We start from the raw sequence: 57,005 nt of genomic DNA, 5'->3' as shown, positions 1-57,005 counted from the left end.
AGTTCGAGCGCCGCTTCGTCGAGCGGATGCGCCGCGCCGTGGTGGGAGATCCACAGGACGCGAAGACGGAGGTGGGCCCGCTCGCGATGGTGAGCATCCGCGACGGACTGCATGATCAGGTGGAGCGCAGCGTGGCGGCGGGAGCCCGGCTGCTGCTGGGCGGACTCAAACCCTCGGGGCCGGGCTTCTGGTACCCGCCCACCGTGTTGGCGAATCCTCCGCCGGGCTCCCCGGCCTATACGGAGGAGATGTTCGGCCCGGTGGCGGTGCTCTTCCGCGCGAAGGACGCCCGAGACGCGCTGCGCATCGCCAATGACTCCCCCTACGGGCTGGGCTCGAGCGTGTGGACGCGCGACGAGGCCGAGCAGCGCTTCTTCATCGACGGGCTGGAGGCCGGCACGGTGGCCGTCAACGGCATGGTGGCGAGTGATCCGCGCCTGCCCTTCGGCGGGGTGAAGGCCTCGGGCCACGGGCGCGAGCTGGCGCGCCACGGGCTGCTCGAGTTCCTCAACATCAAGACGGTGCGCCTGTCGAATCCGTCCGCCCCGGCGCCCGCGCAGACACCGGCCCAGGCTAACGAGTAGGCACCCGGAACGAAAGGCATCGGAGGCCAGAGCCCATCCGCACACTGTCCGCGACAAAGGAGGCCATATGCATCTCCGGCTTTTGGTCGCCGCACGTGGGATTTTGCTGTCGCTGGCGCTTCTCGGAGCGACTCAGCTCGCTTGCGTCGGCGGCCACATCCCGCCGTCCATGTTCCAGTTCCAGAATGTCGTGCCCTACAGCGGTCCTGCACCGGAACCAGGGGGATGGAAGGTTGCCCAGGTGCTCATCCTGTTGGGCAGGATTTCTCCCGTCTTTTCCCCGACCGCCACCTGCGACATCGAGGTCGGCGTTCCTGAAAGGAATGGGAATGGGTGGGTACTGGATGAATTCGCACAAGCGGAGGCCGCCAGGGCGGCTGACAAGGCCGCACGCATCGTCCTGCGGGAGCAAATTCCAACCGCTCTCGCCTGCCATCGGTTCAGGGCCCACATGCAGAGCATCCTGGCGGAGCCGGTGATCGGCCCTATCCCTGGCGCTCGGGTCACGGGCTTTCAGCGGGTGGGCGTCCCACGGTCGACCTTTCCGTGAAACCAGGAAGCCCCGCCCGTATCGCACGAAGCACAAGGGCCGGACGCCCTCTCGAACGCAAGCCCATCGGGAAGCCGCATTCATGAATCCGGAGCTGACAGCCGACGCACTCGTCCAGCTTGTCCACCGCTACTACCCGGCGGGACTTCTCGTCGACGAGCCTCAATACAAGGCGTCAGAAGAGGTCCAGAGGCTCAGAACACTGCTGCGGGTCCATGAGACGCCCTCACCTACCTGGGAGGCGTTCATCCCGCAGCTCCGTCATGAGTTCCCAGACTGCTCACTCTGGGACACCACGGTGCCCCTGCTGGACCCCTGCTACAGCGTCCGTGTCTCTCTCCCGGGATTCAAGACAGGGGACCCCCGATACGACTGCGTCGTCTGCCTGCTAAGCCAACTCTCCCCGGTGTACGCCCTCTACGCTTCCCATACAGATAGGAATGCCCCCAGAGAGGAGGGCTACTGGCTGCGCCTGCCGCCATTCCCTCTTGAGTTCCAGCCTCACGAGACCAGACTCGCTGCGCTCATCGAGTCCACCTTCGGTTTCACCCGCCTGCCCAACGACGTCCTCCTCACCCCCGTGCCGGACCTCGTGCCGCAGACGGCTAACTTCGGGCTCGGCGAAGCGCGGCTCATCGATTGCCTCTTCACGCCGTACCGCTGGTGAGTCTCCCCGGTAATCCCACCGGGCCGAGCTTGGACGCGCACTTTTCCTGCTTGTGGCGATGTGGAACACCACCATCAGCGCAGTGGCCACTACCCACAGCCATGCGCGGCAGGCCCGTCCGACCTCTCGTCCCTGCGCAAACCCCGTCTCGTCGGCGTTGGCCGCCTCCGAGGCCCGCACGTAGGCGAGGGCTTCGGTGGCGCGAGCGCCTGCGACATCTCGCCCGCTTCCAGCTCCGCGATACGCGCTTCCTTGGGGTCCATCGCCTCCACGCACAATGATGTCTCACGCGCCTGCGGCCACCGTCGATCGCCCTCCCGCCCGCCGTCCGACGCTCAGCAGCCCCGCCAGCCGAGATCCGGCCGGTGAATGGCTACCAACAACTCAGTGCTTCACGACAAGCACAGACACACCAAACTGTCTCGTGTTTTCCGAGCGCATCCGCTCAGGATCATGAATGAAGCCCCCACAATCATAGATCACGAACAAGATCCGCTTCCATCGAGTACGATATGCAGCAACATCACTCGTTATTTCCTCTTGAACCGCGCTGAGCGAATGCTTCGCCGTCACCACCTTTGCCTCAATCACCAAATCATCCGCATCAACAACGAAATCTGGCACAAATGCTCTCGCACCAACCGGAACACGCTCTTGCTCGCGCGTGAATTCGACACCTATCGAGCGCAGAATCACTTCAATCGCATTCTGAACGGTCTTCTCATCACTGGGCACGCCAGTCTGAAACGCGGGGCGCAGCGCACGCAAAATAGCACCCTCTATCTCGAATGCTCCAGAGCTAGGCAACTGTACAATCCCAGCCCCCCGCCCCAGACTTTCATACACACCGATAGCCTGTTCGACAGTATCAATCAACCTGGGGACCACACTCTGTCCTTGAACATGAGAAAAGACACTTAGGAGCGCTGCGGGCCTCCCTTGGTCGCCATCCTCGCACTCTCCCGATAATGGCCGCCCTCTGGCGCAAGTCTGTCGATTGCTGCCGCCATCAAAGCAACCACTTCAGGAAGCTCTTCTTTTTGGTCGGAGCAGTCATCGTACTCTGATCTCGCTCGCATCGCTTCATAACGAGACAACACGTCATCGATTTCCGCCAGCACCGCATCAAGTTCGGAAGCCATATTCAAAGTGCCATCCCAGCGGCCATGTATCGGTCACACTTCAGATTCAGGAAATACTAACGAGTAGGCACCCGCCCTCGGGGCGGTGCGTCGCGGTGGACTTCCTCCAGGGCCTCGGCCACCGCGTCCATCTCCAGGCCGAGCTGCTCCACGCTCCGGCGCAGCCCCGCCCCCGCCACGTCCGCTCCCGCCGCGTCCGCCGAGCGCACTCGCAGCACCTGCGTGTAGAGATTCTCAAGCGTGTAGTACAGGCGCATGTGCTCGGCCTCCAGCCGCGAAGCCGCCGTGGCCAGCTCCGCCCGCTGCTTGCGCTGCTCGTCCAACAGCCACAGCGTCCCCTCCAGCCGCTCCTTCACCACCGCGTCGCTCTCGGACTCCACCCGCGCCGCCAGCCTCGCGCGCTCCGCCTCCAACCGGCGCTCCTCCTCGGGCGGGCTCAACGCGCGCAGCTCCCGCTCCCGGCGCGCCAGCTCGTGGCAGCTCTTACGCAGCCCCTCCACCGTCTGCTCCGGCTGGTGCACCACGTCCTTCAGCACCCCCGGCCCCGTGCGCAGCTCCACCAGCAACTTGTCGCACAGCGTGTCCACTCGCGCCGTCCGGGGGTCCTCCATCTGTTGGGGCACTTCCGCCCTGTCCGGGGCCTCGGGCTCCTCGTCCCGGGCCTCCTCCTGCAAGGCCGTGCCCTGCTTCTCCCCCTGCTGGAGCCGGAGCTGCCGAGCCCGGCCCAGGATGCCCGCCGACGCCGCCCCCATGCCCAACGCCACGAAGACGAGCCACCACTTATCGGGCAGGCGGATCGCCATCGCCACCATCACCAACGCGGCCAGCGCGAACACCCACCCCATCATCGGGTTGGCGTCCTCGAGCTCCCGCTGCCGCCTCCGGGCGCGCTGCTCCTCGCGCCACCGCTCCTTCGCCATGCGCCGCTCCCACTTGCGGCGCTCCTTCTTCTCCATGTGCTCGCCCATCGAGCCCATGTGCTCCGCCCACTTCTCCACCCCCTTGGCCCACCGCTCCACCCCCTCGGCGTGCCGCTCCGCCCACCGCTCCACCCCCTCGGCCCACTGCTCCACCCCCTTCTCCACCCCCTTGGCGTGCTTCTGCGCCCAGCGCTCCAGTTCCTCTGCGTGCTGGCGCTCCCACATCTCCTTCCATTGGGCATGGCGCTTCTGGCCCTCGGCGAGGGCCTCCATCATGCGGCGCAGGTGCTTCTGGAGGGGCAACTCGGGCGGCGGAGGGGGCGGTTGCGGAGCCATGGCTGTCTCCCGGCGGCGGCGTTACTTCACGGTGTTACACCGGGCGCCCCCACTCTGCCCACGATTCGGTGGATTCCCACCTCCACCGGGGATGGATACGCGGCGCCCGCCTGTTCGCAGGCCCACACCAAGGTTTGCCCTTCCCCGCCAGATGAACGAAGAAGACAGGGCGGGCGGGGGGCCGCAAGGGGATGGTCGTGTCGAGGAATGAAGCAGGGGGAATGGGACCCGAGGCCATTCGCGCATTGCGCGGAGAGCAGAGCCGTGCGTCCTTCGCTCGACAGCTTGGGGTGACGCCCCTCACCGTGTACCGCTGGGAGCTTCCGGAAGAAGCCGCGCAGGCCCGCCGCCCCAGGGGCCGGGTGATGGAGGCCCTGCGCCAGCTCGCCGAGGGCGGCCAGCCAGCCCTGCCCCCTGCTCTCCGTCCGGCCAACAGCCTGGTCCGCCAGGAGCTGACGCACGAGGAGAAGGCCCGGTTGAACGCCTGCCTGACGCTGCTGCAACGGGCCGACTGGCGGGCCGCGGAGAACACCCTGCTGGAGCTGCTGACCTCGAGCGAGCTGCGCACCACGGGGGCACGAGCCCTGGCCTCGGTGGGCCTGGCCTACGCATACCGTTGGGGCTACGAGGATGTGCGGCGAGCCTTCGCGGTGCTGCTGCCCCACCTGGTCGAGGCCGACGCGGGCCTGCTGCCCGCCGAGAGCGTCGAGGTGTACGTCCACGCGACGGCCGCCAACCTCTACGCCTCGCCGGACGGCCGCATCTTCGACGCGGGCAAGATGAACGTGCACGTAGCGCGCGCCGAGGCCCTGCTGCGGCCCAACCACCCCCTGTTCGCGGAGGTGCGCTGCCAGCTTCGCCTTGCCCAGGTGGCCGCCGCCTTCTACCTGGGTGCCCCCGAGCTGCTCGCCCGCCAGTACGGACGCCTGGAGGAGGCGCTCGCGGAGGTGACGGACCCATCGCTGCGGCTGATGGCCATGCACGGGCTGGCGCACGAGGCCGCCATCCGAGGCGAGGTGTCGCTGGCCACCCGGCGCTTCCGAGAGCTGGCGCAGGCCGCGGCACGCCTGGGTTATGGCCTGTTGGAGGCACGCAGCCTCGCCTTCCTCGCGCAGCACCGGCTGGACGAGGCGTGCGAGCCCGAGGAGGCGCTCGCGCTGGTCCACCGCGCCCGCGGAGCCTTTGACGGGCGGCTGGGTCGAGCCTTCTCCTTCATCTTCGCCGCGCGCGCGGAGGCGGACGCCCTGCTGCGCCTGGGCCGCTTCTCCGAGGCCGAGGCAGTGCTGGAGCAGGGCACCACGGTGACGGAAGAGCTGAGCTGGACGCCGCATCACCTGGTGGTGCAGCGCGCCCGCCTCCTCTACCTCACCGGCCGCTACGCGGACCTCCGCCAGCTCGCCCACCAGCTCTCGAGCTACACCGGACCCATCCAGCAGCCCCTTACCCGCGCCTATGGGTGCTGGGTGGAGGCGCTGGCGGACTGGGCCGAGGGCCACGCGCAGCGGTCCGCGGAGGGCTTCGCCGCCGCCCATACCCGCGCCCTGGAGCTGGGAGGCTGGCCCTACTTGCGGCGTGACAGCGCGGTCTGCGAGGTGGGCGCGCGCGCCGCCGCGGGTCAGCTCCAGGAGTCCCGCGTGGCCCTGCGCCGGGCCCGGGCCATCCTCGAGCAGTTCCCCTCCGCCTGGAGCACCGCCCTGCTCCACCGCCACGAGGGCTGGCTGCTCGCCCGGGAGGGCCGCCTGCGCGAGGCGCGCGAGAAGCTGGAGGCCTCGCTGGCCACCTTCACCCTCGCCGCGGACGCCCCCGAGGCCGCCCTCACCCGCCGCACCCTCGCCGCGGTGGCGCGCGCCGCAGGCGAGCCGGGCGCCGAGGCCGCGTACCTGCACAGCGAAGACGAGCTGCGCCGCTACGGCATCACCCCCCCGCCGGACTTCAGCGCGGAGATTCACCCCGTGCAGGAGACCCCATCTCCGGAAGCGGAGCCCCGGCTGGGAGCCGAATCGCTGGGGGTGCCCTTCGAGCGGCTCGCCGTGCGCGGCATGGGTGCCTCCCTCATCCAGCGCGAGCTGGTGGCGGTGCTGGAGGGACTCTTCCCCGGCCGCAACCCGCGCCTGGAGGAGCTGGACTCGCAGGGCCGCACCACGCCGCTGCTGGGCGAGAGCACCGTGCCCGCCAGCGAGTGGGTGGAGTTCGGCGACGGGTGTGGCCGCCGACTGCGCGTGGGCGTGGCCGGTCCCCTGCCCGCGGATGGACGAGCGCTCATCAGTGCCCTGGCGCGTCTGGCCGGCTTCGCGCTGGAGGTGGCCGTGCTGCGCGGCTTCGTCCAGGCGGAGCCGCCCCTGCGCGAGCCCGAGGCCGCACCCGAGGTGCCCGGCTTCATCGCCGCCTCACCCACCATGAACAAGCTGAAGACGGAGCTGGCGGGGCTGAGTGGCTCGCGTGCCACCGTCATCGTCACTGGCGAGTCTGGCAGCGGTAAGGAGGTGGTGGCGCGCGCGCTCCACCGGCTGTCAGCCCGGGCCGATCGGCCCTACGTGGCCTTCAACTGCGCCGCGGTGCCGCGCGAGCTCTTCGAGGGCCAGCTCTTCGGCTACCGGCGCGGCGCCTACACCGGCGCGGCCACGGACCACCCCGGCGTCATCCGCGCGGCCCACGGGGGCACGCTCTTCCTGGACGAAATCGGAGAGCTGCCGCTCGAGGTGCAGCCCAAGCTGCTGCGCTTCCTGGAGAACGGGGAGATCTTCCCCCTGGGCGAGACGCGACCGGCGCAGGTGGACGTGCGCGTCATCGCCGCCACCCACCGGGACCTGGGACAGCTCGTGCGCGAGGGGCGCTTCCGCGAGGACCTCTACTACCGGCTGCAGGTGGTGCCAGTACGGGTGCCCCCACTGCGCGAGCGGCGCGAGGACATCATCGCCCTGGCACGCCACTTCGTGAACCAGCTCACCCCCGAGGGCCGGGAGCCGCCGCAGCTCGGACCGGACGCCATGGCCGCGCTGGTGGCGCACTCCTGGCCGGGCAACGTGCGAGAGCTGCGCAACGTCATTGAACGCTCGCTCGCCTTCGGTTCGCTGCCGTCGGTGCTGGGGGCGGACAGGCTGCGCATCACGGGCTGAGCCCGGAGCCGCGAGCGCCTGAGGGGAAAAGAACACCGCGGGCCAGGACAGGGGGCGAACCCGACCCGCGGTGCGTGGCTACAACTACACCTACGTAAAGGTGCGCTCGTGGGCCGAAGTGGGGGGAGTTCTGACCCACGAACGCTTCAGGCACCGAGGCGCCCGAACTCGAAATCGTTATCGAGAGGACACTTAGCAGGGGTCATGCCAACGTTTTGGGGCCCCTGGAGGCCGTTTGGAAATCATCCAGGGCTATCCAAGGGCAGGCGGGCATATCCAAAAGGGCATCCAGGAAACGGAGGGAGGGTTTTCGGATACCCAGTGGATATGGGGGGTGGGTGAACCAGCCGGGCAACCAGACGAGGACGGGAGAGGAGAGCTCGTGAGGGCGGCGAGCGGGGGCGAAGTGGGCTAGGGAGGAGAGCGCCGATGAGCTCTTCCGTCTCCTCCCGTGCCTTCCGAGTCTTTAGCTGGTCCACCCTCGTCTACACGCTGGCCGTGGTGCTGTGGGGCGCGTTCGTGCGTGCCACGGGCTCGGGGGCTGGGTGCGGAGACCACTGGCCTGTGTGCAACGGCGAGGTGGTGCCGCGAGCGCCCACCGTGCAGACGATCATCGAGTACACGCACCGGGTGACGAGCGGGCTGGCGCTGGTGCTGGCGGTGGTGCTGTGCGTGTGGGGACTGAGGGCGCACGCGAAGGGGCACCCGGTGCGCAAGGCGGCCGTCTTCTCGCTCGTCTTCATGCTGACGGAGGCGGCGTTGGGGGCGGGGCTGGTGCTCTTCAAGATGGTGGCGGGCAACGAGTCGCTGGCGCGGGCGTGGTGGATGGCGGCTCACCTCATCAACACGTTCCTGCTGGTGGGGGCGATGGCGCTGACGTGCTGGTGGGCGGGAGGCCGGGAGCGGCTGACGTGGCGCCAGCAGGGGCTGGTGGGGTGGCTGGTGGCGGGCAGCGTGGCGGGGCTGCTGGTGCTGGGAGTGAGCGGGGCCATCGCCGCGCTGGGGGACACGCTCTTCCCGGCGTCGAGCCTGGCGGACGGCTTCCGGCAGGACATCTCGCCCACGGCGCACGTGCTGCTGCGGCTGAGGGTGCTGCACCCGTTGCTGGCGGTGGTGGTGGGGGCGCTGGTGGTGTTCTCCGCGACGACGGTGGCGAGGCTGAGGCCCTCGCCGGAGGCGAAGCGGGCGGCGCTGCAGCTGGGAGTGCTCTACGCGCTGCAACTGGTGGCGGGGCTCGTGAACCTGTTGCTGCTGGCACCGGTGTGGATGCAGCTGGTGCACCTGCTGCTGGCGGACATGGTGTGGATCGTTCTCTTGAGGCTGGGCACGGCGGGGCTGGCGGAGGGAGCGCCGAGGGTGGAGGAGAACCCGGCCCCGAACCTCTCGCCGACCTGACTCACCCGCGCTCCAGCGCCTCGGCAATCCCGCGCAAGGCTTCGAGGGCCCGCAGCGGCAAACCAATCCCACCCGAGGGCACCTGGGGCTCGCGCACGTTGATGCGGATGAGCGTCCCCTTGCCGGCGGCCGCCACCCGCTCACAGAAGTGCCGCACGGAGGGGATGGCCGTGCCCGCGCCGCACTCGACGACGGCGAGGGAGCCGGGCTTCACGCCCTGAAGCCACTCCGTCAGCCGCTGCTCCTGGACCTCGGTGCGAGAGGCATCCCACGCCCAGTCGCCGAACATGAGGATGTTCGGCCGCAGGAGCGAGCCGCAGCGCGGACACGTGGGCAGGGGTGGCCGAGCGCGGAAGGTCTCGGGGTCCACCTCCACGGAGTACGGGGCGGCGGAGGAAAGCTCCGGGCAGGAGCCGAGGCACTGCACGTGGTGGATGGAGCCATGGACCTCGAGGACGCGCTCCTCGGGGAAGCCCGCCTTCTGGAACTGGCCATCGACATTCGAGGTGAAGACGAAGGCGCCGTGCCGCATGCGCGAGGCCCAGGTGCGCAGCAGCGTGAACCCGGGATGGGGAGTCGTCGCGCGGTACAGCCCGAGCCGGTGGCCGTAGAAACCCCAAGCGAACTCGGGGTCCTTCTGGAACCACTGGGGGTTGGCCATGGACGCGAAGTCGAGCCCGAGCTTCGCGTAGGCCGGGTAGGCGCGCCAGAAGCCCTCCGTGCCGCGGAAGTCGGGCAAGCCCGAGTCCACACCCATCCCAGCCCCCGCTCCGATGATGAGGGCCTCGGCGGAGCGGAGGACGTCGGCGGCACGGCGGAGCTCCTGGCTCATCACGCTCTCCTAGGGGACCGCCTCGACGTTGGCTGGAGAGGGGTTGGCCAGGGGAGGAATCTCGAAGCGGCGCACCTTGCGGTCCCTCCACTGGAGCAGCAGCAGCGAGGGGTCCTCCAGCGGCACGTCGAAGGTGAAGGACAGCTTGCTCGGGCCCCCGGCGTCCGCCTCCAGCACCTTCACGTGCATCCCGTTCACCTTCACCTCGTCCCCGGCGGAAAACTGATGGCTGGAGGAGCGGTGGATGCGCTCGCTGATGGTGGAGAAGAACCGGCCGCTCTTCCGCTCGAGCACCAACGTGGCCGGCCCGGTGCGGGTGACGCGCTGCTCCAGGTGGTCGAAGGTGAGGACCCACCAGGCGGCCGGGAGCGGCTTGCCGTTGGCCCACCATTCCACGGACGCGTAGACGCCCATCATGACGTGGGGCGCGTTGAGCAGCACCAGGCGCTGCTGGGGAAGGGTCTTCGTGTCCACCACTTCCTCGAAATGCTTCTGGATGCGCGCGTTGGACGCCTGGAAGCCGCGGAACATCTGGAGGGTGCTCCACCAGCCATACGGAGCGATGATCACATGGAGGAACACCAGGAGGCCGGCACCGGCGACCAGGGCCCGCCCACCCCAGTTGCGCTCACGCCGACGCCAGGCGTGGTGCACCACCACCGCGATGATGATGGCCCCGCCCAGGCTGGGCACCAGGTTCACGCGGATGGAAGGCGCGGTCGTGGCCGTGCCCACCACGGAGACGGCGAAGGCGGCCAGCAGCCAGCGGAGCTGACGGCGCTCCTGCTCGCTCATGCCACGCCAGGCGGCGCGGAGCATGAGCCCCACCACCACCATCCCGACAATCCCCGCGATCAGCAGGGGCATCTCGAACTGGGCGTCGATCGACATGTCCACGGGGGCGTTGAGCAGAACTCCACCCAAGGTGATGGGCACCCAGAGCAGCGCGAACGGCAGCCAGAACAGCGGCTGGGCCAGCGGATCAATATGCATGTCCGAGCCCGTGGAGCCGTAGCCCAGGCGGCTGCGCACCACGCCGTAGACGAGCAGCACCAGCAGGGTGGGAACCAGGGCCTTGAGCCGCTCGGGGAGGGGACCCTCTGCGCCCAGCAGCTCATAGGAGATGAGATAGAAGCTGACCAGGAGCGCCGTCTCGGCCGCTGACAGGCCCACCGCCAGCGCCAGCGCCGACAGGGGCATCGCCCAGGCACGGCCCCGCTGGCGCCATTGCAGGTGCAGGACCACCGCCAGCACCGCGAAGAACATGGCGACGACAGTGCTGCGATTGGTCAGCCACGCCACCGAGGCGATGTGCGCGTCGTCGATGGCGAAGAGCAGCAGCGCCATGGCCCCCACGGCCCCGGGAAGGATCCGCCACAGCAGAACCCCCACCACCGCCACCAGCCCCAGGTACCAGAGGATGGTATGCACGTGGTAGCCCACCGGGTTGGTGCCAAAGAGCGCGTGGTCCACCACCATGAGGGCGCTGGAGAGGGGCCGGAAGAAGGCGATCCGCAAATCGGGCAGCGTCCACCAGGGCATCACTCCCTTGTCGAGGAGCGGCTGCATCTGGGCGGGGTCTCCCGAGATGAGGCGGTAGAGATCGAAGGTCGTCGTCGAGAGCGGTGCCGGAGGCGCATGCCCCTCGAGCACGCCAACATAGACGTAGTCGTCGGGCATGAAGCCCGACATCAGCGCTAGCAGGGAGAACGCCAGCCCGGCGGCCAGGGAGATCCAAAGGACGCGCGGGAAAACCAGCCAGCGGCTGGTGGGGGGTTGGGAATTGTCCATGACCCGGCTACCTTACCAGCACCGCAAACGAGCGTAGAGCCCCCCGGACGCCCAGTGGGAAGACGGGCTGGTCAGGATGAGAGCCGGCCCCGCGTCCAGCCCCGCGGGACGAGCGCTCCGCCCGTCCCACCTGGGAGAGACCGTCATGGAGAGAAAGCTCGTGTCCGTACAGCGTGTCGACCACCTCGAGCCCATCTCGGGAGCGGACAACATCCTCAAGGCGCGCGTGATGGGCTGGGACGTCGTCGTCAAGAAGGGCGAGTTCGCCCCGGGCGACCCCTGCATCTTCTTCGAGCTCGACAGCCTGCTGCCCGAGAGCGCGCCGTGGGCGGAGTTCATGCGGCCTCGAGGCTTCCGCGTGAAGACCGCGCGTCTCAGGGGCGTGCTGTCGCAGGGGCTCGCCCTGCCCGTCTCCATCCTCCCCGGCGCGCTGCCGCCGCACGGCACCGACGTGCGCGACCTGCTCGGAGTCGTCAAGTACGAGCCCGTGGCAGCCGACTCGCGGGAGGTCTCCGGGCCGTTCCCGGGCCAGGTGCCCAGGACGGATGAGCTCCGCCTGCAGTCCGCGCTCGGCGTCCTGGACGAGCTGCGCGGCCACGACTTCTACGTGACGACGAAGCTGGATGGGACCTCGGCGACCTTCTTCCGGCCGCTGGAGGGCGGGCTGGTGGCGTGCTCGCGCAACTGGGCGCTGACGCGCGAGGCCTCGCACCCGGCGTGGCGCATGGCCGAGCGGTACGCGCTCGACACCGTGCTCCCGGCTGGCTTCGCCGTGCAGGGCGAGGTGTGTGGTCCCGGCATCCAGAAGAACCGGCTGGGCCTCACCGAGGCGGACCTGTTCATCTTCAGCGTCCACGACACGCGGACCGGGCACTACCTCGGCCATGCCGAGCTCATCGCGTTCTGCGCGGAGCACGGGCTGCGCACCGTGCCGGTGGAGCACGTCGTCACGGGCGAGGCCGCGAGGACGTTCGACCACAGCCTCGAGCACTACCTGAAGCTCGCCCAGGGCTTCTACACGGGCACGCGCAACCGCAAGGAGGGCATCGTGGTGCGCCCCCTGGCCGAGCGACACTCGCCCACGCTCGGCGGCAGGCTGTCGTTCAAGATCATCAACAACGACTTCCTGCTCAAGGACGAAGACTGAGGTGAGGGCGAGGTGCTCGGCTCAGAGCACCTCGCTCGACACCCGGGCGCCGCGCCCCGTCTCGGTGCAGTGGTAGAGCTCCTGCGTGGCGTGCAGCCCCTTGCCATCGGCGACCACCCGCAGGACCCGCTCCTGCTCACTCCCGTGGTCGCCGCACGGCGTCTCGATCGCTTCGATTCGCGCCGAGGCCCGCAACAGCGCCCAGGTCTCCGGCTCCAGCACGAGGGGCCTGTCGGGATGCTCGGCGGTGCCCAGCGCGCGCACGCGACCGTCGCGGCGATCGACACCGATGAGCACCGCCTCCCGCATTCCGCACCCGTACGCCTGCGTCTGCAGCACGAACTCGCGCGCCTGCCCGTCATGGTCGTAGTCACCGAGCACCATCGCCCGCACCCGCTTGCGGCGCTGGAGCGCCTGGCGCCGCTCACCGGGAGGAAGCTGCTCATCGCCCTCGGCCGGCTCCCAGCCTCGCAACATCGCCTGGGGCCGCTCCTCGCCTGAGCCGGGGCCTCCGAACAAGGGGGTGAGCGGGAAACGCTCCACGGGCCTGCCCGGACGCGAGCGCACGAGCTCCAACTCACCGCGCTCGCCCTGCGCGAAGCCCTCACAGGGACACGTGACACCCTCCGTCTCGAAGCACGCGAGCGTAGGAGGCATCCGCCACTCGAGTCGCCAGCGCTCGGTGACGCCCTCCACCGTCACGCGAACCTCTTCGCGCAGCACGGACGTGGACCGCGCCACACTCACGCCCGCCCCCAGCACCCCGCCCACTGCCAGCCATGTCCACAGCCGCATCCGGGCCTCCTTCCACGCACCCGCGCGTAGGCCGCGCCGTACCGTACCAGCCAGGTTGCGTGGAGGGGTGGGTCTGACATCCCAGGTCTGGTGCGAAAAACCCTCCGCGGGAGCCACGTCGGAGCCCACGGAATGTCAGACCCATTGGGTATTTCTTACGCATGGCCGCCCGAGAGGGGGCCAGCCACTCCCACCGCTACACCCAGGCCCTACCTGAGAGGGCCCACACCCAACCTGGAGCATCACACCATGGCTACTCGTTCCGCCGCCGCCCGCAAGGCCTCCCGCAGCCGCACCACCGAGCAGACCAAGGCCGCCTTCGAGGAGCTGGCCCGGAAGAACCGCAACAAGCCCGTGGTCTCGGCCAAGGAGCAGGAGGCGCGCTCTACCCACGCCAAGAGCGTCCTGACGGATGTCTCCAGCCTCACGGCGGAGTCCGCGGTCAAGAAGGTCACCGAGGCGGGCCTCACCATCAACCGGACGCTGGCCGGCATCAACGAGCAGGTCATGGCCCTGGTGGAGGAGCTGAAGCAGCTCGACGAGGCCATCAAGCTCAAGACGGAGGAGCTCACGGCCCTGCACGGCCAGGACGTCGCGGCGAGCGCCATCGACGTGCTGGTGGCCGAGTACGACCGGAAGAAGGAGGAGCTGCAGGCGGAGATGGAGCGGCTGCAGAAGGAGATCTCCGACACGCGCACGAAGTTCGCCCAGGAGCTGGCGGCGGAGCGGGACGCGCTGGAGGTCGCGCGCAAGCGGGCGGAGGAGGAGTACACCTACGGCATCCAGCTCGCGCGCAAGAAGGAGCAGGACGCCTTCGCCGAGCAGATGCGGGTGCAGGCCGCCGCCGAGCGTGACCGCAAGGAGAAGCTGGAGAAGGAGTGGGCGGTGCGGGACGAGGCGCTGAAGCTGCGCGAGAAGGAGCTGGAGGAGCTGCGCAAGCAGGTGGCGGACTTCCCGGCGGTGCTGAAGAGGGAGACGGGCGCGGCGGCGGCCATCGCGAGCAACCAGGTGAAGTCGGATTGGGAGATGAGGTTCACGCTGGCGCAGAAGGACGCCGAGACGGCGCAGCGCGTGGCCAGCATGGAGATCGCCTCGCTCAAGGAGAGCAACGCGAAGCAGGCGCAGGCCATTCTCACGCTGCAGACGGAGCTGGCCGAGGCCAAGCGCCAGGTGCAGGCCATCGCGGAGAAGGCGCTGGAGTCGGCCTCGGGTGCCCGCGCGCTGGCCGAGGTGCAGGGCGTCATCGCCAGCCGGGACTACAGCAAGGGCAAGTAGACCAGCGTTTAGACGTGAGGTGGGGGGGAGCCTCGGCAAGGCACGAGCGGCCACGTAGGCTCGGCTTGCGCGGCCGAGCGTCCCACCCCCAGCTTCCGGGAGCCATGTCCAGCCGCGCCCGGAAGACTCCACTCCGCAAGACCCGGACTCGCGCACGTGCCGAGCCCCGGCTCGCCCGCTCCCCCACCCGCCCCCGTGCTCGCCCGACCGCCCGGGAGAAGTGGGTGTACCTCTTTGATGAGGGCCGGGGAGACATGAAGGACCTGCTCGGCGGCAAGGGAGCCAACCTTGCCGAGATGACGCTGCTCGGGCTGCCCGTGCCGCCCGGCTTCATTGTCACCACCCAGGCCTGCAATGCCTTCCTCGCCGCGGGCAACCGCTTCCCGGAGGGCCTCTGGGAGCAGGAGCTCGCGGCCCTGCGCAAGCTGGAGAAGCGGATGGGCCGCTCGCTCGGGGACCCGGAGAACGCCCTGCTGGTGTCCTGCCGCTCCGGCGCGAAGCTCTCCATGCCGGGGATGATGGATACCCTGCTCAACCTCGGTCTGAACGACGCCGTCGCCGAGGGCCTCGTCGCCGAGACGGGGGATGCACGCTTCGCCTATGACGCATACCGGCGGCTGGTGCAGATGTTCGGCACGGTGGTGCTCGGCTTGCCCGGCGAGCCCTTCGAGCGCGTGCTGGAGGAGTACCGGCGCCAGCGGGGCCTGGAGAACGACGCGGCACTGCCCGCGGAGGACCTCGAGGCCATTACCCGAGCCTTCCAGCATCTCATCCGAGAGAAGAGTGGACGCGACTTCCCCCAGGAGCCGCTCGAGCAGCTCCGGCTGGCCACCGAAGCGGTGTTCCGCAGTTGGAATGGCAAGCGGGCCCGGGACTACCGCGACGCCGCCGGCATCCCTCATGACCTGGGCACGGCCGTCAACATCGTCACCATGGTGTTCGGCAACCGGGGCGAGGACTCAGGCACAGGGGTGGTGACGACGCGCAACGTGTCCACGGGCGAGCGGGAGATGGAGGGCGACTACCTCTCCAATGCCCAGGGCGAGGACGTGGTCTCGGGCACGCGCCCCACGCTGCGCATCTCCGCCCTGAAGGAGCGCCACCCCAAGCTGTACGCCCAGCTCGCCAGGTACTGCCAGAAGCTGGAGCGGCACTTCCGCGACGTGCAGGACGTCGAGTTCACCATCGAGCAAGGCAAGCTGTGGATGCTGCAGACGCGCGACGCCAAGCGCACGGCGCAGGCCGCGGTGCGCATCGCCGTGGAGTTGGTGCGAGAGAAGCTCATCAACCGCAAGCAGGCCGTCCTTCGGGTGAAGCCGGAGCAGATCGACTTCTTCCTGCACCCCCAGTTCGCGCCCGCCGACAAGCAGGCAGCCCGAGACAGAGGGGACCTGCTGGCTACGGGGCTGAACGTGTCTCCGGGTGCGGCCAGCGGCGTGGTGGCCCTCGACGCCGACACCGCCGAGCGCTGGAGCAAGGAGGAGAAGAAGGCCGTCATCATGGTGCGGCCCGAGACGCGGCCGGATGACGTGCACGGCATGCTGGCGGCCCAGGGCATCCTCACCAGCCGAGGCGGACGCACCAGCCACGCGGCCCTGGTGGCGCGCCAGTTCGGCAAGCCCGCGGTGGTGGGCGTATCGGAGCTGGAGGTGGACTGCGAGAAGCGGCAGCTCACCGTGGCCGGGCGTGTCATCCGCGAGGGAGACACCCTCTCCATCGACGGCACCACGGGCGAGGTCTTCGCGGGTCCGCTGGAGACCGTCATCCCAGACCTGAAGGACGAGTACATCCTCGAGCTGCTGCGGTGGGCCGACGGCTTCCGCACGCTGGGCGTATACGCGAACGCGGACTACCCGCACGACGCCGAGCGGGCCCGGCAGCTCGGCTCGGAGGGCATCGGCCTGTGCCGCACCGAGCACATGTTCTTCGAGAAGGACCGCCTGCCGCACGTGCAGCGAATGATTCTCGCCCGCACGGAGGAGGAGCGCGACGAGGCCCTCGCGACGCTGCTGCCCTTCCAGCGGAAGGACTTCCTCGGACTGTTCCGGGTAATGGATGGCCAGCCTGTCACCATCCGCCTCATCGACCCGCCCCTGCACGAGTTCCTCCCCAACCATGACGTGCTGCTGCACGACGTCACCGAGCTGGAGACGCGGCTGGAGCTGCTCGAGGGCAGGCACGAGGCGAAGGGGCTGGAGGAGAAGCTCGCCCAGAAGAGGAGCCTGCTCGAGGCGGTGGAGTCGATGCGCGAGGCCAACCCCATGCTGGGCCTGCGCGGGGTACGGCTGGGAATCCATCTGCCGGCGCTCGTCCGCATGCAGGTACGGGCCATCTTTGAGGCGGCCTGCCGTTGCACTCGGGAAGGCGTGCACGTCTTCCCCAAAGTCATGATTCCGCTCATCGCGCACAGCAACGAGCTGCGCGTGGAGAAGGAGCTGCTCGAGGCCGAAGCCCGGGCGGTGATGGAGGAGCAGGGCGTGGAGGTGGAGTACCAGTTCGGGACGATGATCGAGATTCCCCGGGCGGCGATCATCGCGGACCAGCTCGCCCGAGAGGCGGAGTTCTTCTCCTTCGGGACGAACGACCTCACCCAGACCACCTACGGCATCTCGCGAGACGACGCGGAGACAGGCTTCCTCAGCGAGTACCTGCAGAAGCGCATCCTCCCGGAGAACCCCTTCGCCACGCTGGACCAGCGGGGTGTGGGAGCACTCATGGAGCTGGCGGTAAGGCTGGGCCGGCAGACACGGCCAAAGCTGGACCTCGGCATCTGCGGCGAGCACGGTGGGGACCCGAAGACGATCGCCTTCTGCCACCGCCTCGGGTTGGACTACGTGTCCTGCTCGCCGTACCGCGTGCCCATCGCGCGCCTGGCAGCGGCCCATGCCGCGCTCACCTCCTCATAGGACCTTCTCAGGAGCATCCGTCTTCGGAGTGTGACTGAATAAGGGTCGCCATGACCTCACCGACTGTTCGTCCGCCGCTGCGCCTGCGGTGGCTGCTCGCACCCTTGATGCTGCTCACGCTCACCGGCTGCGTTGATCTCCTCCAGGAGATCTGGCTTCTCCCGGACGGCTCGGGGCGTGTGGTGCTGGACGTGGGCCTGCCGAAGTCCTTCCTCGACCTCGCGCGGTCACAGGGGAAAGATCCACTCGAGCAGCTGCGCGCGGACGCTCGGGCCACCGAGGCCGAGCTGAAGAAGGACCCGGACGTGACGAAGTTCGAGCTCCGGGAGTACGAGGAGAACGGGCAGCAGCACCTCGTGTACGACCTGACGGTGAAGGACGCCACCCGGCTGGGCGAGCTGCAGAAACGGGCGATGGAGCAGAGCGCCACCGCGAAGCAGGGCAAGGCGAACGTGGGGTTCCACATCGAACGCAAGGGCTTCGGGGAGTACCTCTTCGTGCAGAGCTTCGGGGAGCCGAAGAACGAACCCGGTTCCTCGAACGGCGCGAAGGATCCCGTGGGGAAGGCGGCCCAGGACTTCGGGATGCAGATGGCCCGGGCGCTGCTGGGCAACCACTTCTACATCGTGCGAGTGCACGGTCAGGCCATTTCGGAGACGAACGGCACACTCAACGAGAAGAAGGACACGGCGGAGTGGAAGTACAACCTGGTCGACCTGACGGACGCTGCCAGCAAGGGCACGGAGCTGCGCGCGGTGGTACAGGCCGGGCCGCCGCTCTGGCTGTGGCCCGTGGTGCTGGGAGTGCCGCTGCTCGTGCTGGTGCTGGCGGTGATGGCGGCCCGGCGGCAGCGGTCCCGGCGCGCCGTCTGAACCGGCGGCCTCCCGGGCGCGCGATTCACCAACTGGTCCGACCATCGGACCAGTTGCTCGAGTCCGCGCCCGAGCCAGTGACCCTAGAGCCGCAACCCCCGGGGCACCACGAGTCGCTCGATGAGCTCGAACAGGCCGCTGACGAGCAATGCGAGCACGGCGGCGGGTACAGCCCCCTGGAGGATGAGCGCGGTGTCATCCAGCCGGATGCCCGTGAGGATGGGCTGTCCGTAACCCCCGGCGCCGATCAGCGCCCCCAGCGTGGCGGTGCCCACGTTGATGACGGCAGAGGTCTGGATGCCGGCGAGGATGGACGGCGCGGCCATGGGCAGTTCCACCAGCCGCAGGCGCGCACCGGGCGGCAGTCCAAGGGCCTCGGCGGACTCGCGCACCTCGGGAGGAATCCCGGAGAGCCCGGCCGCGGTGTTCCGGAGGATGGGCAGCAAGCTGTAGAGGAACAGCGCCACGATGGCGGGCCTCGCGCCAATGCCCAGCAGCGGAATCATGAACACCAGCAGCGCCAGCGAGGGCACCGTCTGGATGATGCCCGCCAGCGCGAGCACTCCCTGCCCCAGCCTCGGCCTGCGCGCCACCAGCACCCCCAGAGGCACCGCCACCGCAATGGCCGCCAGCAGCGACAGGCCCACGAGGAACAGGTGCTCGCGCGTGTGACGCCACAGGCTCGCGAGCACACTGTCTCCGCGCACCGTCACCACCAGTCCCAGCTCGCGCTCCAGGAACGTGGCGGCCACTTGTCGCTCGGGCACCCGCTGGAGCTTCGCCTGTGCGTTGAGCTCCACCATCTCCGCTTCGGAGATGCGCCCCTCCAGCCGCCCGAACGCCTCCACCACCTCCGGGGCTCGCCTCGCCAGGTCCTCGCGGTAGAGCAGCACCGCGTCGTACGCGGGGAAGTGCCGCAGATCGTCCTCGAGGACGCGCAGGCCGTAGTACGCAATCTCCGCATCCGTGGAGTACAGGTCCGTCACCTGGATGGCGCCACTCTCCAGGCCCCGGTAGGCCAGGTCATGGTCGAGCCCGCGCACGTCTCGCTGAGGCAACGCGTAGCGAGCGCGCAGCGAGGGCCAGCCGTCGCCCCGGTCCATGAACTCGTTGCTGAAGCCGAAACGCAGCTCCGGGTGCTCGCGCAGGTCCGAGAGGGTCCGGATGCCCAGCCGCTCGGCCTCCGCCTCCTTCATCCCCAGTGCATAGGTGTCATTGAATCCCAGGGGCGCGCTCATCCGCAGCCCCTCGGCGGCGAGCGCCTGGCGCAGCGACTCATCATCCGGCAGCGCGCGGCCGGCGAAGATCTCCTGACGCAGGGTGCCGGTGTACTCGGGATAGACGTCAATCTCCCCGCGCCTCAACGCCTGCCAGAGCACCTGGGTGCCGCCGAGCTCACGCCGGTGCTCGACCCGTGCTCCGGTGCTCCGCGCGAGCTGCGTCACCATGTCCCCGAGGATGACGGACTCGGTGAACTTCTTCGAGCCCACGCGCACGGTGGGGTCATCCGCGGCGGCGCCGGAGCACGCGGCGAGCACGAGCAACACACTGGCGGCGAGGGCCCTCATGCGTGGCGGCCCTCGAAAGGCAGACGCTGCGCCTGGAAGAAACGGGTGACGAAGGGATCGGCCGGAGCGCGCTCCAGCTCGGCGAGCGGACCCTGCTGGACGATGCGGCCCTCGCGCATCAACACCACCTGGTCGCCGAGAAAGGCCCCCTCGCCCAGGTCATGGGTGACGAGCACCACCGTCTTGCCGAGCCGGGCGAAGATGTCGCGCAGGTCCCCCTGCAGCTCGTAGCGAATCATGGGGTCCAACGCGCCGAGCGGCTCGTCGAGCAGGAGCACATCCGGGTCGAGCATCAGGGCGCGCATGAGGCTGACGCGCTGGCGCTGCCCCCCGGAGAGCTGGCCGGGGTAGCGGCCGAGCGCATCCGAGGGAAACCGGGTCAGCTCCACCAGCTCGCGCAGGCGGGCCTGGACGCGCGCCGCGGGCCACTTCAGATAGCGGGCCATGAGGGTGGTGTTGCCCTCGGCGGTGAGGTGCGGGAAGAGCCCACCACCCTGAAGGGCATAGCCCATCCGCTGGCGAACGGTGAGCAGCTCCTCGTCGCGCAGGGGCTGTCCCCGGAAGAGAACGCGGCCGGTGTCGGGCCGGAGCAGTCCATTCATCAGGCGCAGGAGTGTGGACTTGCCACAACCGCTCGGGCCGAGAAGAACGGTGGTACGCCCCTCGGGCACCTTCAGGTCCAGCGGGTGCAGGGCCTGCGTGCCGCCGAATCGCTTGGACACCTGTTCGAGCTCGAACACGCAGCACCCTCCTCCGCCCGTGCACGGGCCAGTCTCCACTTCATACCCCTCTCCATCTGGGAGCGGGAGCATGCGCGGCCCAGGCCTTCATGGACATTCCGCTATCCAGCTCTCGTGCCGTGCGGCACCACCACGTTCTCCCCAGGCTTCGCGGCGGACAGCGGACCCGCGGGGCTCGCGAGCGGCACGACCATCTCCGCGGGGAGACTGGCCTCGGCGCGCAGAACCGGCAGGCCCTGCGGCTGCTTCTGGAGGAAGGCGATGAGCTTCTCGCGCACCAGGCAGCGCAGGTCCCACGCCTTGCCCGAGTCCGCGGCGCTCACCAGCGCACGCAGCGTCATCGCCCGCTCGCTGCACGCCGTCACCTGCACGCCCTGCGCTTTGCCGTCCCACAGCTCGCGGCCCTCGTTGTGGAGGATGCGCACCAGCTCGACGCGCACCGCCGCCACGTCCGTCTTGTAGTCCGCGTACAGCTCCACCGTGCCCAGAATCTCCGGCGACACCTTGCTCCAGTTCTGGAAGGGCTTGTCGAGGAAGTGGGTCATCGGCACCACCAGCCGCCGCAGGTCCCACACCTTCACCACCACATACGTGAGGGTAATCTCTTCAATCCACCCCCACTCGTTCTCCACGATGACGGTGTCGCCGATGCGCACCGGCTGGGTGATGGAGAGCTGGATGCCCGCCAGCAGCGTGGAGATGGACTTCTGCGCCGCCAGGCCGAGGACGAGGCCCGCGATGCCGGCCGAGGCCAGCAGCGACACGCCCACGTTGCGCACCGCCTCGAACTGCAACAGCAACAGCGAGACAGCCAGGACATAGGTGGCCGCCTCGATGATGCGCCTCATCACCACGAGCTGCGTGCGCAGCCCCCTCACCCGCCCCACGTCCGCGCCGGAGTCGCGGACCACCTTCTGCTCGAGGAAGTGGGCGGACAGCTTGACGAAGCGCAGGACGAACCACGCCACCGCCACGATGGCCAGGGAGCGCGCGGCCAGGTCCACCCCGTGCTGCGCCGGAGGGGGCAGCAGCAGCACGCGAGAACCCAGCGAGCCCATCATCGCCAGCAGGGTGAATCGCAGCGGGCCCTTGCCGGCCGAGAACATCTGGTCATCCCAGCCGGAGCTCGTCAGGCGCACGGCACTGGCGCCCAGACGCAGGCCCACCTTCTCCAGCAGCCGGCTCGCCACCGCCGCCGCGACCACCAGCAGCACGAGCCCCAGCCACTGCCACAGCTCCAGCAACCCGAATGGTCTCACGGAGAGGAAGGGCGGCAGCGCCTCCTGCAACGGCGAGCCCTGCCCCGGATTGAGAACAGAATCAGCGGCGGGACCGAGCGCGAAGCCGGTGGACGGGGCCAGCAGGAGCAGCAGCGTGAGGACGAGGTTTCGGAGCATCATCGGTTCCCGGTGCGGTGCCGTCGCGGGGCTCCGCGGGGAGGCGCCACACGGCTCGCCCCCCCTGGCACACTCCTCACCCCTTAAATTAGTTTGAACTCAAAATAAACAACGGAAGAGAGGATTCTTCCGTCCCCTGGGCAAGCAGCCGAGCGCGCCGTATGCGGTGCCGGACACCCGGCATGTGGTTGCTCGTGTTGCTCGTGGGGGTGCTTGCTGACAGCGCCGGAAGCGGCGGCACAGCTCGTCAACGTGCAGGCGCTCTTCGAAGAGGCAACGTCCCCGCTGGATGCCTACAAACGCTTCAACTTCAGCCGGGGCTTCGTCCTCACCGACGACGCGCGGCTCCGCTCATCACCGTGTCGCGGTTCGACACGCAACTGCGCTCGAATTTCGGCGTGAAGTTCTGAGCAGGCTCCTTCGTGTCCGGAGGCCGCGCTGGCGACGTTTCATTGCCTGCGGGCTACAACTTGATACGGAGAGTTCATGAGTTACGTGCGTCTATCCGCCGTCGCAACCCTGTTGCTCGCCTCGGCCGCGATCGCCCAACCCGCGGGCGTGCCGACCTTCGAGCTGGAACGTCTGGAGCTCAACCCCAACGGCCGGGGCTCGCTGGTGATGGGGACCGGCGAGCTGCTGCCCTCGGGAGGGTTCCGCCTCTCGCTGATGGGGCATTACGAGAAGGATCCACTGGTGTTGTACGCGGATGGGAATCCGGTGGGCGCGCTGGTGGGGCACCGGGCCACAGCGCACCTGCTGGCGGCCTGGGCTCCCCTGCGCTGGCTGGAGGTGGGCGCCCAACTGCCCTTCGTCGTCTGGCAGCAAGGAGATGACCTGAGCGCCCGTGGACTGGCGGCTCCGGCGACGACGGGCCTGTCCACGCCCTCGGCGTACGCGCGGGTGGGGCTGCTCTCGCAGCGGCGGGAGGCGCCGGTGGACCTGGCCGTCGAGCTGGGCGTGGGACTTCCCGTGGGGAGCGCGGACGCGCTGGCGCGCGACAACACCTTCCGCTTCTCGCCCAAGGTGATGGTGGGCCGGCGCTTCGGCTTTCTGCGCGCGGGCGTAGAGGCGGGCGCGCTGGTGCGGCCCACCGTCACCCTCATCTCGGACCAGAACGTCCAGGACGAGGTGGGAACCGAGGTGCGTCTGGGCGCGGTGCTCGCCACCACGGGCAGCGGGTTGCGTGGAGAGCTCAACGTGCGGGGCGCCGTGCCACTCACGCAGCAGCCGGCGTCGCTGGAGCTACTGGCCGGCCTCCGGCTGCCGCTGGGGAGCCTCGGGGAGGCGTATGCGCTGGGAGGCCCAGGCTTCGGAGATACCCCGGGCACGCCCTCCTTCCGCGTGCTGCTCGGCGTGGCCCTCGGTGGCACCGAGCCCCCGGAGACCCTCACGGCGCGGGATGACGACGGCGACGGTGTGAGCAACGACCAGGACAAGTGCCCCACGGAGGCGGGTCCGGCCACGAACCAGGGCTGCCCGGTGAAGGACACGGATGGGGACGGCCTCGAGGACTCCGTGGACCGGTGCCCCCGCGAGGCGGGCCCCGCCGAGAACCAGGGCTGCGCGGGCGAGGTGAAGGGGAAGGACTCGGACGGGGATGGCGTCACGGATGCCGTGGACAAGTGCCCCCAGGATGCGGGAGCGGCCGAGAACGGGGGCTGCCCGACCAAGGACCGGGATGGGGATGGCGTGCTGGACGCCGCGGACAAGTGCCCCCGCGAGGCGGGCCCGGCGGCGCGTCAGGGCTGCCCGGTGAAGGACACGGATGGAGACGGCGTCGTGGATGACCGGGACACCTGCCCGTCGGAAGCCGGCCTGGTGGAGTTGCGCGGCTGCCCGGCGAAGGACGAGGACGGCGACAGCGTGGCGGACCACCTGGACAACTGCCCCAAGGAGAAGGGCGTGGCCAGCAACCAGGGCTGCCCTCCGCAGCAGGAGCAGCTGGTGGCCATCCAGAAGGACAAGCTGGAGATCAAGCAGGCGGTGTTCTTCGCCTACGGCAAGGCCGTCATCCAGAAGCGCTCCTTCAAGATGCTGGACCAGCTCGCCAAGGTCATCCAGCAGCAACCCCAGATAGAGAAGATCATCATCGAGGGCCACTCCGATAACATCGGCGACGCGGAGGCCAACCGCAGGTTGTCGCTGGCGCGGGCGCAGTCGGTGAAGGACTACCTCGTGAGCAAGGGCGTGGAGGCCTCGCGCCTGGAGGCGAAGGGCTTCGGGCCGGATCGGCCCCTCCTGTCCAACAAGACCGCCAAGGGCCGCGCGGCCAACCGCCGCGTGGCGTTCACCATCGTCACCCCCGAGGGCGAATGAAGACTCCATTCTTGAAGACATGGTTCGCGGCCACGCTGTGCGCGCTGGCCCTCGGCTCGAGTGCGGCCCTCGCTGAAGCCGATACGTTCGGGCTCGGCGATGGGCACAATGGGCCGCTCACTGTGGCGGGGCCCAATACCGTCATCAACAGCTATGCCCAGGTGACGACCTCGCTGGCAGCGGGAAGTACCTCCATCCCCATCGGGACGTGTACCGGAGATGCCACCTGCTTCGCGGCCGGAGATCTGGTGCTGGTGAACCAGACGACGGGCCTCGTGCCGGCGCCCACCTCGGGAGCGCAGGCGCCCGTCGACCTGAGCAGCAGCACGGTGGGACGCTGGGAGTTCGCGCGGGTGGCGACAGTGACGGCGTCGACGCTGGAACTCACGGCGCCGCTCGCCGGCGCGTACGCGGCGAACGTGACCCAGGTCATCCGGGTGCCCGAGTACACCAACGTCACCATCGCCGCGGGCCGGAGCATCTTGGCCCCCGCCTGGGACGGGAGCACGGGCGGCATCGTCGCGTTCCTGGCCACGGGACTGGTGACCAACAACGGGCAGATCAATGCCAATGCCCTTGGCTTTCGCGGGGGCCAGTACGTCAATGACCTCGCTGCGTTGCCCGGCTGCCTGGAGCTGGATGAGGCGGCCCCCAAGGGCGCGCAGAAGGGCGAGGGCGTTGCCAATTCGCGTTACGGCACCACCCATACGGGGCGCGGCAACGTGGCCAATGGGGCGGGAGGCGGCGTCTGCTTCAAGTCGGGCGGTGGAGGCGGCGGCCATGGTGGAGGGGGCGGACAGGGAGGACGCGCAGCCGAGGCAACGACCCGGGACGTGGGCGGACTGGGAGGAGCAGCGCTCACCTACCCGCAGCTGACCCAGTTGACGTTCGGCGGTGGCGGCGGGGCCGGTCATGGTTCCGACGCTACGGGCACGCCGGGAGGGCGTGGAGGTGGCGCCATCTTCATCCGGGCCAGCCAACTCACGGGGACGGGCGGCATCACTGCCTCGGGTGGTCAGGGCGGCGGCGCGGCCTCGGATGGAGCCAGTGGTGGTGGCGCGGGTGGCGCCATCTACCTGCGCTTCGCCAGAACGGCCGACTGCACTTCGATCGCCGCCACGGGCGGCCTCGGTGGCGCCGTGAACGCCATCCGGGTGGGCCCGGGAGGTGGCGGCGGCGGTGGGCAGGTGCTGCTCCAGTCCGCGGGAGGCACTTGCCCCATCTTCATCACCGGCTCCGCGTCCGGCAACCAGCAGGACAACTCCGATCCCTTCTACGGAGCCCAGGCTGGCAGCACTGGCAACTCCACCGTGTACCCGACCGGCTTCGTCGTGCCCACGCCTCCCACGATCATCACGCCGCCCGACGGCAGCATCACCAATAACCCCCGCCCGACCATCACGGGCACGGCCCTGGCTGGCGCCGTGGTGATTATCTATCTCGATGGAGTTGAGCTGGGCCGGGTGACGGCTGAGCCCACCGGCAACTACTCCTTCACCCCAACCACGGACCTGTCCGACGGCACGCACACGGTGCAGGCCGCCGCGGAGGTGCTGGCGGTGCGCAGTCTCAGGAGCGCGATCAACACCTTCACCGTGGACACCGGAGTACCCGACACCAGCATCGTCTCCGGCCCGTCGGGCTACACCCAGGAGCGGAACGCGACCTTCGAGTTCAGCTCGACGGAGCAGGGCGTGACCTACGAGTGCAACCTGAATGGTGCCGGCTTCACCCCGTGCCCCTCGCCTGTCACCTTCAACGGGCTGGCCGAGGGGGAGTACACTCTGGAGGTGCGAGCCCGTGATGCAGCGGGCAACGTGGATCAAACGCCAGCCACGCGGACCTTCCGCGTCACGGGTGCGGACCTCGCCCTGCTGGGCAGTGGGTGCTCGGCCACGGGGGGTAACGCCTCGCTGGTGCTGTTGGCCCTGGGCACGTTCACCGCGCTGGCCCGTCGCCGCCGCTAGGGAAAACTCCAGCAAGCACGTGGGTTCCGCATGCCCCCTCTCCCTCTGGGAGAGGGCGGGGGGTGAGGGTAGTCCCTGCGTGCCTCTCGTCGTTGCGGTTACCGCCTCATGAGGAAGACCCTCACCCTGACCCTCTCCCAGAGGGAGAGGGAATGCATCAGCCGCCCCAGCGCTTCGTCGTCATGGCGAGCGGCTGCCCGGTCTCGAGCAGCGACTTGAGGCTCGAGAGGATCGCCGGCCAGCCCTGGGTAATCCCCTTCATCGTCACGCCCCCCTCGACGAGCTCGTCGTGCAACACCGTCAGGCGCACCGTGCCCATGAACGGCTCGATGAGGAACGTGACCTTGGACGGGGGCTCCACCGCGCCGGGACTGCCCTCGGGGGCTCCCCAGGAGACGACGAGCTTCTTCGGCGGCTCGGACTCGAGCACCTGGCCGGTGACGCGCACCGCGTTGGTCTCATAGTCCTGATGCGTCCACCGGGAGCCGACCTTCCAGTCGGAGACGTTCTTGTGCAGGCCCCAATACTGCTTCGTCATCTCGGGGTCCTGCAGGGCGGCCCAGACCTTCTCTGGCGTCGTCTGGATGTACGTGACGTAGACGAACTGCGGCTTACGAGTCGTCATCTTCTTCCAGCCCTTTCCTGAGCTCGTGCAGCGCGCGCAGGCGCTGCCGCTCGAACTTCCCGATCCACCGCTCGTAGATGTCATGCAGCGGCACGGGATTGAGGTAGTGCAACTTCTCTCGGCCCCGCCACACGACGGCGACGAGGTTGGCCTCCTCGAGCACGGCCAGGTGCTTGGTGACCGCCTGACGCGACATGTCCAGGTGCCCGCAGAGCTCGCCGAGCGTCCGTCCATTCTCCTGGTGCAGGAGATCCAAGAGCTGGCGGCGGCTCTTGTCGGCGAGCGCCTTGAACACGAGATCCATGTCCATCTCCTCTACCAATATGCAACCTGCGGGTTGCATGTCAAGAACATGGGTCCAGAGACACTCCCATGACCTCGTAGGTCATCCCCGGGCGTATCTCCTTCTGACTTGCAAGGTCACCCGCCATCCCGGGAGGATGGCGCCACATGGAACCTGCCCAGACCCGATCCCTCCGCCCCGAGGCCCTGCCCACAGACACGCAGGTGGGCCACTGGCGCGTGGTGGAGCGGTTGGGCGTGGGGGGCTACGGGGCCGCCTACCAGGTGGAGGACATCCATCACCCCGGGGTCATCCTCGCCCTCAAGCTGGCCCTGCGCGCCGGAGACGCACGCGCCGAGCGAGAGGTGGTGTTGTTGATGGACAAGGCCGTCCACCCCAACGTGGTGCGCATCCACGGCCATGGGCGCTGGCCGGATCCGGTCGAGGGACACACCTGGCACGTCATGGATCTGGTGCGCGGCCTCTCCCTGGACGTGTGGGCCGAGACGCTCAATCCCGCGTTCCTCCAGTTCGCCGAGACGGGAGCGAAGATGGCCCTGACACTGGGAGAGCTCCACACCCGGGGCGTGGTGCACCGGGATGTGAAGCCCGGGAACATCCTCATCCGCGAGTTGGACGGAGAGCCGGTGCTGGTGGACTTCGGCATCGGAAGCTACGAAGGCGCCGAGCCACTCACGCCCGCGCCGCTGCCGCCGGGGACTCCGCACCTGCGCAGCCCCGAGGCGATGCGCTTCTGGCTGGAGCGGGGCAAGCAAGCCGGAGAGCCGTACAAGGTGGGCGCCGCGGATGACCTGTACGCGCTGGGGGTGAGCCTGTACCGGGCGGCGACGGGGCACTACCCCTTCAAGCCCGAGCTGGGGGATTTCCTGCCGGTGGCGATCGCCTGCCAACGAGCACCCGTGCCCCGGAAGGTCAACCGCCGGATGCCGCGGGCACTGAGCAACGTGCTGATGCGCATGCTGGCGAAGGACCCGAAGGAGCGCTACCGGAACGGCGCCGAGGTCCACGACGCGCTGATGGCGGCGGCGGCCTTCGGAGAGCGCTCGCAGTGGGAGGCGAGCCTCTTCGAGTGGGAGGAGACACCTGCGGCCCGGGAGGGTGAAGCACCGCAGCGGCGCATCCGCAGGCCGGACCTGCCCACGCGGATGGAGACACCTCCCGCGCCCGCCGTGAGGCTCGCGGAGGGGGGCCACCATTCCAAGCGGGTGCGACGAGGGCAGGCCGAGGCCGCGACGGCTCAACAGCGCCCGAAGCGAAGCCTGGCGCGGCAATGGAAGCTGCTGGGCGTAGCGCTGGGCCTCTGCCTCACCGTGGCAACGGTGTACGGATTTGGCGAGGAGCCAGACGTGAAACCCGCCCGTGCCGTGGGTCACGAAATGGCGCGCGCCCCCGAGTCCTCTGAAACTGGGTCGGCCGCGGCTCCACTACTTCCGGAGTCAACCCCCGCGGCCGTCGCCTCCCGCGCGACGCCCTCCGAGGACGAGCCTCCCGTGAAAGCGAAGCAGCAGAAGAAGAGCCCCACTCCACCGAAGAGTCCGCAGCCGGCCAGGGCGGGCACCAAGATGCTGCGCGACCTGTGTGTCGGTGCCGCAGCCATGACGAACATTGCCTGCGCGGGAGCCCAGGTCGCCAAGGCGCCCGGACCCGAGGACTGCCCACCCGGAGCCATGGAGGCCATGACCCAGACGCTCGGCGACCTCTTCAGATACCGCAATCCCTTGAACTGGAAGGGAACCGCTATCCGCCTGACCGAAGGAGATGGGCGATGGATTCCCGTGCAAGAGGGCGACACCTCGATCCTCCTCTCGGGCCGGTGGGGAAAGCTGCCCCCGAACACCGTGCTCACCGGGAAGATGTATTTCGCGGAAGGGCGTGCCTACGCGCGACTCACACGGGCCTGGACGCCGCAGGGAACCTCCTTTCCCATCTGCGCGGAGCTATGGGAGCCGACAGTGCGCGGCCTCGAGTTGAGGCCAGGACGCACTCGCGGCGAGAGCGAGGCGTTCTCCACCAACATCATTGCGCACCCGGTCCGTCACTTCGACTGATACCCCTCCCCCCTTCGGGCCACCATGATCCTCGCCTCCACCGCCGCGCTCCTGCTGCTCTCGTCGCCTCTGGAGGCCGAAGTTCGCCGCCCCTATCCGGAAGCGTGTGACGAGCCCGCGAGATCCATCGAGCTGTCGGCGAACTCTGCCCGGGAACCGCTCGAGGTGTGCATCAGCGCCGAACTCTCCACCACCTTCGTCTTCGACTCCGGGGTCGCCCGGGTGGAGTTGGAAAACGCGGAGCGGTTCCGGAAGGTGGACGAGGATAAGGAGACCCTCGTCCTCGTGCCCAAAAGGAAACCACGAGGCGGGAAGCCCTCACGACTGACGGTGTATTTCGAGGGGGACGCCGCCCCCGCGAGCGTTGTCTTCGTGCTGGTAGTCCACCCGGCCAGGCTCGCACGAGAGGTGGATGTCTTCCGCTTCGGGCGTCCAGAAGAACCCTTGGAGCGCGAGCTCCGGGAGGAGCGAGAGGAGAACGAAAGGCTCGTTCAGGCGCTGAAACAACTTCAGGTGAAATACGAGGAACAGGGTCTCCTCACCCGGCTGTTCGCCATGGGCCGAATGGAGATGGGCAGACAGGGGGGTCGAGTTCAACGATCTCTCGAAGTCCATCACCAGGGCTCCGGACAACGCGCTGAACGTAGAATCAGTTTTTGCCTACCGCTACAACACGGTCGTCCCGGAAGGAGAAGAGCCCGTGTTCCGGGTGGCCGTGGTGATGACGCTGAAGAATCCAGGGACACTGAGCTGGACGGTGGGGAAGGCCACCCTGGCGCGTGACGGCGAAGAGGCGAAGCAGTCCGGAGTGTGGCAACCGGAGCCCCTTGCGCCCTTGGACTGGGGCTTCATCGTGGTGGAGACAGAGCTGCCGGAGAGAGTGGCCCGCGAGAAGCTCACGCTCCGGCTCTGGGATGAAAACGGAACCCAGAGCGTCGAGATTGGAAACGTGAGCTTTCCCTGACTCCGGTGTCCGAGCGAGCGCTTCAGGCACCTGGGGACGGTTCGCCGGGAGCGCCATCTCCCAGAGCCTCCGAGACATCCGTGGCCGAGAGGGACTGATCGAGCCAACGCTCCAACGTGGCGAGCTGCGTGCACCCCTCGAGCCGCGCCTCATCCAGGGGACCCATTACCAGGCCACGCTTGTGCAGGATTCTCCGGATGGACGCACGCAGCCCCTCCTGCTTGCCCTCCTTGCGTGCCAGCGACAGGGCACCGCGCTCGTCCTGGAGCGCCATGCCAGCCCGGACATACGCATCCCACTCCTCGTCCGTGAAACGGGCCACCCGCGCCGCATCCAGCGCGTCCTTGAAGGGCCGCTCCGCCAGCACCTCCGGCACCATCTCCAGATTCGAGGCCTCGCGGAAGAAGTAGGCCCACTTCTCCACCACCGTGCTCGGAGGGCGCGAGCCGTCGTACTTGGGCAGCTCCAGGAAGACGAACTGGAGCTGACCCAGGCCCCGCGCGCCCCCGTGCTGCTCTTGCATCCGCCACCGGCTGAGCATCGGTACCCCTGGTGCCTCCCGCTGGGGCCACAGCTCGAAGTCACAGATGGTCACGCCGATGACGTCATCCAGGTCCGGATACCTCTGCCCCGCGTCGAGCTGGCCGGTGTACGCCTTGGCCACGTTGTACACCACGCGCTTCTCGAAGCCCTCCACGTTGAGCACCTGCATCTCCACCACGTAGTGCGTGCCTCGCGCATCGGTGCACTTCACGTCGACGATGGAGTACTTGAGCTCCTGCACCTTCGGCCGCTGCTCGGCGGACAGCAGCTCTACCTCCACCACCCGGTGGGCCTCGTCCAATTCCAGCAGTCCGTTGAGCAGCGCCATCAGCAGCGGCTTGTGCTCCTCGGTGCCGAAGATTCTCTTGAAGACGAAGTCCGTCTTCGGATCCGCGAACAGGGGGCGCATGTCATTCATGTAGCGCAAGCGGGGGCGGATGTCGCCCCTCGCCACCTCCATTGCTTGGACCCACCACGGGGAAGCAGCGGGCCCACGGGAATACGCGTACGGAGACGGGTGCAACCTGTCCCCGCGTCCCTCTCACGGCGTGAAGCGGGACGTCGTCTCGCCGACGAGGAGCACCTGACCGGTGTGCAGCAGGGTGGCGGTCGCGGAGGGGGGCACCAGGGCATCGCCCAGCAGGGTCCACGTGTTGGTTTCCGGATCGTACAGCTCGGCGCCCTCCTCGGCGGAGCGGCCCGCCACCAGCACCTTGCCCGAGTAGAGCAGCGTCGCGGTGTGATCCCTGCGCGCCTGGTTCATGGATGCGGCCGGCGTCCACAGATCGAGGAACGGGTCATACAGGTACGCCGACGGAGTGGTCCCCTCGTTCGTGTTGCCACCTGCCACCAGCACCTTGCCCGAGTAGAGCCGCGTCGCGGTGTGGAACGCGCGAGGGCGCGGCATCAGGGCCACCTGCCTCCAGCTATTCGTGGTGGGGTTGTACACCTCCGCGTTCACCCCGGAGATGCTTCCCGTCAACAGCACCTCCCCCGAGTAGAGCTTCGCCGCGGCCTGGAAGAAGCCGCCCGAGCTCAGCGTGCCCGCGGACGACCACATGCCCGTGGCCGGGTCATACAACTCGGCGGTCGGGGTGAAGCCCATGGAGCGCGTCAGCCCGCCCGTGACCAGCACCTTGCCCGAGTCGAGCAGCGTGGCGGTGTGCCAGGAGCGCCCCACCTGCATCGAGCCGGTATAGGTCCAGGTGCCCGTGGCGGGGTCGTACAGCTCCGCGGTCCGGATGTCGGGCCCGACGCTGTTCTGTCCGCCGGCCACCAGCACCTGGCCCGAGTCCAGCCGGGTGGCGCTGGGCAGCCCGCGCGGCTCGTTCATGGGGCCCGTGGCGCTCCAGGTATCCGAGTACGGGTTGTACAGCTCCGCGCCCCCGCCTACCGCCGTCAGCACCAGCCCCGAGCTCAGCAGCGCCGAGGCGTGCGAAGTCGAACGGACGTTCTTGGGGGCATTGCTCGTCCACTGGGGTGCCAGGGCCGCCTCCGCCCGGGTGGACAGCGACGAGGAAGCCGACTGCACCGTGGCGTCCACGCTCTCGCCACAACCAGCAACCATGGAACCCAGACCCGCCAACAACACAGACAACCGGACTGTCTTGTTCATTTGCTCTCCTCAGGGAAAAGGCCAGGCGGAACCCAGCGGCATGTCAGGCTATGACGCTCTTCCGCGAGAACAGAAGCTGTCTGTTCATTCTCAATGCCTCGGGAAATGGAAAGCCAGTGGACGGATGGTCGCACTTCTCTCACCGTGCACACGACACAGGGGAACAACGGCCCCACATCCCGCGCATGGCGCGCCGCGCCGAGGACTCGAGGGCCTCGAACTCCGAGCGCCGGGACTTGCCCGCCGGAGACACGTAGAGGACGCAGGCATACCCGCCCTCCGCGAGCAGCGAATTCACCTCTTGCCCATCCACCGTCACGTACGCGAGCAGCCGTCCGTAGCGATCCGTACAGGCCTCGCCGTACTCCAGTTGCACCAGACGCCCCTCGACGAGCGAGCGGTTGAAGTCCCGAGCCTCGGTGCCGAAACACTCGAGTTTTCCACCCGTGCTCTCCGGAGTGTCCACGAGCAGGTAGCGCACGCGCTCGCCGCTCTGCAGCACGAGGGTGTCACCATCCACGACCCTCGACACCACACCAGCGCTCGGGCCACAGGCGGACTCCGAGCCACACGCGCACAGGGCGATGAGCCCCAGCCCGAGCACCACACACAGCACCCGCCAACCTTTCATCAGGTGCATGGACGGTTCTCCGCTCCAGGGGTGCCCTGGTCTCCCTTGCCAAAGCGAAAGTCCTTGGGCGTCGGACAGAAGCTCTCCGGCGCATCGTTGCGCGTAACATCCCTGCGGGCCGGGTCGAGCTGACGGGAGACCCCTGGAATCGCAGCGCTCGTCCAGGCCACCTCATCGAGCAACGTCTCTTCCAGAGACAAGCGGAGCGCATGCGACCCCTCTCCGTTGCTCAAACCAAACGCGAAGCTCCCCAGCACCGGAGGCAGTCCCCCGTTGATCGTGGCCTCGGCGCTCCGCGCGAGCACCCCATGGGTACCGGCCCTCAACTCCAGACATCGTGAGTCGCCAAGCAGGGTCCGGCCACTCCCCTCGTTCGTGAGCGTCACGCCATTGAGGTCCACATCGCGCAGCGCATACACCTCCACCCACTCGCCCTGCGCATCCGCGACGGCCTTCGGATCGGCCATGACCTCGGTGATGACCAGGTCACCTGGACGCGGACGCGACAGGCTCCGCACCGTCCCCGTGCGAGAAGACAGACATGAGTCCGCAGGAACTCCCGCATCCTCTGTGCCCGCACAGGCCGGGTTCGCGACGCCAGGGCTCGCGCGCATACCACCGTCGGAGGCGGAAGCAGGCGCATCACACCAACGGCTCACCTCATCGTTGTCGAGCGCATCCGGGACGAGCTTCCCATCGTAGATGCGTGCCACACCGGAGCGGATAGGCCCGGTGTAGCGCACCTCGTCGACGACAACGTCTCCACAGCGCAGACCCACGAGCCCGCCCGAGTTGCCCAGCGAGCCCAGGATGTCGCTGTACGAGTGATTCACATGGGCGGGCAGCGACTCGGAGCGCACGTCCCCGAGCACCACATACCCCCTCGCCTCCACGGACACGGACGCCTCGAAGAGGTAGGCCTTCTCCTGCGAGCCATCCGGACGCGCCGCGTAGAGCAGCAGCCCGCGCAGGTCCACCGCCGAGCGCCCGGGGTTGTAGAGCTCCATCCACTCTTGCCCCGTGTCCGTTCCCTCGGGGTCCGGCAGGAGTTCGGTGAGGACGACATCTCCGGGCCTCCACCCTTCACAGGCGGGCTCCACGGCACCGGGGGCGAGGTCACAGGCGCCACACACGAGCACCAGGGTCACAGCTAGACAGCAAATGGGAACGGCTCTCATCCAGGTCGGCTCCATCTAGAAACGGCCCTCCAGCTCCAGCCGGAGGAGGTGTTGCGGTGGCTCGGGGGGCGAGCGCGCGCCCACGGGTGCCTTGAGGTCCAACGCAAGCTCGTACCGTGCGCGAGTGCTCAGCTCGGGGATGACAGCCCAGGCCACCTCCAGCGAGGTGCGCAGCGCCTGCGTGAGCCGGGTGTTCTCGGAGAGGTCCTCGTCCTGCCAGCTCGCGCGCCCGTGCAGGCGCAGCGATGGCAGTGGCTTCACGAGAACCTCCAGCAGGGCCCGGCCGTCCTGCTGAAAGCTCCCAGGGCGCTGACGGCTGCCCACCAGCGTGTGCTGATACTGCGCGGCCAGCATCAGGCCCTCGGTGGCGTCGAGCCGCACACGGCCCGTGACGCGGTACTGCTCACCGACACAGTCCTCTCCCTCGAAGCACAGCCCGGGCCCGTTCTGGCCCAGGTCCTTGTTGCGATGCTCCACCCATATCGAGGGCTGGAGCTCCGGCACACCTACGTAGTCCACCCGGGCGGAGGTCCCCAGATGAACGAGGCCGGAGTCCTCGCCCCCGGGAGGCTGCGTCCACACGTCCACCCTGCCCGTCATGCGCCACGCGCCATCCTCCGTCTGGTGGAGGTAGCGCAGCCGCGCACCCAGCTCGTTGCTCGCGCGCGTACCCTCGAACTCGTCAGGGCCGGAGACAGCGCGGCTGTAGGGATTGTCGAAGTCGCGCCCGTAGCAGCGCAGCGTCAGCTCCAGTTCTCGCCTCCGGTCGCCAAGCACGGTGCGATGGACAGCACCGAAGCCTCCACCCGTCCCGCCAGGGCCCGAGAAGCTCCGCGCGCCCTCGAGGAACAGGTCCACCGGCCCGGTGCCCCATGACGCATCGAGGCCCACCGCGCCATAGCCACCGCCCCCGGGAAAGCGCGAGTGCTCCTGAAGGTCGAGCACCACCCCCTCCACTGCCCACACTGGCCAGGCGCCCCACCCCGTCAGGCCCACGCGAGTCCGAGGTGAAAAGCCCACGGAGGCATGGCCGCCTCCGGCCAGCTCGTGGAAGACGTCCGGCAGGGTGCGCGAGATGAAGCGCACGGCTCCCGGCACCTGCTTCCCGGGAAGCACAGCGAGCACGTCTGGCGTCTTGCGAGTGCTCGTGTCGAACAGCTCGTACTGAGAGAGGTCTCGCGACTGATGCGAGCCGAAGCCCGTGAACGCGAGCGTCACGCCCTCTACCTGCCCGCGCACGGTGCCGGCGACACCGCGAAAGCCCTCCGCCCAGCCGAAGTCCGGGGTGACGCGCCCCGGCGTCTCCTCCACCGGACAGGCGCCCGTTCCCGTCAGCATGCAGCGCCGCTCGGGCGTGCCGGGCACGTGAAATCCCTCATCAGGCATGAAGCCGTCCGGTGCTGGGCGGCCCGTCGTGTCCAAGGTGAGCCGCTGCCCGAAGCCCAGCCGATACGTCCCCACCAACAGCGAGGCGTGCTGGCCCCCCCAACGCACGTGAAACTTCGGCAGCCGGGGCGCCACACCGGGAAGCTCGGCCACCAACGCGCGGCGGCGCGGCTCGTAACGCACGGCCTCCAGCCGGCGCCGGGTGAGTGTGGCCACGACACCGCCCCGAAAGCCCAGGGGTCCCTCGGCCTGCGCCTGAAGCAGCACCGGAGGCACCAGCCCATCCGCCGCTCCATAGGCCGTCAACAGGCGCAGGCGCCCGGAGAAGCTCCTCGTCCCGCGCGCCTCCCCGGTAAGGAAGGGCCGCACCTGGCGGAGCTGCTCCGCGGTGAGCACCCCGGCGTCCACCAACGCCTCCGGCGCGAAGGAGCCCTCCACCCGCGCTCGGTACGCGAGCAGCGCATCCACCTGCGCCCAGGTAAGCCCCGGCAGGGCGTACAGCACCTCGCGAGAGGCCGTGCGCACATCCACCCCGGTGCGCAGCAGCTCCCGCAGGGTCTCGAACTCCTCCTCCGCGAGAACCCCGTCCTCATAGAGCGTGCGCAGCTCCGCCTCGTCGGTGATGGAGAGCCCGGCCGCGTATGGCTCGGCCCGCGCCCCTGGCACAGCGAGACACATCCAGGTTGTCAGCAGGGCAGGCAGGCAGGCGGCTCTCACGCGGCCGGCGCAATGCACGCGGGAGACCAACGAGGACACCTCGGGGACCCGACCCGCGAGGTGTCCCAAACGGGGAACGCCCATCCAGGCGCCGGACCCCGGAGGGCCTCCGCCCACACTGCTGGCGTAGCGAGTCCATCTCCGAGAGGGTTGGCCGGGAGCGCGGGGCCATCTATCGTTCCACCAGGCCGTTCAACTGCGCCCCCCTATGGGTCACGTGCACATCATCCGAAACTTCGTCTCCCCGCAGGAGGGCTTTACCCGCACCGTGCGCATCTACACGCCGGACGGGTACGACCAGGCCCCCCACCACCGGTTCCCCGTCCTCTTCATGCACGACGGGCAGAACGTCTTCGCCCATCCCGAGTCCGCCATCTTCGACACGTGGTGTGCCAACCTCGCGCTGGAGCACATGGTGGGCGAGGGCCGAGCGGAGCCGTGGATCATCGTGGGCATCGACTCGGGCTCTGGGCGGCTCGAGGAGTACTCGCCCTGGAACGAGTCGCGCGCCAACGTGCACGCCCGGGGCGAGTCCTACGCCCGCTTCATCGTCGAGACGCTCAAGCCCTACGTGGATAACGTCTACCGCACGCGCCAGGGCGCCGAGTGGACGGCCGTCATGGGCTCGTCGCTGGGCGGGCTGATGTCGCTGTACCTCGGCTGGAAGTACCCCGAGGTGTTCGGCCGCATCGGCGCCCTGTCTCCCTCGGTGATGTGGAGCGAGTACAAGCTGTTCCAGAACTGGAAGGCCCACAGCCGGCGCTGGTCGCGCATCTACCTGGATGCCGGCACGGAGGAGTGGATTGATCCGGGTGGCGTGCCGCTGCCCTACGGCGAGGCCACGCGCGACTTCTACTTCCACCTCAAGCGGCTGGGGTACGCGGACCACGAGCTGGCCCTGGTGCTGGAACCGGGCGGGCTACACCACGAGACGGCCTGGCAGCGCCGGCTCCCGGTGGCAATGAACTGGCTGCTCGGATGACGTGAAGCCCCGGGGCGAGGTGAGGCCAGAAGACCGGAAGGTCTTCGTTCAGGTGATGGAGGGCCTGCTGCGCCACGGTGTGGGTGAGCGGGTAACGCCACGGCTGCGCGAGCGGCTGAAGATGATGGGGCTGGATCTGGACCGGCCGCTGCCGCCGGCCTACCCGGCGATCCAGTGGCTGCACTGCCTGCACATCATCCTGGAGGAGGTGTACCCGGGCGTGCCGCGCGAGGAGGGCTTCCGTCAGCTCGCGGAGCACCACGTGAAGGGCTACGGCCATACGCTGGTGGGGCGCGCGATGATGCGGCTGCTGCGGCTGCTCGGGCCCAAGCGCACGGTGCAGCAGATGGTGCAGGCCCTGCGTGCCGGGGACAACTACACCGAGGTGCGGCTCAAGGAGCTGGGGCCCGGCAACTGGGAGATGTGGATGAACTCGGTGCTGGACGCGCCGGGCTACGCGGAGGCGCTCTTCGTGAACTTCCTGAAGGCGAGCGGCGCGGCGGAGCCCCACGCGGCCATCGTGCGCAGGGAGGACGGGGGCACCGTCTACCTGCTGCGCTGGAAGGAGCACTGAGGGCGCTCCGGGTCAGGCGGTGGCCTGGATGAGGCGCACGGCGTCCTTCATGTCTTCGAGGCGCTCGTGGCGGGTGAGGTACATCTCGGAGCCCATGGCGTTGTGGTAGACGGCGGGCAGCTCGCGGTGGAGCAGGAGCGCGTCGCCGAGCTTCGCCACCAGCTCCGCGTGGGAGTAGCGGTAGCGCCGGGAGGAGCGCCGGGCGACGTGGCACACGTGGTACTTGGGCGTGTAGCGGAAGTCGCGCAGGTCATCGCCGGTGAGGACGCGGGCCCAGAGGCGGTACACGTCCATGTCGCACGCGTAGTTCATCTGGTCCGTCATGAAGCCACCGGGCGGACGCAGGTTGGCCTCGAGGGCGACGTAGCTGCCGTCGGAGAGGCGGAAGAACTCGAGGTGGAACCAGCGCTCGCGCAGGCCGAGCGCGGCCACGGCACGGCGGCCGAGGGTGTCGAGGGCGGGAGGAATCTCCTTGAGGCTCCAGAAGGAGATGTCGCGCTGTTCGAGCACCACCTCCATGACGCCGTCGCTGTACTCGTGGCTGAGGTGGAAGACGATGTTGCCCTCGCGATCCACGAGCCCGTCATAGGTGACGATGGCGCCGCGCACGAAGGCCTGGGCGACGTAGTTGGAGAGGGGCTCCTCGAGGGCCTCGTCGACGTCGGCGTCGGAGGAGACCTTGAAGGTGCGGGCAGCGCCGACGCCCACGTCCGGCTTGAGGACGAGCGGGTAACCGACGCCGCGGGCAAAGGCCTTCACGCCGGCGGCATCCTTGACGGGGATGCCATCGGGGTGGGCGACACCGGCCTTCTTGAAGACATCGTGCATGCCCAGCTTGGTGCGCAGCCGGACGATGTCGGCGGGAACGAGGCCGGGAACGTGGAAGTCCTCGCGGAGGCGGGCCTCCACTTCGAGCCAGGTCTCGTTGAGCGAGTCGATGCGATCGATACGACCGTGGCGCCAGGTGAGGTAGCCGGTGGCGCGCAGGAGGGCGTCGTAGTCGTTGAGGTTGGGGGTGAAGAAGTACTCGGAGAGGGCCTCGCGCAGCTCGTGGCGGAGGGAGTCGTAGGGGGAGTCGCCGATGCCCAGGACGTTGACACCGCGCTCGCGCAGGGCGGTGACGAAGTGGAAGAACTGGGAAGGGAAGTGAGGGGAGATGAAGACGACGTTCATGGACGAGCTCGGGCGCGGCCTCTTGCGCGGCATGTGACCATAGCGCGAGCCGGGGCGCCGCCTACTTCTCGGCCGGACCCGAGGTGACCACCGTCACACAAAACCCCCTCCCTGGAAGGCAAGGAGGGGGTTCTTGGGTCTACTGAGTCAGCGATTGTGTGTCAGCGCTTCGCTCAGTTCTTCGTGAGCGGGCGGTAGCGGATGCGGTGCGGCTCCAGGGCCTCGGGACCCAGGCGCTTCTTCTTGTCCGCCTCGTAGTCCTGGAAGTTGCCCTCGAAGAAGAACGCCCGGCTGTCTCCCTCGAACGCCAGGATGTGCGTGGCGATGCGGTCCAGGAACCAACGGTCGTGGCTGATGACCACCGCGCAGCCCGCGAAGCTCAGCAGCGCGTCCTCCAGGCTCCGCAGCGTCTCCACGTCCAGGTCGTTCGTGGGCTCGTCCAGCAGCAGCAGGTTGCCGCCACTCTTGAGCATCTTCGCCAGGTGCACCCGGTTGCGCTCGCCGCCCGACAGGTCCTTCACCCGCTTCTGCTGGTCCTGTCCCTTGAACGCGAAGCCCGCCAGGTACGCGCGGCTCGGCATCTGCCCCGCCCGGCCCAGGTCGATGTAGTCCAGCCCGCCGCTCACTTCCTCGAAGACGCTCTTGTCCCCTTCCAGCGCGTCGCGGCTCTGATCCACGTACGCCATCTTCACGGCCTCACCCACGCGCAGCTCGCCGCCGTCCGGCTTCTCCACGCCCGTGAGCATCCGGAAGAGCGTCGTCTTGCCCGCGCCGTTGGGGCCAATCACGCCCACGATGCCACCCGGCGGCAGCCGGAAGTTCAGATCGTCGATGAGCAGCCGCTCCCCGAAGGCCTTGCGCAGCCCCTTGGCCTCCACCACCAGCCCGCGCAGCGGCGGCCCGGCCGGAATCGTCACCTCGCCCGTCGCGTCGCGCTTCTCCTGCGTCTGGTTGAGCAGATCCTCGTACGCCGAGATACGCGCCTTGCTCTTGGCCTGACGCGCCTTGGGCGACGCACGCACCCACTCCAGTTCGCGCTTGAGCGTCTTCTGCCGCGCGCTCTCCGACTTCTCCTCCAGCTCCAGCCGCTTCTGCTTCTGCTCCAGCCAGCTCGAGTAGTTGCCCTTCCAGGGCACTCCCTCGCCGCGGTCCAGCTCCAGAATCCACTCCGCCGCGTTGTCCAGGAAGTAGCGGTCGTGCGTGATGCAGACGATGGTGCCCTTGTACTCCGTCAGGGCCTGCTCCAGCCACGCCACGCTCTCGGCATCCAGGTGGTTGGTGGGCTCGTCCAGCAGCAGCAGGTCCGGCTTCTCCAGCAGAATCCGGCACAGCGCCACACGGCGCTTCTCACCACCGGACAGCTTCGTCACGTCCGCGTCCCCCGGCGGCAGACGCAGCGCGTCCATGGCCATCTCCAGGGTCCGATCCAGCTCCCAGCCGTTGCACGCGTCGATCGCGTCCTGCAGCTTGCCCTGCTCGGCCAGCAGCTTCTCCATCGCCGCGTCATCCATCGGCTCGGCGAACTTCGCGCTCACCTCGTTGAAGCGGTCCAGCAGCGTGCGGATGGGCTTGAGGCCCAGCTCCACGTTGCCCTTCACGTCCAGCGTGGAGTCGAGCTGCGGCTCCTGCGCCAGGTAGCCCACGCGCGCGCTCGGGTCCGGCTTGGCCGTGCCAAAGAACTCGGTGTCCACGCCCGCCATGATGCGCAGCAGCGTCGACTTACCGGAGCCGTTGGGACCGATGACGCCAATCTTCGCGCCCGGGAAGAAGGACAGGTAGATGCCCTTGAGGATCTCCTTGCCGCCCTTGACCTTGCGCAGGTCCTGCATGGTGAAGATGAAATTCTGGGCCATCTCGCTCTTTCTGCCTCCGACTCGGTGACGTGGACGCTGGCGGATACTAAGGAGCCACGGCGGGCGCAAGACGCTCGGCCGCTCGCTCGCTCTTCAGGACACTTGATTCCCGGGCTTCCGCCTCTTCCGACCCAGAACACCCCACACGGCGCACTGCGTCCTCCCCGGCGCAGGCACTCCCCTGGATTTCCGGGGTCCCCTGCCCTCCAACCGGAGCGCCACGCCTGGCGGTCCGCTCCGAGCCCGGGCGAGCCGGCAGGGAGGCCACGGCGGAGCAGCCCCCCTTCTGCTTCACCCTCATTGAAACGGGAGGGGTCTCGCGGTCGGGACTTCCCGAGCGCCGTGGGGGTGGTAAAGGCGTCCCCCACCATGTCCTCCACTCCCGCGCTCGAGCTCCGCGGCCTCACCAAGACGTACGGCGGCAAGCTCACGGCCCTCACCGACGTCAACCTCACCATCCGTCCCGGGGAGATCTTCGCCCTGCTCGGCCCCAACGGCGCGGGCAAGACGACGCTCATCGGCTCGGTCTGCGGGCTGGTGAAGAAGACGAGCGGAAAGATTCTCGTCTTCGGGAACGACCTGGACGAGGACCCGGTGCGCCCGCGCTACGAGGTGGGCCTGGTGCCGCAGGAGATCAACTTCGATCCCTTCTTCTCGGTGGCCGAGTCGCTCTACATCCAGCAGGGCTACTACGGGCAGGAGCGGGACGAGGCGCGGGTGAAGGAGGTGCTCACCGCGCTCAACCTGCAGAACAAGGCGGACTCGCTCACGCGCGCGCTGTCGGGAGGCATGAAGCGCCGACTGCTCATCGCCAAGGCGCTGGTGCACAAGCCGCGGCTCGTCTTCCTGGACGAGCCCACCGCGGGCGTGGACGTGGAGCTGCGCCGAGACTTGTGGACGTACGTGCGCAAGCTGGCCTCCGAGGGCACCACCATCGTCCTCACCACGCACTACCTGGAAGAGGCCGAGGAGCTGGCCGACCGCGTGGGCGTCATCAACGAGGGCAAGCTGCTGCTGGTGGAGGAGAAGAAGGCGCTGCTGCGCCGGCTGGGCGAGAAGCGCCTCATCGTCACCTTCACCGGGCCCGTCACCGAGCTGCCCGAGTCCGTGCGCAAGACGGGCGCCACGCTCGCCGCCGACGGAAAAACCCTCACCTACCCCGAGCGCGAGGGCAGTGCCCCCGCCGGTGACATCCTCCGCACCCTCTACACGCAGGGCCTCCCGGTGGGGGACGTGGAGACACGCCACTCGCGCCTGGAGGACATCCTCATCGACATCCTGCGCGGCAAGCCCGCCGCCGCCGCCGCTGGCGCCGCCTGAGCGCCCCACCCGACTTCACACGACTCCGCACGACGACCTCATGAACACGATTGGGATGAAGTCCCTGCTGCTGAAGGAAGTCCGCCGCTTCATGCGCGTGCCGGGCCAGACGGTCCTCTCACCGCTCATCAGCACCTCGCTCTACTTCCTCGTCTTCGGCTACTCGCTCTCCGGCCGCGTGCACGAGGTGGAGGGCGTGCCCTACCTGCAGTTCATCGTCCCCGGGCTCGTCTTCCTGGGCCTGGCCAACAACGCCTTCCTCAACAGCAGCTCCTCGCTGTTCATCACCAAGATTCAAGGCACGGTGGTGGACCTGCTGGTGGCGCCGCTGGGACCCCTGGAGTTGATGGCCGGCTTCATCGGCGGGGCCATGATTCGCGGACTGCTGGTGGGCGGACTCACCTGGGTGGTGGCCTCCTTCTTCACTGGCTTCCACCTGGAGCACGCGCCCGCCACGCTCCTCTTCCTCCTGCTGTCCTCCTACACCTTCAGCGTCCTGGGGATGCTCGCCGCCGTGTGGGCCGAGAAGTTCGAGCAGATCAACTTCTTCCCCACCTTCGTGATGCTGCCGCTCACCTTCCTGGGCGGCATCTTCTACTCGGTGCGTGAGCTGCCCTCGCCCTGGAACGTCATCAGCCTCTTCAACCCCATGGTCTACATGGTGGAGGGGCTGCGCTACGGAATGCTGGGCATCAGCGGCTTCGCGCCTCTGCTCGGCCTGGGCATCCTCCTCGCCGTAGCCCTCGCCGCCACCGCCCTGGCGTGGGTTGCGTTACGTTCTGGTTACAAACTGAAAGCCTGAGTACCCGAAGGGTGCCTGCCTGCCTGCTCTTCTGCAGAATGTCTCGACGAGGACATTCGCTGATTCTGAGAAGCCGGGTTATCGTGTTGCGTCATGGCAGTCCCCTTCGGCAAGTACCAGTTGTTGCGCAAGATTGCCTCCGGCGGAATGGGTCAGGTCTTCCTGGCTCTCGAGCGAGGAGCCGGTCTGGAACGACTCGTCGTGCTCAAGCTCATCCTGCCGCACCTGGCTGAGGACGAAGAGTTCCTCACCATGTTCCTGGAGGAGGCGAGGCTGGTGGCGCGGCTGGCGCACCCCAACCTCATCACCATCCTGGAGCTGACGGAGATCGACAGCCGGCACTGCCTGGCGATGGAGTACGTGCAGGGCGACGACGTGCGCCGGCTGGAGAAGTTCGCGCGGACGCAGGGCAAGCCGCTGCCGGTGGGGCTGGTGCTGCGCATCATCGCGGAGGCGGCGGCGGGGCTGCACTACGCGCACCAGGCACGCAATCCCCAGGGCCAACCGCTGCACCTGGTGCACCGGGACGTGTCGCCGCAGAACATCCTGGTGGGCTTCGACGGAGGCGTGAAGGTCATCGACTTCGGCGTGGCCAAGGCCGCGGGCAGCGCGTCGCAGACGGCCACCGGAGTGCTCAAGGGCAAGTACCCGTACATGTCGCCGGAGCAGGCCAACGGCCAGCACGTGGATGGACGCAGCGACTTGTTCGCGCTGGGCGTGGTGCTCTGGGAGCTGCTGACGGGCAAGCGCCTGTTCAAGGGTGAGTCGGACCTGATGACGCTGCGGCTGGTGCGCGACTGCCAGGTGCCGCCCCCTTCCCAACTCAACCCGAAGCTGCCGCCGGGCCTGGACGAGCTGGTGCTCCGCGCACTGGCGACCACGCCGGAGGGGCGCTTCCCGGACTGCGGAGCCTTCCGGCTGGCCATCGAGGACTACATCCTCCAGTACCGGTTGCCGGCCAGCAACGCGCACCTGTCCGCGTACCTGAGGGAGCTGTACACGGAGCGCATCGCGCGCGAGTCGGACCCGGCCAACCTGGACCAGCTCACCGAGGACTCGGACCTGGACTCGAAGTCCAACCCGTCGAGCAGCGTGCGCTCGCTCTCTCGGCAGCTCCCGCAACGAGTCCCCACACCGCCGCCGGCGCCGGGGACCCCCATCATTCAGCAATCCCGGCCGCTGACGAATGGCAGCGCCAAGCACACGCTGTCGATGCCTCCCGCCCCCGAGCCGCGGCGGCGCCTCCCGCTGGTGGCGATTGGCGCCGGCGTGGGCGTGCTGCTCATATGCGCGGGGGCGGCAATCGTGATGCTGCGCCAGCAGCCAGCCACGTCCACCCAGCCGACGGAGCCTCCCCAGGTGGTGCGGACCCAGCCCCCGCCCGCCAACCCCGAGCCGCCCGAGCAGGTGGAGCCTCAGCCGGTGAAGCTGAAGGTGCTCTCGGAGCCAGCGGGCGCATTGGTGGAGGTGGATGGGAAGCAGCACGGCGAGACGCCCGTGGACCTGCCACTCACGCCGGATGCACCACCCGTGCGGGTGGCGCTGAAGCTGAACGGCTACGAGACGGTGGAGCGCCGGGTTTCCGCCGGAGACGCACCCGAGGTCTCGGTGAAGCTCACGCCGAAGACCTCGGTGCAGAAGCCCCCGCCGCGCCGCAACAGCTCCTCGCTGGACATCAAGCGGGGCCGCTGAGCGGCCCCGACGTGCGCCTGGTCCAGGCGCCACAAGACGACTCCTCCGCGCGAGTGGAGGCGGCAGGTGTGAGGTATGGATGACGTTCGTATGAACGACTCCCCCCTCGCGACCGCCGCCCTCATCGCCGCCCTCGCCCTGCTCGCTGGCTGTACCGCGGCCACGTCGAGCGTCAAAACACGCCCGGCCCCGGACGCACACACCGTGGACCCGATCTTCGCCGCCTATGCCAGCCCGGAAGGTCCCGGCGCCAGCGTCGTCGTGATTCATGAAGGGCAGGCCGTGCTCAGCCGCGCCTACGGTCTGGCCGAGCTCCCGGAGCACACGCCCGCCACGCCCAAGACGCACTACCGGCTGGCTTCCCTCTCCAAGCAGTTCACGGCCATGGCCATCATGCGGCTCGCCGAGGAGGGCAAGCTCCGCTACGACGACCGCGTGGTCGACGTGCTCCCCGGCTTCCCCGCCCACGCGCGCGAGGTCCGCATCCGCCACCTCCTCAACCACACCTCGGGCATCTGGGACTATGAGGCCTTCGTCCCGGCCACCCAGACCGTGCAGGTGAAGGACCGCGACGTGCTCGAGCTCGTCTCCCGCGCCGAGCGCACGTACTTCCCGCCCGGGACCGCGGTGCGCTACAGCAACTCCGGATACGCGGTGCTCGCGCTCATCGTGGAGCAGGTCGGTGGGATGCCGTTCGCCCGCTTCCTGCACGAGCGCGTCTTCACCCCGGCGGGTCTGCGCTCGACGGTCGCACACGAGGAGGGCCGCTCAACGGTCCCCCAGCGCGCGTACGGCTATGTGGCCGACACGCAGGGCTTCCGCCCGCGAGACCAGAGCTCCACCAGCGCAGTGCTGGGAGATGGCGGCATCTACTCGTCCGTGGAGGAGCTGGTGGCGTGGGACAGGGCATTGGACACGCACGCACTCATCGGCGAGGCCACCCAGCGGCTCGCGTGGACGGCGCCGACCCTGCCGGATGGCACCTCCTCGCGCTATGGCTTCGGCTGGTTCATCGATGAGGACGGGGGACGGCTGCGCCTCTCGCACCACGGGGAGACGTCGGGCTTCACCAACGCCATCGTGAAATATCCGCAGCAGCGGCTCACGGTCATCGTCCTGACGAATCGCGCCGGCGGAGAGCCGTGGAGGCTCGCTCAGCAGGTGGCGGACCTGTGGCTCGAAACCCCCGGGACGCGCCCCTGGCCCTTCGAGACCTTTCCCAACGCACGCTAGACTGAGAGGGCACATGTCCCCATTGCTCCGCTCCCGTTCGCTCCTCGTAGGCCTGCTGCTGATGACGAGCCTCGCCTGCGGCAAGAAGAGACAGCCCTCCGAGGAGTACACCCAGGCCTATCTCGCCTTCGGGCGGTTGACCGCCGCGAAGATGGATCAGGCCTATGTCGACCCGGAGATGACCGCCATCGAGGAGCAGCTTCGCCGGGTGCCCGAGCAGAGCCTGGATGCGGAAGCAGCGGCCGAGCTCCTCTCACGCATCTCCCAGGAGCGGCAACGCGTCCAGCGCGAGCAGCAGGCGCTGCGAACGATGGTGGCGGCCAACCTCGCCGCCCCCTTGCAGTTGGAGGGCTCCGAGGCCGCCGCCAAGAAGGGCCCTCGCGAGCCCCCGGAGTTCGACGGCAACATCGAGACCGTGGGCGTGGACTCGCTGCCGGAGCGGACGCGCGCGGGCAACAAGGCCACCCTCGTCTTCATCTACGCCTCGTGGTGCCCGGCCTGCCGGCAGACCTTTCCCACCGTGAACCAGTTGGCGCTCAACTACCAGGAGCGCGGCCTGGAGGTGGTGGGCCTGTCGATCGACGAAGATCCGTCCGACCTCGTCCGCTACCTGAAGAAGTCCCGCCCCGCGTTTCAGGCCCTGCGCGCCGCTCCCTACCCTCCCGGCACCCTCAAGCGCGCGGTGAGCGACTTCGGCGGGACGTACCCGAATGCCATTCCCTACCTCGCCCTGCTCGATGGCCAGGGGAGGCTGGTGGCGCAGTCCCCCGGCAACCTCAACCGCAGCGCGCTCGCGGCCCACATCGAGCGGACCCTGCGAAGCCAGTGAACCAGGGCGGGACTCACGCTGTAACGGCTACTTCCGCGAGCCTTTCTCGCGCGGGGCCGCCGCGGGCTCGAGCACCTCAATGGATGTCACGACGCGAACACCGCCCTCGTTGCGGAAGGAGGTGCGGACGCGCGTACCTTCCTGGAGCTGCCCGAGGGCGAGCGGGGCCTGCTGTCCCTCCTGACGGATGGGCACCGTGTCCTCGTCCTTCACGACGACCTGCACCAGTGGTGCCTTCCGGCCCACGTCGAGTGTAAGGACGTTGCCAGTAGCCCCCTTCACCGTGCCGTTGATGGAGCCTGCGTCCGTCTCGGTGAACTGATCTCCAGGCGTGGCCTTCTCCTGGGCGGCCTTGAGCTCCGGGGGGGTGGGGTCCTCGGCCCTCGCCGCACCCAGGGCGAGCGTGGCCACCGTGAGCCCGGCGAGTACGGTCCGTGAGCGCATGGCACTCCTCCTGCGGCGAAAGGTGCACCCCGCCCCAGGTCCCGCCAACCCGCCCCTGCCCTCTCGGGCAGCGAGCAACCCTGGCGGCTGTCCGGTGGCCGCCACTCCCTAGGGTTGCTCGCCGGATACGGCGGACCAGTTCCTCAAGCGGGAGACCAGCTCCTCCTCATCCAGGGTACGCAGGACCACGGCCGCCTCCTGCTTCTGCAGGGACAGCGTGCCCATGAGGACAGAGGCATCCACCGCGGCCGCTCGCAGCGCCGTCGCGAGCGTGAAGATGGCCTCGGCCCAAGCCTTGGCGGCTTCCCCCAGGAGCTTCTGCCGCTCGGCATCCGCGAAGTCCTCGGGTCTGGGCTCCTGCGCCTGCATCGCGCCTCCGCGAGCAAGCTCCAGCGCCTCCTGCATGCGAAGCAGCCGCTGTTGGAACTCGAGCTGGCTCTCCTTCCGCCGGGTTCTCACCTGCCAGCGCTTGAGGAAGGGGCCGCTCTCGGGAGGAAGGTCCCGCCAGAGCTCGAACCCGGCGAACTCCACGAAGCCCATCACCGCCGCCATCACCTGCTCCTGCACGGCGGGCTCCCCATCACGCAGGGAGACCTCCACCGGGAGATGTTGGTGAAGGGGCACCTGCGCGAGCCTCAGTCCGCAGCCGAGCGCCAGCCAGTACCCATCCATCTCGCTCCGCAGTGCCTGGTGCTGAGCACGCAGCTCCTCGAGCTCTTCGCGAAGCTGCTGGAGTGGGTCCTCGGGCCGCGCGGGGGCCGGAGGGGCCGCCCTCCTGCGGAGGCCGAGCTTCCGGGGACGAGAGGTGGTCCCGCTCGCCGGCAGTTCCACCGACAGCACGCCATCCTTGTAGGAGGCGTTGATCCCCTCCCCCTCCACCCCGCCGGGGAGAAGGATGGAGCGGGAGAAGATTCCGTACGGGCGTTCCACCTTGAGGTAGCGCCTGCCAGCGGACTCCGGCTCCCGCTGCCCTCGCAGGGTCAGCGTCTGCCCCTCGAAGAGCACGTCGATCGCCGACTGGGGAATCCCGGGCAGATCCACCCGCAACAGCAGCCCGTGCCCGATATCCAGCACGTCGATGGGCGGCAACTGCCCCTGCTCCGCGGAGGGGGACGTCCAGCCCGAGCCCTCCGCCTGCGGATTCCCTCTCTTCGGAAACCGGATGGTGAGGACGCCATCACGGTAGTCCGCCTGGGGATCTCCCCTGAACTCCTCGGGAAGTGTGAACTCGCGCGCGAAGCGCCCGAAATGGCGCTCGGCGACCAGCAGGCTCCCCTCCACCTCGGGGATGCCGCGAACCCCCTCGAGCGTGAAGCCCCCGCCGTTGAGGGTGAGATCGATGTCCTCCCGAGCAACACCCGGGAGCGCCACTTCGAACACGAACTCGCCGGAGGTCTCGGAGATATCCGTGACCGGTTCCCAGCGGTCCCGCTGCCCGGGGTGCGAGTCCAAGCCCGCCATCCCCTCCCCCGTACGCCATGCCCTGAGATCGATGCTCTCCCTCATAGGCCATCGATTGTACGCCGGACACCCGGGGTGGGGTGTTGAAGATGTCCCTACCGCGGCCGATCCTGAACCTGGGCCGGCGGCACCTCCCCATTCACCAGTGCGCCCTCGGACAACCACCCCAAGACTACGCAGCGGTTGCCTGCGAGGGCTCCTGGGCCACCGCTGCCTGCTGCCGCTCGGCCGCGGCCTTGCGACGCATGTCCTCGGTGGTCTCGCTGTTGCCATCCGGCCGCCATCCCGGCGGCGCGAAGAAGTAGCCGAGCACCTCTCGCGCGCTCCGCGCACTCATCACGTCGCGCAGAAACGGGCCGAACTGATGGAAGGCGATCTTGAAGGGATTGTATGTGTTCAGCGGGTGCACCAGGCCGTAGCGGCACGGCACGTCGTCGCGCTCGGGGAGATAGGTGCCGAACAGGCGGTCGAAGATGACGAGCACGCCGCCATAGTTGGCATCCAGGTACTCGAGGTTCGCCGCGTGGTGGACGCGATGTGCCGACGGCGTGTTGAGGATGCCCTCGAGCGGACCCAGCTTCGGGAACCAGTCCGCGTGAATCCAGAACTGGTAGGACAGGTTCAGGCTGTACGCGGTGAGGATGGACTCGGGCGAGAAGCCGAGCAGCGCCAGCGGCGTGAAGATGGCGTAGGCCCCGGTGATCTTGCTCGTCCAGCCGAGCCGGCTCACGGTGGTCAGGTTGAGCTCATTGGGCGTGTGGTGCACCGCGTGCGAGAGCCAGAACCAACGTGTGCGGTGACCTAGCCGGTGGTACCAGTAGTAGAGGAACTCGACGCCGAAGAACAGAATCACCCACGAGCCCACGCCCAGACTCGAGGCATCGAAGAGCCGGTGCTGCTGGAGCCAGTACGCCCCCGGCAGCGCGACCGCCACGGGAAGGAGCAGGTTGACGGACCGGCCCGCCGCCACGGCGAAGGAGGCGAGGCCGGAGCGCCAGTCGTACGAACGTTTGAAGACGAACTTCAGCATCACCGCTTCCAGCAGGGTCGCGGAGAGTGCGATGAGACCAAGATACCGGGACGCTGAGTGGAGCTCGCCCATGAGGTGAGAGCTAGCACCGCTCACGGATGGACAGCAAGGGACAGGCCTGTCACCGTTCTCGAACGCCGCGCGGAGCAGGCCGGGTATCATCGAAGACGCTGCGGCGCCCTACCTGTCGACGATTCCAGACGCGATTCTGTTGATGGACTACGCGCGCAAGCCGCAGGGCCTGGAGCGGACGATGGCGGTGCTCAAGATGCGGGGCTCGCAGCACTCCTCCGCCGAGCACCGGATGACCATCGTCCCCGGCGGCCTCAAGGTCGAGCCTGTCGAAAGGGTGTCCGCACAGGAGTAGCCGCCGCGGCGGTAGAGGGTCAGGCTCCGCCGCCCGTGGCGTAGTGCAGCACCAGCAGCACCGCCAGCACGTACACCACCGGGTGCGCCTCGCGCGGGCGCCCCGACAACAGCTTCAGCGCCGCGTACGACACGATGCCCGCGCTGATGCCGTTGGCGATGGAGTACGTGAAGGGCATCAACACGATGGTCAGGAACGCCGGCAGCGCATCATCCATCCGGTTCCACTCCAGCTCGCGCGCCCCGCTCATCATCAGCGCCCCCACCACCACCAGCACCGGCGCCGTCGCCACCGGGGGAATCGCCGCCAGCGTGGGCACGAAGAAGAGCGACAGCACGAAGAGCACCGCCACCACCACCGCCGTCAGCCCCGTGCGCCCGCCCTCCTCCACCCCCGCCGCCGACTCGATGTAGCACGTCACCGCGCTCGTCCCGAACATCGCGCCCGCCGCCGTCCCCACCGCGTCCGACATGAAGCCCCGGTCCGCTCCCGGCAGCTCCCCGTTTGGCTTCAGGAAGCCGCCCACGCGCCCCACCGCCACCAGCGTGCCCGCCGTATCGAACACGTCCACGAACAGGAACGTCAGCACCACCGTGAGGAACTTCCCCGTCAGCACCTGCGAGAAGTCGAACGCCCAGAACGTCTCCCGCGGCAGCGAGGGCATGCTCACCCAGGCCGCCGGCGCCTTCGCCAACCCCAGCCCCCACGCCGCCACCGCCACCGCCGTGATGCCGATCAGCAGCGAGCCCCGCACCTTGCGCGCCGACAGCGCGCCGATGATGACCAGCCCCGCCAGCGCCAGCAGCGGCACCGGCGCGCGCACCACCCCCAACTGCACCAGCGTGGCCGGGCTGTCCGTCACCAGCTCCGCGTTCCTCAAGCCGATGAGCGCCAGGAACAGCCCGATGCCCGTGGTGGTGGCCAGCTTGATGGGCCCTGGAATGGCCCGGAGCATGAGCGTGCGGACGCCGCCGTAGGACAGCACGATGAACAGCAGGCCCTCGACGAACACCGCCGTCAGCGCGAAGCGCCAGTCCACCCCCAGCCCCTTCACCACGCCATAGGTGAAGTAGGCGTTGAGCCCCATGCCCGGCGCCATCGCGAAGGGGAAGTTGGCGTACACCCCCATCAGCAGCGTGCCGACCGCCGCGCCCAGCGCCGTGGCCACCGTCACATCCGCCACCGGCATCCCCGCTTCCGACAAGATTTGCGGGTTGACCAGCAGGATGTAGGCCATGGTCAAGAACGTCACCAGGCCCGCGCGCAGCTCCGTCCCCACGGACGAGCCTCGCTCACGAATGTGGAAGAAACGCTCGAGTGCTTCCATGGAGCGCCGGTATAGACGCGCCCCACGCTCACGCCCAACGTTTATGTGCCGCGCCTTGGCGGCGCCTGCGCCACCAGGGCCCGGATGACCTCCGCCTCGAAGGGCTTGTCGATGCGCGGCGTGGACACGGCCTTGAGGAACTCGCGCGCCCGCGGCGTGAAGCCGCCCCCCGTCATGAAGACGAAGCGCGACAGGCACTCGGAGCGCTTCTCCGCCAGCCGCTCGTACAGGTCCATGCCCGTCAGGTCCGCCATCATCAGGTCGCAGAACACCCGGTCGAAGCCGTCGTCCTTCTCCAGCACCGCCAGCGCCTCGCGGCCGCTCTGCACCACCACCACCTCGTGCACCCGTCCGAGAATCCGTTTCATCACCGAGCCGATGCCCGGCTCGTCGTCGATGACCAGCACCCGCTTGCGCGCCTGCACGTCCGCCACCGTACGCGCCGGTGTCGACGAGGCGGTCCCCTGGTCCTCGCTCACCGGCAGCGACACCCGGAAGGTGCTGCCCCGACCCGGCTCGCTCTCCGCCTTCAGCTCGCCCTCCATCGAGTGGATGATGCCCAGGCAGATGGACAGCCCCAGTCCCATGCCGTCTCCCTGGGACTTGGTCGTGAAGAAGGGCTCGAAGATGCGCGCCAGCACCTCGGGGCTCATGCCCACGCCGGTGTCGCGCACCTCCACCACCACCCGCGCTCCTTCCCGGCGCGTCACCAGCATCACGCAGTGGCCCGCAGCGTTCCCCTCCGGAATGGCCTGCGCGGCGTTGACGAGCAGGTTGAGGAACACCTGCCCCAGCCTCGCCTCGTTGGCACGCACCTTGGGCACCGCGCCGTAGTTGCGCTCCACCCGGGTCCGGTGGCGCAGGTGCGGCATCGCCAGCGACACGCTGAACTCCAGCGCCGCGTGCACGTCCACCGGTCCCAGCCGCGTGTCGTCCGTCCGCGCCAGCGTCCGCAGATCCTTCACGATGGTGCGGATGCGCTCGGCTCCCCGGCGAGCGTCCTCCAGCGCCTGCACCGTCTCCCGCAGCCGCTCGGCCACCGGAGCACCCAGCTCACGCGCCACCCCCGAGAGCTGCTCGAGCGCCACGTGCAGGTTGCCCGTCACGAAGGCCAGCGGGTTGTTGATTTCATGCCCCACTCCCGCGGCGAGCTGCCCAGCCACCGACAGCCGCTCCGTCTGGACGAGCTTCTCCCGTGCCGCGCTCAGCTCCCCGGCCCGCTGCCGAGCCAGCGCCTCAGCCTCCAGCCGGCCCGTGTGCTCCTGCACCAGCAGCGAGTCCCGCTCCCGCTCCGAGTGCTTGCTCGGGGAGATGTCCTGCAGGCGCACCACCAGGCCATCCTGGAACCGAGCCAGCGAGGTGCGCAGCCACGTCTCCCGCTCATCCGGCAGGAGCACCTCCAGCACGCAGGGCTGTCCCGACTCCACCACCTGGCGGAACACGGTGAAGTACGCCCGGGCCCTCGGGCTGGTGTAGAGTTCCAGCAGCCGCCGCCCGAGCAAGGGAGCGGAGAAGGCGCTCACCATGCGCTCCGCGCTGGCGTTGGCGAACACCCATTCGAAGTCGACGAGGGTCCCGTCTTCGCCCCGCATGGCGCGCAACACCACGCAGCCGTCCGGGCTGGCCCGCTCTACCTCGGCCAGGGCGCTCAGCAGCGCGTCTCCATCGCCCTCGGGCTGGGGGTTGGGCGAAGCCAGGGCTTGATTCACAACAGACATCCACAATCCTCTACGTCAGGCCCCCCTGCCGAGTGGAGTGCGCAGTCTACCGTCCCCCTCAACGCCAGGGGAGGGCTGCTCCCCTCCGGACATGAAAAAGGCGCGGGGAGTCACACTCCCCGCGCCCGGTGCTTCACCGCTGGTGGGTGGAGCGATGGCTACTCGGCGATCTCACGCACGCTCAGCCACTTGAAGTCCACGTCCGAGGCGCTGTCCCAGCGGAAGGTGGCCAGGGGGCCGCCCCAGGTGATGGGCATGGCGTCCACGGCACCACCGCAGTTGGTGGCATCGCCGCCAATCTGGCCGGAGTCCGTGATGTCGTAGACCTGCTTCCAGGTCACCTTGTCCGCGTTCTCGTTGAGCCACAGCTCCAGCTTCACCGCGGGCTTCCCGCTGACGATGACGTTCTTCATGATGGACTTGAAGCCCACCCAACGGCCCTTGAGCGCGCTGGTGCCCGTCTTGTAGGCGGTCTGGTCGTAGCTCACGTGCCAGGACTCCTTCTGCCAACGCACGCGGCCGTCGTAGTGCAGGCTGCCCTTGTACGAGGAGCCCTCGCAGGCCAGGTCATCGTTGTGGCGGCCACCGCGCGCATACCAGGCGAAGTTGTCGCTCGCGTCGCTGACGGCGTTCACCTTGATGAAGCCCGTCATCTCCACGTTCTTCCAGTCGTTGGCGGCCTGCATGTAGCCACGGCTCGCCAGCACGTCCCGGTCATACGTAGGAATCTTGGACGAGCTGTAGCCGGTGGAGGTGAGCGCATGCATGCGCACCTGGCTGCTCTTCATCTTCCAGGAGCCGTCCGCATTGCGGGTGATGGTGTCCTGCGGATCGAAGCGCGTGTCCTTCAGCGCGTCGTCCTTGAGGAACCACGTCTCGCCGCCCGCCTTCGTCGGGTAGATCATCTTCACGCCGAAGACGTCACTGCCCGTCGCGGGCGGGGGAGTCGTCGGCGGCGGGGTCGTCGGCGGCGGGGTCGTCGGCGGCGGCGTGGTGGTGCCGGTGATGGCGGCCACCTCGGAGATGCTCGCCCAGGTGTTCGAGGTGTTGCCATTCACCGTCACGCGCACATAGCGGGCGTTCGTCGCGGGGAAGGTGTAGCGCTCGAACGAGGACGACTTCCCGGACGAGCTGCCGGAGAAGACCTGCGTGAAGGTGCTGCCATCGGTGGACGTCGCGATGACAAACTTGCTGGCGCGCGAGCTGCCCTGGTACCAGGCGATGTCCAGCGCGGTGAGGGACTGCACCGTCCCCAGGTCACCGCGGATCCACTGGCCGATGCCATTGGAGGACCAGCGGGTGGAGAGGTTCCCGTCAATGGCAGAGGCGGGCAGGTTCCCGTCATTCCCGCTCGCAGTGGCGGAAGTGAAACCGCCGGCCGCCAGCGCCGGAGTGGCGGACAGGGCGAGGACGGAGACAAGTCCGAAGGCGAACAGCCGCTTGCGGCGGATAGAGGGTCGATTCACTGTGTCGCTTCCTTCGTGTTGAGGGGATCGGCACACCCGGCGAAATTCCCGGCGCGCCCTATCCCGTGTGTTGGCCTTCAAACACCTGATTCGCCCATCAATTCCCTCAGATTTCTGAGTATTTTCAATGGGTTATGGGCGCATCCCTCCCTGTGAGGTCACATCGGGCCGATGGACCTCCGCATCAGGTGTTGGCGTCTGGGCCGAGAGGGCCTGCCGCCGGCTGCTTGTCTGCCGACCTGACAGGTCAGCAGGGAGAAGAGGGTATAACAAGTCACATTTCGCACGCCCAGCCCTAGCCAGCCTCGGGAGCGGCGCAATGCCTGCCTGGGGGGGTGGAGTGGTGGGGACGGCTGTGGAGGGTGTGCTTCCAGACCTCAGGTGCCGCGCCCAGTTTTTGACAGCCCCCCGAACGGAAGGGGGGACACAGGGAGGCAACACCATGAACTCCAAGACGAGATGGGGGCTCGGCGCTATCGCCGCGTCCGTGCTGTTGGCCGCGCCCGCGTTCGCCCAGGACGACTACATCCAGGACGACGATCGCGACGAGCGCATCTACGACGAGGGCCGGAGCGACACGGGTGTCTTCAGGGACCTCAACGTCTCGCTGTCGGGCGGCTTGAACACGTACACGGGTGACATTGGGGACGACACGGCCACGGGTGGTTATCTCGGCGTACAGGCCAGCTCCAGACCGCTGCCGCTGTTGGGCGTGGAGCTCGGTTACGAGGGCTCGCGCAACCCCTTCGAGGAGATTGAAGGCGGTCTGTGGCGGCACAACGTGGGCGCACTCGCCAAGCTGGGCCCCGAGCTCCTCCAGAATGGGAACCTGCGACCCTTCGTTGGCGCGGGCTTCGGCGTGAGCGCCCTCAACCCGAGCGAGGGGGGAGAGGTCCTCTTCGACAACGACTTCGTCACCGAAGTGCCGTTGGCCGCGGGCGTTGACTACAACTTCGGCGGCGTCACCGCCGGCGCGCGCGCCACCTATCGGCTCATGGGTGGCGAGGACCTGGGACTGGCGCAGGACGGCAACATCTTCAACTTCGGTCTCCAGGTGGGCGGCGCGTTCTGAGGCACACCGCCCAGGCCCCTGGGGGACTCAGTCCGTGAGGCGAACCACCACGGCCGCGGGTCCCTCGAGCCAGACTTCCCCGCTTCGCAGCGGCGCCTCCCGCGAGGTGCCGCCGAAGCGGGGCTCTTCGGACCACAGCACGACTTTGAAGTGCTCGGGCAGCCGATGCTTCAATGTCCCGCGCACATTGAGGATGACGTAGAGCGCACCCCGTGGGCCGCGGCGCTCGAGCACCAGTCCATGCTCTCCCGTGGGCCGCACGTCGAAGTGGCCCCGGCGGTTGTGCTTCAAACAGGCGTCCGTGGCCCGCAGGTGCAGCAGCTCGCGATAGAGGGTGAGCACTCCCGCGTGCTCCGGACGCTCGGCCTCGCGCCAGTCCAGCTTCGAGCGCGTGAAGGTCTCCACGACCTGCGGGTCCGGCACCGTGTCGCCCGAGAAGCGTGCGAAGCCGGCGAACTCCTTGCGCCGTCCCTCCGTCACCAGCTTGCCCAGCTCGGCATTGTGGTCCGTGAAGTAGAGGAAGGGCGTGCTCGCATTCCACTCCTGCCCCATGAAGAGCAGCGGCGTATAAGGAGACAGCAGCAGCAGCGCGCTCATGGCGCGGAAGGCCGCTGGTGACACGTCCTCGCCCAGCCGCTCGCCGTGCGCCCGATTGCCCACCTGGTCATGGTTCTGGATGCAGTGCACCAGCCTCCACGGCTCTACCTCACCCGCGGGCGTGCCTCGCGCATGACCGGTCACCTGGGACACCTGTCCCTCGTAGAACCAGCCCTGCCGCAGCGTGCGGGCCAGGTCCTCCATGTTGCCGGTGTAGTCGCGGTAGTAGCCCTCGCTGTCTCCAGCGAAGGCGCGGCGCATCTGGTGGTGGAAGTCGTCCGCCCAGACACCGTCGAGCCCATAGCCGCCCCGTTCCCGCGGGTGCACCAGCCGCGTGTCGTTGCGCTCGTCCTCGGCGATGATGACCACCCGGCGGCCGGGAGCTGAAGCCCGGGCGAGCTCGACGAGCTCCGCCACCAGGTGGGTCGAGCCGTCATCCACGATGGCGTGGGCCGCATCCAGGCGCAGCCCGTCCGCGTGGTAGTCGCGGATCCACATCTCCACGTTGGAGAGCACCAGTTGGCGCACCACCGCGGAGCCCTCACCGTCGTAGTTGACGGCCTCGCCCCAGGGCGTGTGGTGGCGGCCGGTGAAGTAGTGCGGCGAGTAGCAGCGCAGGTAGTTCCCGTCTGGCCCGAAGTGGTTGTAGACAGCGTCGATGAGCACCGCGAGCCCCTCGGCGTGGGCCGCGTCGACGAGGCGCCGCAAGCCCTGGGGACCGCCATACGCCGCAAGCGG

General features: G+C 68.6%; 48 protein-coding genes and 1 pseudogene (2 of these 49 running past the window's edge). 23 read left to right on the top strand and 26 right to left on the bottom strand.

Annotated elements, in window-relative coordinates:
• The 3 genes from OV287_RS04655 to OV287_RS04645 all read left to right on the top strand — a co-directional run.
• Positions 1-584: the final stretch of an NAD-dependent succinate-semialdehyde dehydrogenase gene (locus OV287_RS04655; protein WP_267532760.1), read on the top strand. Its footprint begins 829 nt before the window's first position; the window shows 584 of its 1,413 coding nt (coding positions 830-1,413); its start codon lies beyond the left edge, outside the window; the stop codon is at positions 582-584.
• A 67-nt stretch (positions 585-651) separates the two neighbouring features.
• Positions 652-1,134, top strand: coding sequence for a hypothetical protein (locus tag OV287_RS04650; protein ID WP_267532759.1), 483 nt, complete (start codon positions 652-654; stop codon positions 1,132-1,134).
• 82 nt (positions 1,135-1,216) lie between these two features.
• The gene (locus OV287_RS04645) at positions 1,217-1,801 is read left to right on the top strand and encodes a hypothetical protein (RefSeq protein ID WP_267542608.1); all 585 of its coding nucleotides are present in this window, start codon (positions 1,217-1,219) and stop codon (positions 1,799-1,801) included.
• Between the two features lie 45 nt (positions 1,802-1,846).
• Here the strand turns inward: OV287_RS04645 and OV287_RS04640 are convergent.
• The 4 genes and pseudogenes from OV287_RS04640 to OV287_RS04625 all read right to left on the bottom strand — a co-directional run.
• Positions 1,847-1,996: pseudogene (locus tag OV287_RS04640) on the bottom strand (IS66 family transposase); the annotation flags it as partial.
• A 189-nt stretch (positions 1,997-2,185) separates the two neighbouring features.
• Entirely contained in the window at positions 2,186-2,677 is a 492-nt protein-coding gene (locus tag OV287_RS04635) for a PD-(D/E)XK nuclease domain-containing protein (RefSeq protein ID WP_267532758.1), read from the bottom strand.
• A gap of 41 nt (positions 2,678-2,718) precedes the next feature.
• A complete protein-coding gene (locus OV287_RS04630; protein ID WP_267532757.1) occupies positions 2,719-2,943 on the bottom strand; it encodes a hypothetical protein in 225 nt (74 codons plus the stop codon).
• Between the two features lie 56 nt (positions 2,944-2,999).
• Positions 3,000-4,199, bottom strand: a complete 1,200-nt coding sequence (locus OV287_RS04625) for a hypothetical protein (RefSeq protein WP_267532756.1) — start codon at positions 4,197-4,199, stop codon at positions 3,000-3,002.
• 221 nt (positions 4,200-4,420) lie between these two features.
• Between OV287_RS04625 and OV287_RS04620 the strand changes: the two genes are divergently transcribed.
• Positions 4,421-7,315: a sigma-54-dependent transcriptional regulator gene (locus OV287_RS04620; RefSeq protein ID WP_267532755.1), complete on the top strand. Its 2,895-nt coding sequence runs from the start codon at positions 4,421-4,423 to the stop codon at positions 7,313-7,315.
• Positions 7,316-7,744: 429 nt separating this feature from the next.
• Complete coding sequence (locus OV287_RS04615) at positions 7,745-8,710, top strand: COX15/CtaA family protein (protein ID WP_267532754.1); 966 nt, start codon at positions 7,745-7,747, stop codon at positions 8,708-8,710.
• A 1-nt stretch (position 8,711) separates the two neighbouring features.
• Here OV287_RS04615 and OV287_RS04610 read toward each other — a convergent pair whose 3' ends face one another.
• A complete protein-coding gene (locus OV287_RS04610; protein WP_267532753.1) occupies positions 8,712-9,542 on the bottom strand; it encodes an SIR2 family NAD-dependent protein deacylase in 831 nt (276 codons plus the stop codon).
• A gap of 9 nt (positions 9,543-9,551) precedes the next feature.
• Entirely contained in the window at positions 9,552-11,333 is a 1,782-nt protein-coding gene (locus OV287_RS04605; RefSeq protein ID WP_267532752.1) for a DUF2637 domain-containing protein, read from the bottom strand.
• Between the two features lie 145 nt (positions 11,334-11,478).
• Between OV287_RS04605 and OV287_RS04600 the strand changes: the two genes are divergently transcribed.
• Positions 11,479-12,480, top strand: coding sequence for an RNA ligase family protein (locus OV287_RS04600; RefSeq protein WP_267532751.1), 1,002 nt, complete (start codon positions 11,479-11,481; stop codon positions 12,478-12,480).
• Between the two features lie 21 nt (positions 12,481-12,501).
• Here OV287_RS04600 and OV287_RS04595 read toward each other — a convergent pair whose 3' ends face one another.
• Positions 12,502-13,275 carry a hypothetical protein gene (locus tag OV287_RS04595; protein ID WP_267532750.1) on the bottom strand — a complete coding sequence of 258 codons (774 nt, stop codon included), beginning with the start codon at positions 13,273-13,275 and terminating at the stop codon, positions 12,502-12,504.
• A 249-nt stretch (positions 13,276-13,524) separates the two neighbouring features.
• Between OV287_RS04595 and OV287_RS04590 the strand changes: the two genes are divergently transcribed.
• The 3 genes from OV287_RS04590 to OV287_RS04580 all read left to right on the top strand — a co-directional run bounded on the left by OV287_RS04590 (position 13,525) and on the right by OV287_RS04580 (position 18,328).
• Entirely contained in the window at positions 13,525-14,550 is a 1,026-nt protein-coding gene (locus tag OV287_RS04590) for a kinetoplast-associated protein (RefSeq protein WP_267532749.1), read from the top strand.
• A 104-nt stretch (positions 14,551-14,654) separates the two neighbouring features.
• A complete protein-coding gene (ppdK, locus tag OV287_RS04585) occupies positions 14,655-17,456 on the top strand; it encodes a pyruvate, phosphate dikinase (protein WP_267532748.1) in 2,802 nt (933 codons plus the stop codon).
• Positions 17,457-17,506: 50 nt separating this feature from the next.
• Complete coding sequence (locus OV287_RS04580) at positions 17,507-18,328, top strand: hypothetical protein (RefSeq protein WP_267532747.1); 822 nt, start codon at positions 17,507-17,509, stop codon at positions 18,326-18,328.
• Between the two features lie 83 nt (positions 18,329-18,411).
• On the opposite strand, the gene OV287_RS04575 is transcribed toward OV287_RS04580, so the two are convergent.
• The 3 genes from OV287_RS04575 to OV287_RS04565 all read right to left on the bottom strand — a co-directional run bounded on the left by OV287_RS04575 (position 18,412) and on the right by OV287_RS04565 (position 22,036).
• Positions 18,412-19,896 (bottom strand): ABC transporter permease/substrate-binding protein, encoded by a 1,485-nt coding sequence (locus OV287_RS04575; protein ID WP_267532746.1) that lies wholly within the window; start codon positions 19,894-19,896, stop codon positions 18,412-18,414.
• The gene (locus OV287_RS04570; RefSeq protein WP_267532745.1) at positions 19,893-20,636 is read right to left on the bottom strand and encodes an ATP-binding cassette domain-containing protein; all 744 of its coding nucleotides are present in this window, start codon (positions 20,634-20,636) and stop codon (positions 19,893-19,895) included. Before OV287_RS04570 ends, OV287_RS04575 begins: the two co-directional genes overlap by 4 nt.
• A gap of 101 nt (positions 20,637-20,737) precedes the next feature.
• Complete coding sequence (locus OV287_RS04565) at positions 20,738-22,036, bottom strand: mechanosensitive ion channel family protein (RefSeq protein ID WP_267532744.1); 1,299 nt, start codon at positions 22,034-22,036, stop codon at positions 20,738-20,740.
• A 483-nt stretch (positions 22,037-22,519) separates the two neighbouring features.
• On the opposite strand from OV287_RS04565, the gene OV287_RS04560 reads away from it, so the two are divergent.
• Complete coding sequence (locus tag OV287_RS04560) at positions 22,520-24,349, top strand: thrombospondin type 3 repeat-containing protein (protein ID WP_267532743.1); 1,830 nt, start codon at positions 22,520-22,522, stop codon at positions 24,347-24,349.
• On the top strand, positions 24,346-26,316 hold the full coding sequence (agmC, locus tag OV287_RS04555) for an adventurous gliding motility protein AgmC (protein ID WP_267532742.1): 1,971 nt from the start codon (positions 24,346-24,348) through the stop codon (positions 26,314-26,316). Before OV287_RS04560 ends, agmC begins: the two co-directional genes overlap by 4 nt.
• Positions 26,317-26,473: 157 nt before the next feature.
• Here the strand turns inward: agmC and OV287_RS04550 are convergent, their stop codons facing one another.
• Positions 26,474-26,941 (bottom strand): SRPBCC family protein, encoded by a 468-nt coding sequence (locus OV287_RS04550; RefSeq protein WP_267532741.1) that lies wholly within the window; start codon positions 26,939-26,941, stop codon positions 26,474-26,476.
• The gene (locus OV287_RS04545) at positions 26,928-27,245 is read right to left on the bottom strand and encodes an ArsR/SmtB family transcription factor (protein WP_267532740.1); all 318 of its coding nucleotides are present in this window, start codon (positions 27,243-27,245) and stop codon (positions 26,928-26,930) included. Before OV287_RS04545 ends, OV287_RS04550 begins: the two co-directional genes overlap by 14 nt.
• Before the next feature lie 146 nt (positions 27,246-27,391).
• On the opposite strand from OV287_RS04545, the gene OV287_RS04540 reads away from it, so the two are divergent.
• Genes OV287_RS04540 through OV287_RS04530 form a run of 3 tightly spaced genes read left to right on the top strand, consistent with a single transcriptional unit; the run spans position 27,392 to position 30,257 of the window.
• Complete coding sequence (locus tag OV287_RS04540; protein WP_267532739.1) at positions 27,392-29,293, top strand: serine/threonine protein kinase; 1,902 nt, start codon at positions 27,392-27,394, stop codon at positions 29,291-29,293.
• A 24-nt stretch (positions 29,294-29,317) separates the two neighbouring features.
• On the top strand, positions 29,318-30,076 hold the full coding sequence (locus OV287_RS04535; protein ID WP_373371801.1) for a DUF2381 family protein: 759 nt from the start codon (positions 29,318-29,320) through the stop codon (positions 30,074-30,076).
• Positions 30,015-30,257 carry a DUF2381 family protein gene (locus OV287_RS04530; RefSeq protein WP_373371800.1) on the top strand — a complete coding sequence of 81 codons (243 nt, stop codon included), beginning with the start codon at positions 30,015-30,017 and terminating at the stop codon, positions 30,255-30,257. The genes OV287_RS04535 and OV287_RS04530 overlap by 62 nt, the downstream gene beginning before the upstream one ends.
• Positions 30,258-30,279: 22 nt before the next feature.
• Here the strand turns inward: OV287_RS04530 and OV287_RS04525 are convergent, their stop codons facing one another.
• The 5 genes from OV287_RS04525 to OV287_RS04505 all read right to left on the bottom strand — a co-directional run bounded on the left by OV287_RS04525 (position 30,280) and on the right by OV287_RS04505 (position 36,276).
• On the bottom strand, positions 30,280-31,260 hold the full coding sequence (locus tag OV287_RS04525) for an Rpn family recombination-promoting nuclease/putative transposase (protein WP_267532738.1): 981 nt from the start codon (positions 31,258-31,260) through the stop codon (positions 30,280-30,282).
• A gap of 81 nt (positions 31,261-31,341) precedes the next feature.
• Positions 31,342-32,415, bottom strand: coding sequence for a Kelch repeat-containing protein (locus tag OV287_RS04520; RefSeq protein WP_267532737.1), 1,074 nt, complete (start codon positions 32,413-32,415; stop codon positions 31,342-31,344).
• Between the two features lie 139 nt (positions 32,416-32,554).
• Positions 32,555-33,055, bottom strand: a complete 501-nt coding sequence (locus OV287_RS04515) for a thermonuclease family protein (RefSeq protein WP_267532736.1) — start codon at positions 33,053-33,055, stop codon at positions 32,555-32,557.
• Positions 33,046-34,224 (bottom strand): lamin tail domain-containing protein, encoded by a 1,179-nt coding sequence (locus OV287_RS04510; protein ID WP_267532735.1) that lies wholly within the window; start codon positions 34,222-34,224, stop codon positions 33,046-33,048. Before OV287_RS04510 ends, OV287_RS04515 begins: the two co-directional genes overlap by 10 nt.
• Positions 34,225-34,239: 15 nt before the next feature.
• Positions 34,240-36,276 carry a hypothetical protein gene (locus OV287_RS04505; RefSeq protein WP_267532734.1) on the bottom strand — a complete coding sequence of 679 codons (2,037 nt, stop codon included), beginning with the start codon at positions 36,274-36,276 and terminating at the stop codon, positions 34,240-34,242.
• A 259-nt stretch (positions 36,277-36,535) separates the two neighbouring features.
• Here OV287_RS04505 and OV287_RS04500 point away from each other — a divergent pair, with 259 nt between their 5' ends.
• A complete protein-coding gene (locus OV287_RS04500) occupies positions 36,536-37,309 on the top strand; it encodes an alpha/beta hydrolase (RefSeq protein ID WP_267532733.1) in 774 nt (257 codons plus the stop codon).
• A gap of 1 nt (position 37,310) precedes the next feature.
• Positions 37,311-37,883: a DUF2378 family protein gene (locus OV287_RS04495; protein WP_267532732.1), complete on the top strand. Its 573-nt coding sequence runs from the start codon at positions 37,311-37,313 to the stop codon at positions 37,881-37,883.
• A gap of 12 nt (positions 37,884-37,895) precedes the next feature.
• On the opposite strand, the gene OV287_RS04490 is transcribed toward OV287_RS04495, so the two are convergent.
• Both OV287_RS04490 and ettA read right to left on the bottom strand, forming a co-directional pair.
• The gene (locus tag OV287_RS04490; RefSeq protein WP_267532731.1) at positions 37,896-39,056 is read right to left on the bottom strand and encodes an ATP-grasp domain-containing protein; all 1,161 of its coding nucleotides are present in this window, start codon (positions 39,054-39,056) and stop codon (positions 37,896-37,898) included.
• Between the two features lie 173 nt (positions 39,057-39,229).
• Positions 39,230-40,909, bottom strand: coding sequence for an energy-dependent translational throttle protein EttA (gene ettA, locus OV287_RS04485; RefSeq protein ID WP_267532730.1), 1,680 nt, complete (start codon positions 40,907-40,909; stop codon positions 39,230-39,232).
• Positions 40,910-41,278: 369 nt separating this feature from the next.
• Between ettA and OV287_RS04480 the strand changes: the two genes are divergently transcribed.
• The 5 genes from OV287_RS04480 to OV287_RS04460 all read left to right on the top strand — a co-directional run bounded on the left by OV287_RS04480 (position 41,279) and on the right by OV287_RS04460 (position 46,785).
• Entirely contained in the window at positions 41,279-42,229 is a 951-nt protein-coding gene (locus OV287_RS04480; RefSeq protein ID WP_267532729.1) for an ABC transporter ATP-binding protein, read from the top strand.
• A 40-nt stretch (positions 42,230-42,269) separates the two neighbouring features.
• Positions 42,270-43,031, top strand: coding sequence for an ABC transporter permease (locus OV287_RS04475; RefSeq protein ID WP_267532728.1), 762 nt, complete (start codon positions 42,270-42,272; stop codon positions 43,029-43,031).
• 93 nt (positions 43,032-43,124) lie between these two features.
• Positions 43,125-44,723, top strand: a complete 1,599-nt coding sequence (locus OV287_RS04470; RefSeq protein ID WP_267532727.1) for a serine/threonine protein kinase — start codon at positions 43,125-43,127, stop codon at positions 44,721-44,723.
• 90 nt (positions 44,724-44,813) lie between these two features.
• Positions 44,814-45,956, top strand: a complete 1,143-nt coding sequence (locus OV287_RS04465; RefSeq protein ID WP_267532726.1) for a serine hydrolase domain-containing protein — start codon at positions 44,814-44,816, stop codon at positions 45,954-45,956.
• Between the two features lie 13 nt (positions 45,957-45,969).
• On the top strand, positions 45,970-46,785 hold the full coding sequence (locus OV287_RS04460; protein WP_267532725.1) for a TlpA family protein disulfide reductase: 816 nt from the start codon (positions 45,970-45,972) through the stop codon (positions 46,783-46,785).
• 27 nt (positions 46,786-46,812) lie between these two features.
• Here the strand turns inward: OV287_RS04460 and OV287_RS04455 are convergent, their stop codons facing one another.
• The 3 genes from OV287_RS04455 to OV287_RS04445 all read right to left on the bottom strand — a co-directional run bounded on the left by OV287_RS04455 (position 46,813) and on the right by OV287_RS04445 (position 49,720).
• Positions 46,813-47,229, bottom strand: coding sequence for a hypothetical protein (locus OV287_RS04455; RefSeq protein ID WP_267532724.1), 417 nt, complete (start codon positions 47,227-47,229; stop codon positions 46,813-46,815).
• A gap of 108 nt (positions 47,230-47,337) precedes the next feature.
• Positions 47,338-48,690 carry an Hsp20/alpha crystallin family protein gene (locus OV287_RS04450; RefSeq protein WP_267532723.1) on the bottom strand — a complete coding sequence of 451 codons (1,353 nt, stop codon included), beginning with the start codon at positions 48,688-48,690 and terminating at the stop codon, positions 47,338-47,340.
• Positions 48,691-48,862: 172 nt separating this feature from the next.
• Positions 48,863-49,720 (bottom strand): sterol desaturase family protein, encoded by an 858-nt coding sequence (locus OV287_RS04445; RefSeq protein ID WP_267532722.1) that lies wholly within the window; start codon positions 49,718-49,720, stop codon positions 48,863-48,865.
• Positions 49,721-49,838: 118 nt separating this feature from the next.
• Here OV287_RS04445 and OV287_RS04440 point away from each other — a divergent pair, with 118 nt between their 5' ends.
• A complete protein-coding gene (locus OV287_RS04440; RefSeq protein ID WP_308809826.1) occupies positions 49,839-50,087 on the top strand; it encodes an ATPase domain-containing protein in 249 nt (82 codons plus the stop codon).
• Positions 50,088-50,106: 19 nt separating this feature from the next.
• Here the strand turns inward: OV287_RS04440 and OV287_RS04435 are convergent, their stop codons facing one another.
• The 3 genes from OV287_RS04435 to OV287_RS04425 form a co-directional block, all read right to left on the bottom strand.
• Positions 50,107-51,414: an NCS2 family permease gene (locus OV287_RS04435; RefSeq protein WP_267532721.1), complete on the bottom strand. Its 1,308-nt coding sequence runs from the start codon at positions 51,412-51,414 to the stop codon at positions 50,107-50,109.
• Positions 51,415-51,455: 41 nt separating this feature from the next.
• Positions 51,456-53,132 (bottom strand): hybrid sensor histidine kinase/response regulator, encoded by a 1,677-nt coding sequence (locus OV287_RS04430; RefSeq protein ID WP_267532720.1) that lies wholly within the window; start codon positions 53,130-53,132, stop codon positions 51,456-51,458.
• A gap of 158 nt (positions 53,133-53,290) precedes the next feature.
• Entirely contained in the window at positions 53,291-54,598 is a 1,308-nt protein-coding gene (locus tag OV287_RS04425; RefSeq protein WP_267532719.1) for a discoidin domain-containing protein, read from the bottom strand.
• A gap of 442 nt (positions 54,599-55,040) precedes the next feature.
• Here OV287_RS04425 and OV287_RS04420 point away from each other — a divergent pair, with 442 nt between their 5' ends.
• Positions 55,041-55,670: a hypothetical protein gene (locus OV287_RS04420; protein ID WP_267532718.1), complete on the top strand. Its 630-nt coding sequence runs from the start codon at positions 55,041-55,043 to the stop codon at positions 55,668-55,670.
• Between the two features lie 27 nt (positions 55,671-55,697).
• Here OV287_RS04420 and treZ read toward each other — a convergent pair whose 3' ends face one another.
• Positions 55,698-57,005, bottom strand: partial view of a malto-oligosyltrehalose trehalohydrolase gene (treZ, locus tag OV287_RS04415; RefSeq protein WP_267532717.1) — the 3' portion only. 537 nt of this gene lie beyond the right edge of the window; only the last 1,308 of its 1,845 coding nucleotides appear in the window; its start codon lies beyond the right edge, outside the window — the gene reads right to left on this strand; its stop codon occupies positions 55,698-55,700.

It is taken from the genome of Archangium lansingense (genome assembly GCF_026626635.1).
Lineage (GTDB): Bacteria > Myxococcota > Myxococcia > Myxococcales > Myxococcaceae > Archangium > Archangium lansingense.
Note: the sequence above shows the minus strand (reverse complement) of the source record. Positions and strands in the feature narration are given on the sequence as shown.

Excerpts from the sequence above, each read along its gene's own strand:
- OV287_RS04595 (WP_267532750.1), bottom strand. The coding sequence starts at position 13,275 with ATGCGGCTGTGGACATGGCTGGCAGTGGGCGGGGTGCTGGGGGCGGGC.
- OV287_RS04510 (WP_267532735.1), bottom strand. The coding sequence starts at position 34,224 with ATGAGAGCCGTTCCCATTTGCTGTCTAGCTGTGACCCTGGTGCTCGTG.
- OV287_RS04420 (WP_267532718.1), top strand. The coding sequence starts at position 55,041 with ATGAACTCCAAGACGAGATGGGGGCTCGGCGCTATCGCCGCGTCCGTG.
- OV287_RS04645 (WP_267542608.1), top strand. The coding sequence starts at position 1,217 with ATGAATCCGGAGCTGACAGCCGACGCACTCGTCCAGCTTGTCCACCGC.
- OV287_RS04450 (WP_267532723.1), bottom strand. The coding sequence starts at position 48,690 with ATGGCGGGCTTGGACTCGCACCCCGGGCAGCGGGACCGCTGGGAACCG.
- ppdK (WP_267532748.1), top strand. The coding sequence starts at position 14,655 with ATGTCCAGCCGCGCCCGGAAGACTCCACTCCGCAAGACCCGGACTCGC.
- OV287_RS04580 (WP_267532747.1), top strand. The coding sequence starts at position 17,507 with ATGACCTCACCGACTGTTCGTCCGCCGCTGCGCCTGCGGTGGCTGCTC.
- OV287_RS04475 (WP_267532728.1), top strand. The coding sequence starts at position 42,270 with ATGAACACGATTGGGATGAAGTCCCTGCTGCTGAAGGAAGTCCGCCGC.
- OV287_RS04530 (WP_373371800.1), top strand. The coding sequence starts at position 30,015 with ATGACGCTGAAGAATCCAGGGACACTGAGCTGGACGGTGGGGAAGGCC.
- OV287_RS04445 (WP_267532722.1), bottom strand. The coding sequence starts at position 49,720 with ATGCTGAAGTTCGTCTTCAAACGTTCGTACGACTGGCGCTCCGGCCTC.
- OV287_RS04480 (WP_267532729.1), top strand. The coding sequence starts at position 41,279 with ATGTCCTCCACTCCCGCGCTCGAGCTCCGCGGCCTCACCAAGACGTAC.
- OV287_RS04540 (WP_267532739.1), top strand. The coding sequence starts at position 27,392 with ATGGAACCTGCCCAGACCCGATCCCTCCGCCCCGAGGCCCTGCCCACA.
- OV287_RS04625 (WP_267532756.1), bottom strand. The coding sequence starts at position 4,199 with ATGGCTCCGCAACCGCCCCCTCCGCCGCCCGAGTTGCCCCTCCAGAAG.
- OV287_RS04470 (WP_267532727.1), top strand. The coding sequence starts at position 43,125 with ATGGCAGTCCCCTTCGGCAAGTACCAGTTGTTGCGCAAGATTGCCTCC.
- OV287_RS04620 (WP_267532755.1), top strand. The coding sequence starts at position 4,421 with ATGGGACCCGAGGCCATTCGCGCATTGCGCGGAGAGCAGAGCCGTGCG.
- OV287_RS04600 (WP_267532751.1), top strand. The coding sequence starts at position 11,479 with ATGGAGAGAAAGCTCGTGTCCGTACAGCGTGTCGACCACCTCGAGCCC.
- OV287_RS04565 (WP_267532744.1), bottom strand. The coding sequence starts at position 22,036 with ATGATGCTCCGAAACCTCGTCCTCACGCTGCTGCTCCTGCTGGCCCCG.
- OV287_RS04500 (WP_267532733.1), top strand. The coding sequence starts at position 36,536 with ATGGGTCACGTGCACATCATCCGAAACTTCGTCTCCCCGCAGGAGGGC.
- OV287_RS04460 (WP_267532725.1), top strand. The coding sequence starts at position 45,970 with ATGTCCCCATTGCTCCGCTCCCGTTCGCTCCTCGTAGGCCTGCTGCTG.
- OV287_RS04465 (WP_267532726.1), top strand. The coding sequence starts at position 44,814 with ATGAACGACTCCCCCCTCGCGACCGCCGCCCTCATCGCCGCCCTCGCC.
- OV287_RS04490 (WP_267532731.1), bottom strand. The coding sequence starts at position 39,056 with ATGAACGTCGTCTTCATCTCCCCTCACTTCCCTTCCCAGTTCTTCCAC.
- OV287_RS04590 (WP_267532749.1), top strand. The coding sequence starts at position 13,525 with ATGGCTACTCGTTCCGCCGCCGCCCGCAAGGCCTCCCGCAGCCGCACC.
- OV287_RS04515 (WP_267532736.1), bottom strand. The coding sequence starts at position 33,055 with ATGCACCTGATGAAAGGTTGGCGGGTGCTGTGTGTGGTGCTCGGGCTG.
- OV287_RS04520 (WP_267532737.1), bottom strand. The coding sequence starts at position 32,415 with ATGAACAAGACAGTCCGGTTGTCTGTGTTGTTGGCGGGTCTGGGTTCC.
- agmC (WP_267532742.1), top strand. The coding sequence starts at position 24,346 with ATGAAGACTCCATTCTTGAAGACATGGTTCGCGGCCACGCTGTGCGCG.
- OV287_RS04525 (WP_267532738.1), bottom strand. The coding sequence starts at position 31,260 with ATGGAGGTGGCGAGGGGCGACATCCGCCCCCGCTTGCGCTACATGAAT.
- OV287_RS04560 (WP_267532743.1), top strand. The coding sequence starts at position 22,520 with ATGAGTTACGTGCGTCTATCCGCCGTCGCAACCCTGTTGCTCGCCTCG.
- OV287_RS04545 (WP_267532740.1), bottom strand. The coding sequence starts at position 27,245 with ATGGATCTCGTGTTCAAGGCGCTCGCCGACAAGAGCCGCCGCCAGCTC.
- ettA (WP_267532730.1), bottom strand. The coding sequence starts at position 40,909 with ATGGCCCAGAATTTCATCTTCACCATGCAGGACCTGCGCAAGGTCAAG.
- OV287_RS04575 (WP_267532746.1), bottom strand. The coding sequence starts at position 19,896 with ATGAGGGCCCTCGCCGCCAGTGTGTTGCTCGTGCTCGCCGCGTGCTCC.
- OV287_RS04610 (WP_267532753.1), bottom strand. The coding sequence starts at position 9,542 with ATGAGCCAGGAGCTCCGCCGTGCCGCCGACGTCCTCCGCTCCGCCGAG.
- OV287_RS04535 (WP_373371801.1), top strand. The coding sequence starts at position 29,318 with ATGATCCTCGCCTCCACCGCCGCGCTCCTGCTGCTCTCGTCGCCTCTG.
- OV287_RS04550 (WP_267532741.1), bottom strand. The coding sequence starts at position 26,941 with ATGACGACTCGTAAGCCGCAGTTCGTCTACGTCACGTACATCCAGACG.
- OV287_RS04430 (WP_267532720.1), bottom strand. The coding sequence starts at position 53,132 with ATGTCTGTTGTGAATCAAGCCCTGGCTTCGCCCAACCCCCAGCCCGAG.
- OV287_RS04455 (WP_267532724.1), bottom strand. The coding sequence starts at position 47,229 with ATGCGCTCACGGACCGTACTCGCCGGGCTCACGGTGGCCACGCTCGCC.
- OV287_RS04650 (WP_267532759.1), top strand. The coding sequence starts at position 652 with ATGCATCTCCGGCTTTTGGTCGCCGCACGTGGGATTTTGCTGTCGCTG.
- OV287_RS04615 (WP_267532754.1), top strand. The coding sequence starts at position 7,745 with ATGAGCTCTTCCGTCTCCTCCCGTGCCTTCCGAGTCTTTAGCTGGTCC.
- OV287_RS04630 (WP_267532757.1), bottom strand. The coding sequence starts at position 2,943 with ATGGCTTCCGAACTTGATGCGGTGCTGGCGGAAATCGATGACGTGTTG.
- OV287_RS04435 (WP_267532721.1), bottom strand. The coding sequence starts at position 51,414 with ATGGAAGCACTCGAGCGTTTCTTCCACATTCGTGAGCGAGGCTCGTCC.
- OV287_RS04605 (WP_267532752.1), bottom strand. The coding sequence starts at position 11,333 with ATGGACAATTCCCAACCCCCCACCAGCCGCTGGCTGGTTTTCCCGCGC.